Genomic DNA, 57671 nt, shown 5'->3' with positions numbered 1-57671 from the left:
CGCGACCGTGAGCGACCTGTCCAGCGTCGTCCGGAGTCTGCCGACGACGCTCGCCGTGCCCGTGGCCGCGTGGGCCGGGCTGTTCGTCGCGGAGATGATGCTGCGCACCCGGCGCTTCCACCAGCCGTCCCTGCTGCACGCCGGCGGAGCATACCCGGACTGGCGCTGGACCAACCTCGGGATGCTCGCCGCCGCCACGGTGATCGGCCTCGGCCTGATCTCGTCCGACCTGCCGTGGCTGCGCTGGGAGGGCTACCTGTTCCGGCTGCTCGGCGTGGCACCGGGCAGCGACCTCGGCACGACGGACATCGGCGTCGTGGTCGCGCTCGGCATCGGCCTGCTGACCCCGATCGTCGCGGGTGTGCCTGCGCTCCGCCAGCAGGAAGACTCCATCGACACCGCGGCGCTGTCCCTCGGCAAGTAGGCTCTATCCCGTGCCCCATACGCTTGCTTCCGTCCGCGAGACCGTCGAGCGGCTCTGGCCGCTCTCCGGAGCAGAGGCATGGGATGCGCCCGGTCTCGTCGCCGGAGATCCGGCAGCGCCCATCGAGCGTATCCTGCTCGCCGTCGACGCGGTCTCCGCGACCGTCGGGGAGGCCGTCGACGGGGGAGCGGACCTGCTGCTCACCCACCACCCTCTGCTGCTGCGCGGCGTGACGAGCGTGGCGGAGGACAGATACAAGGGCGCGATCCTCGCACGACTGATCAAGGCGGACTGCGCCCTGATCGCGGCGCACACCAACGCCGACGTCGTCGCCGACGGCACCTCCGCTGTGCTCGCTTCGCTGCTCGGGCTCACCGCCACGACGCCGATCGCGCCTTCGGCCGGGGGAGCGGGCGACACCGGCATCGGCAGGATCGGGACGCTCGCGGAGCCGACGACGCTCGGCGCGCTCGCCCGGCGCCTCGCCGAGATCCTGCCCGCCACAGCGGGCGGCATCCGGGCGGCGGGCGACTACCAGCAGCCGGTCAGCACCGTCGCCGTCTGCGGAGGAGCAGGAGACTCGCTGCTCGGCACGGACGCGGTGCGCGCCGCCGACGTCTACATCACCGCAGATCTCCGCCACCACCCGGCGTCCGAGGCGCGCGAGCAGGCGGCCGTCGGAGGGGGGCCTGCCCTCCTCGACGTCTCCCACTGGGCGAGCGAGTGGCTGTGGCTCGACACGGCGGCCGAGCAGCTCAGGCGGGAACTGCCCGGCGGCGTCGTCGAGGTCAGCGACCTGAGAACAGACCCGTGGGACTTCGCGATCCTCCAGTGATCGCGCCCCGCACACACCAGCCATCCACAGAGAGCGGACAACCGTGAAAGCCAGCCCCACCGACCAGAACGAGCTCCTTCGCCTCCAGACGGCGGACACCCGCCTGAACCAGCTCAACCACGTCGCCAAGAACCTCCCGCAGCTCGCCGAGCTCGCTGCGCTGCAGCCCGACGTGGATGCGCTCCGCACCCGCTGGATCGCCCGCACGGGCGAACTCGAGGACTCCCGCGCAGAACTGAAGCGCGTCGAATCCGATGTCGCCGTTGTCGAGGCGCGCATGGAACGCGACAGCGGACGCCTGCAGCAGACCTCCTCCACCAAGGACGTGCAGGCGCTCGAAGCCGAACTGACCGCGCTCGGCAAGCGCCGCGACGACCTCGAGGAGATCGAGCTCACGGTGATGGAGCGCGTCGAGGAGCAGGAGGCGGCGCTCGCCGCCGTCGAGGCGGAGCGCGCGGAGCTCGACAGCAGGGTCCAGGCGCTGGAGGCGGCGAAGGCCGACGAGCTGGCGAAGGTGGATGCGCAGCGCACGGCCCTCGCGAAGGACAGGGAAGCGATCGTGTCCGGCATCCCCGCCGACCTGGTCGAGCTCTACGAGAAGCAGCGCGCCCGCTACGGCATCGGAGCGGCCCTGCTCGTGCGCGGCGTCTCGATGGGCAGCAACGTGAAGCTCACCGAATCCGACCTGTCCGTCATCCGCCGCGCGGCGGACGACGACGTCGTGCTCTGCCCGGACAGCGGCGCCATCCTGATCAGGAACGAGGAGTCCGGGCTCTAGCCGCTGCGATAGTCTGGAGGCGAATGGGCCGGCAAGACGGTCGCGTCGGTCTGCTTCGGCAGGCCGCCGAGGAACGTCCGGGCTCCACAGAGCAGGGCGGTGGGTAACACCCACCCGGGGCAACCCGCGAGACAGTGCCACAGAGAACAGACCGCCACGGGATGCGACCTTCGGGTCGTTTCCGCGGTAAGGGTGAAACGGTGGGGTAAGAGCCCACCAGCGACCGGGGTGACCCGGCCGGCTCGGTAAACCTCGCCCGGAGCAAGGTCAGACAGGAAACGTTGAGGCTGCTCGCCGAGTTTCCGGGTAGACCGCTAGAGGGCGGCGGTAACGTCGTCCCGAGATAGATGGCCGTCCACGGTGCTTTCGCACCAGGACAGAACCCGGCGTAACAGCCGGCCCATTCCTCCACCGGGATGCCCAACCGGAATACTCGAGGGGACGGATCGAGGCAGGGTGACAGCGAAGCAGCCGAACACCAGACGGATCGCCGAGACGGCGAGTGCCCTCACGGCGCTCGTGATCGTGCTCGTCGCGATCGGCTACTGGTTCTGCGTCTGGTTCTTCTTCACCATGCCGTCGTTCGTGACGCCTCCCGTCGACTCGTTCGAGTTCGCCGCCCGCGCCGACATGTTCCAGAGCGCCGTCGGCAACCTCGTCTACTGGGTGGCCGCGTTCGCGGTGACGCTGGGACTCGCGCTGCTCACCACCGTCGCCGGGGTGCGCGCGGTGCAGATGCTGTGGCAGTGCACACCGGATGCACTGATCGTGGACCGGGTGGACGACACAGACCCGGCGACCACCGTGGCGAAGCTCGATCTGAACCGGCCGGGTCAGTCCGGGTCCGGCACGAACCGGTAGCCCATCCCCGGCTCGGTCAGCAGATACCGCGGGTGCGCAGGCTCGGGTTCCAGCTTCTTGCGCAGCTGCGCCAGGTAGAGCCGCAGGTAGCCGGTGTCGCTCGTGTACTGCGGCCCCCAGACCTGCGTCAGCAACGCCTGCCGGGTCACGAGCCTCCTCGGGTTGCGCACGAGCACGTCGAGGATCGCCCACTCCGTCGGGGTCAGCCGCACGGGCTCCTCCGCGCCGCCGGTGCGCCTGGTCACCTGCCGGGCGGCCAGGTCGACGGCGATGTCCCCGAAGGTGACGACCGGTTCGTCCGTCGACGGCGTCTGCCGCCTCGTCAGCGCCCGGATGCGCGCGAGCAGCTCGTCGGCGGCGAACGGCTTGGTGACATAGTCGTCCGCGCCGGCGTCCAGCGCATCCACTTTGTCGGCGGAGTCCGTGCGGCCGGAGACCACGAGGATGGGTACGGACGTCCAGCCGCGCAGCCCCTGGATCACTTCGATGCCGTTGAGCTCCGGCATCCCGAGGTCGAGCATCACCAGGTCAGGGTGGTGCTCGACGGCCTGGCTGAGCGCCTCCGCCCCGTTCGTGGCCACGCTGACCTCGTAGCCGCGGGCGGTCAGCAGGATGCGCAGCGCCCGGAGGATCTGCTGGTCGTCGTCGGCGATCAGGATTCTCACGCTGGCTCTCCTCCGTGCTGCACGGTGGACGCGACGGGAAGCGCCACCACCATCGTCAAACCGCCGCCCGGGGTGTCCTCCACCTCGAGCGTTCCGTCCATCCCCTCCACGAAGCCCTTGGAGAGTGCGAGTCCCAGCCCGATGCCGGTGTCGTTGTCGGTGTCCCCGAGCCGCTGGAACGGGACGAAGACGGCGTCGCGGCGCTCGCCGGGGATGCCGGGCCCGTGGTCGATCACGCGCACCTGCACGCGGCCGCCGAACTCGCTGGCCGCGATCACCGGGCGCGCGTCGGCCGGGCTGAACCGGATGGCGTTGCCGAGCAGGTTGACGAGCACGCGCTGCAGCAGCACGCCGTCGGCGGCGACCGGCGGCAGGGTGTCCGGCAGGTCCAGCTCCACGTCGGCCGGACCGACGCCCAGCTCGTCGAGCGCGGCGGGCACGACGTCGTCGATGTCGGTCGGCGCGAGCGAGACCGCCAGCACACCCGCCTGCACCCGGCTCACGTCGAGCAGGTTGGTGACGAGCTGGGCCAGGTTGCCGAGGCTGTCCTCCGCGGTCTCGAGCAGCGCATCCCTGTCGGCTCCTGCGAGGGTGATGTCGGTCTGCCGGAGGGTGGTGACGGCGGCCGTCGCCGCGGCGAGGGGGCGACGGAGATCGTGACCGACGGCGGCGAGCAGGGCGCTGCGCACCCGGTCCGCCTGGGCGAGCGGGCCGAGTTCGCTGGCCGTCGCCTGCAGGTCGCGGTGCTCCAGGGCGGCGTCGAGCTGGGCGACGATCGCGGCGAGCAGCCGCCGGTCGCCCGCTTCGAGTGTCCGCCCGGAGAGTTCGAGGGTTCCGCGGGTGCCGACCGGGATGCTCTGGGTGTGCTCGTCGTCGGACGGCTCCCCATCGGTGGAGACGACGTCCTCGCCGTCGAGCAGGCGCACCCCGGAGAGCCCGAACGCCTCCCTGGTGCGGGTGACCAGCGCCTGCAGCGCGTTCTCCCCGCGGATGACCCCGCCGGCCACGGTCGCGAGCAGTTCGGCCTCCGCCGCCGCGCGCTTCGCCGCCCTGCTCCTGCGGGCGGCCTGGTCGACCACCAGGCTGACGAGCGCGGCGATCACCAGGTAGAGCACCAGCGCAAGCAGGTGCAGCGGCTCGCTGATGGTGATCGTGTAGAGCGGTGCCACGAAGAAGAAGTCGAGGGTGATCCCGGACAGCAGGGCGGCGAACAGCGCGGGCCAGATGCCGCCGACGAGCGCGACGATCACCACCAGCAGCTGATACGCGAGCACGTCGCTCGTCATCGATTCCGACGAACGCATGCTGGTGAGCAGCCAGGTCAGTAGCGGACCGCCGACGAGGGCGAGCGCGAACCCGTAGACCTGCCGCCGAGCGGTGAGGCCGCCCCGGACGCGCGGCAGCGAGAACCGGCCGCCGGCCCGCGCGTGCGACACGATGTGCACGTCGATGTCGCCGGATTCCCTGATCACGGTCGACCCGATCCCCGGACCGGTCAGCAGCGCGGCGAGGCGGCTGCGACGACTGACGCCGATGACAAGCTGCGTCGCATTCTCCCCGCGCGCGAACTCGACCAGCGCGCGCGGGATGTCGCTGCCGACCACCTGGTGGTAGCTGCCGCCCAGCTGCTCGACCAGCGCCCGCTGCGCCGCGAGCGCTCCGGGAGTGGCCTCGCGGAGGCCGTCCTGGCTGGTCACGTGCACGGCGAGCAGCTCTCCGCCCGCCGACCGTGCGGCGATCCTGGCGCCGCGGCGCAGCAGGGTGTCGCCCTCCGGACCACCGGTGAGCGCGACCACCACGCGCTCCCTGGCCTCCCAGGTTCCTGCGATGCCGTGCTCGGCCCGGTACTGCTGCAGCGCGCTGTCGACCTCGTCGGCCAGCCAGAGCAGCGCCAGCTCCCGGAGTGCGGTGAGGTTGCCGAGCCGGAAGTAGTTGGAGAGCGCGGCGTCGATGCGGGCGGCCGGATAGACCTCGCCGTCGGCGAGCCGGTCGCGCAGCGCCTGCGGCGCCAGGTCGACCACCTCGATCTGGTCGGCGCGGCGGAGCACGGCATCCGGGATCGTCTCCCGCTGCTGGGCGCCGGTGATCTGCTCCACCACGTCGTTCAGCGACTCGATGTGCTGGATGTTCACGGTCGACATCACGTCGATGCCCGCGGCGAGCAGCGCATCCACGTCCTGCCAGCGCTTCTCGTGCTCCGAGCCCGGGGCGTTGGTGTGGGCGAGCTCGTCGACCAGCGCGAGCTGCGGGGCGCGGGCGATGACCGCATCCAGGTCGAGCTCGGTCAGCTCGACGCCGCGGTGCTCGACGGTGCGGCGCGGCACGACCTCCAGGCCGTCCAGCATGCCGGCCGTCGCCGCGCGGCCGTGCGTCTCGACGACGGCGACCACCACATCCTTGCCGAGCGCCAGCAGCCGCTTGCCTTCTTCGAGCATCGCGTACGTCTTGCCGACGCCCGGCGCGGCGCCGAGCATCACCCGCAGGTGGCCACGTGGCATTTCTTCTACTCGTCCATCTTCGCCAGTGCGATGTTCAGCTGGAGCACGTTCACGGTGGGCTCGCCCAGATAGCCGAGGTCCCGTCCCTGAATCTTAGACTCGACGAGCGCGCGGACCGCTGCAACGGAGAGCCCGCGGGCGTGCGCCACCCGCTGCACCTGGTCGAGCGCGTACGCGGGCGAGATGTGCGGGTCGAGCCCGGATCCGGATGCGGTCACCGCGTCGATCGGCACGTCGGCGACGGCGATCCCGTCGTCCTTCGCGACGGCGGCGGTGCGCTCCTTCACCGCTTTCAGCAGCTCGGGGTTGTTCGGGCCGAGGTTGCTGCCCGAGGACGCCGCCCCGTCGTAGCCGTCGCCCGCGGCGGACGGCCGAGACTGGAACCACTCCGCGAGCGCGTTGCCCTTCTTGTCCGTGAAGCCCTGCCCGATCAGCGCGGAGCCGACCGTCGTGCCGTTCTCCGAGATCAGCGAGCCGTTCGCCTGCGCGGGGAAGGCGACCTGGCCGATGCCGGTCAGCACCAGCGGGTAGACGATCCCGAGTGCGACGGTCAGCACGATCATCGCCCGGATGGCGACCCAGTAGTGGCGCCACGCGCCACGCATTCCGTTCATGGTTGTCGTTCTCTCTTCCTGGATCCGGCCTTAGAAACCGGGGATCAGCGCGACCAGCAGGTCGATCAGTTTGATGCCGATGAACGGGGCGACGATGCCGCCGAGACCGTAGATCAGCAGGTTGCGGCCGAGCAGCGCCGACGCTTTCGACGGCCGGTACGTCACGCCGCGCAGGGCGAGCGGGATGAGCAGCACGATCACGATGGCGTTGAAGATCACGGCCGAGAGGATCGCGGACGCGGGGGAGTGCAGCCCCATGATGTTGAGCGCAGCGAGCCCGGGGAACGCGCCGACGAACATCGCCGGGATGATCGCGAAGTACTTGGCCACGTCGTTCGCGATGGAGAACGTGGTCAGGGCGCCGCGGGTGATGAGGAGCTGCTTGCCGATCCGGACGATGTCGATCAGCTTGGTCGGGTCGGAGTCGAGGTCGACCATGTTGCCCGCCTCCTTCGCCGCCGACGTTCCGGTGTTCATCGCGACGCCGACGTCGGCCTGCGCGAGGGCGGGCGCGTCGTTCGTGCCGTCGCCGGTCATTGCAACGAGGTTGCCGCCCTCCTGCTCCCGCCGGATCAGCGCCAGCTTGTCCTCCGGCTTCGCCTCGGCGAGGAAGTCGTCGACCCCGGCCTCCGCGGCGATGGCCTTCGCCGTCAGCGGGTTGTCCCCGGTGACCATCACGGTCCGGATACCCATCCTGCGCAGGTCGGCGAAGCGCTCGGCCAGGCCGTCCTTCACGACGTCCTTCAGGTAGATCACGCCGAGCAGGGTCGCGACGCCGCTCGCATCCCTGGTCGCCACCGCCAGTGGCGTTCCACCGACGGACGAGATGCGCTCCACGGCGGCGTCGAGGTCGCGGAGGGCGCCGGGCGCAGCGGAGGAGGACTCCCGCACCCAGGAGACGACGGCGCTCGCCGCGCCCTTCCGCACGCTGGTGCCGTCCGGGAGGTCGAGGCCGCTCATCCTGGTCTGGGCGGTGAACGGGACGATGTCGCCGCGCAGGTCGCCCTGGTGGCTGTAGCCGAGCTGTCCGGCGAGCGCCACCACGGAGACGCCCTCGGGGGTCGGGTCGCTCAGCGACGAGAGCGCAGCAGCGCGGATCAGTTCCATGCTGTCCGCTCCGCCGACCGGCGTGAACTCGGCCGCGCGGCGGTTGCCGTACGTGATGGTGCCGGTCTTGTCGAGCAGCAGCGTCGTCACGTCGCCCGCCGCTTCGACGGCACGGCCGGACATCGCCAGCACGTTCCGCTGCACCAGCCTGTCCATGCCGGCGATCCCGATGGCCGAGATGAGCGCGCCGATGGTGGTCGGGATGAGGCAGACCAGCAGGGCGATCAGCACGGGAACGGTCGGGGCGGCATCCGAGTATCCGGCGGCCGGCGCCAGCGTGAGCACGACCACCACGAAGATGATCGACAGGCTCGCCAGCAGGATGTTCAGAGCGATCTCGTTCGGTGTCTTCTGCCGGGAGGCGCCCTCGACCAGGCGGATCATCCTGTCGACGAACGTCTCGCCCGGCTTGCTCGTGATCCGCACCAGGATGCGGTCGGAGAGCACACGCGTTCCTCCGGTGACCGCGCTCCGGTCCCCGCCGGACTCGCGGACGACAGGGGCGGACTCGCCGGTGATGGCCGACTCGTCCACCGACGCGATGCCGCGGACGATGTCGCCGTCGCCAGGGATCAGCTCCCCGGCCGTGACCACCACGAGGTCGCCCAGCCGGAGCTCGCTCGACGCGACCTGCTCGACCGTGGCGCTGAGCGCATCCGGGTCTGCGGTCTCGTCGTAGCCGGTGACCCGGTTGGCGACGGTGGTCGACCTGGTGGCGCGCAGGCTCGCGGCCTGCGCCTTGCCCCGCCCCTCCGCGACCGCCTCAGCGAGGTTGGCGAAGATCACGGTGAGCCAGAGCCAGACGGCGATGCCCCAGGTGAACGCGAGGTTCTGCTGTCCTGCGCTGTGGCCGCCCGCGCTGTCCGCACCGCCGAGGAACGGCTGCGCGATGGCGAGCACGGTGGTCAGCGCAGCGCCGACCTCCACGATGAACATGACGGGGTTGCGCCACATCGAGCGCGGGTCGAGTTTGCGGATCGCTCCGGGGAGCGCCGCGACGAGCTGCGCGAACGAGAACGCGCGGGCCGTCTGCCGCTGTGAGGTGATGGTGGTCATGGTCTACTGCAGCCCTTCCGCCAGGGGACCCAGCGCGAGTACGGGGAAATAGGTGAGGGCGGACACGAGCAGCACGGTCCCGACCAGCAGGCCGACGAACTGCGGCCGGTGGGTGGGGAGGGTGCCGGCTGTCGCCGGGATCTTCGCCTGCCCGGCGAGGGAGCCCGCCAGAGCCAGGACGAACACGATCGGGAGGAAGCGCCCGAGGAACATCGCCGTGCCGAGCGCCGCGTTCAGCCACGGCGTGTTCGCGGTGAGTCCCGCGAACGCCGAGCCGTTGTTGTTCGCGGCGGAGGTGAACGCGTAGAGCACCTCGCTGAAGCCGTGCAGGCCGGGGTTGAAGATCGAGGTCTTCTCCACGTCGGCCCTGATCGCGGGGATGGCGAAGCTGAGGCCGGTGCCGACGAGCACCAGTGTCGGGGTGGTCAGGATGTACAGGCTCGCCAGCTTGATCTCCCGCGGCCCGAGCTTCTTGCCCAGGTATTCGGGGGTGCGGCCGACCATCAGCCCGGCGATGAACACCGCGATCACGGCGATCACGAGCATCCCGTACAGTCCGGCGCCGACGCCGCCGGGGGCGACCTCGCCGAGCATCATGTTGATCATCGCCATCATGCCGCCGAGCGGACTGTAACTGTCCAGCATCGAGTTCACCGCACCGGTCGAGGTGAGTGTGCTCGTCGTGGTGAACAGCGTCGAGCCCAGGGTGCCGAACGCCTGCTCCTTGCCCTCCAGCGACCCGCTCGACAGCTCGAAGGCCGTCATCGCGGCGAGCGAACCGAGGAACAGCACGCCCATCGTCGCGAGGATCGCGTAGCCCTGACGGCGGTCGCCGACCATCGTGCCGAACGCGCGGGGGAGCGAGAACGGGATGAGCAGCATCAGCACGATCTCGACCAGGTTCGTCCACGCGGTCGGGTTCTCGAACGGATGCGCCGAGTTCGCGTTGAAGAAGCCGCCGCCGTTCGTGCCGAGCAGCTTGATCGCCTCCTGCGACGCCACCGGTCCGCCCGGGATGCTCTGGGTCGCTCCCGTCAGCGTCGTCACGTCGTGGAATCCGGCGACGTTCTGGATGGTGCCCCCGGCGATCAGCACGACGGCCGCGATCACCGAGAGGGGCAGCAGCACGCGAACGGTCGCGCGCAGCAGGTCGACCCAGAAGTTGCCGATGGTGCCGCTCGACCGGCGCGCGAACCCGCGCACCAGGGCGACCGCCACGGCGATGCCGACGGCGGCGGACACGAAGTTCTGCACCGCGAGCCCGGCGAGCTGCACGGTGTATCCCATCGTCGCCTCTGGCGAGTACGACTGCCAGTTGGTGTTGGTGACGAACGAGATCGCGGTGTTGAACGCGAGCCCCTCCGGCACGGCGGGCAGGCCGAGCGCGTACGGCAGGAACTCCTGCAGCCGCTGCAGCCCGTACACGATCAGGATGCCGACCACCGAGAACGCGAGCACGCCGCGCAGGTAGGCAGGCCAGGACTGCTCCGACGCCGGGTCGACCCCGATCATCCGGTACACGCCGCGTTCGACGCGGAGGTCCTTCTGCGAGGTGAACACCCGGGCCAGGTAGTCGCCGAGGGGGCGGTACGCGATGGCGAGGATGAGCGCGAGCGTCGCCAGCTGGGCGACGAACAGCCACACCACCACTAGAAGCGCTCCGGCTTCACCAGGGCGACGACCAGGTACGCGATCGCGGCGACCGCGAGCAGGGCACTGATCACATCGAAGACGATCACAGCTTCTCGACCCCCCGGCCGACGAGCCCGACGACAAGCGCGAGCACGACGATTCCGAGGAGGTAGACGACGTCCAGCACGACTCTCTCCATCCATCAGGATGTCGCGCCATCCGACGCGACCGAGGAGAGTCCACACCCTGGCGGGGCGCGGGATGCGCGTCCTAACGCATCCCTAACGCCGGCCGGGTGAACGTATACGGCGTCCTAACGAGCGGCGAGCGCGGCGGCCCCGAGGATGCCGGCGTTGTTGCGGTGCACCGCGGGGACGATCTCGGTCTTCAGGTCGAGCAGAGGCAGGAACTCCTGGTAGTTCTTGGAGACGCCGCCGCCGACGATGAACAGGTCCGGCGTGAACAGGAACTCCAGCGTCGAGTAGTAGGTCTGCAGGCGCTTCGCCCACTTCTCCCAGCTGAGGTCCTCGCGCTCCTTCGCCGAGTACGCCGCCTTCGACTCCGCGTCGTGACCGTCGATCTCCAGGTGGCCGAGCTCGGCGTTCGGGATGAGCACGCCGTCGTAGATGAGGGCGGAGCCGATGCCGGTGCCGAGCGTCGTCATGATGACGAGCCCCTTCTTGCCCTTCGCCGCGCCGAACTGGGACTCGGCGTATCCGGCGGCGTCCGCGTCGTTGACGAAGTGGATGTCGCGCGCGAGCGCCTTCTCGAACAGGTCCTCCGCGCGGAGGTCGATCCACTTCTTCGACACGTTCGCCGCGGAGAGGGTGACCCCGTGGCTGACGATGGCCGGGAAGCAGACGCCGACGGCCGCATCCGGGTCCTCCGCTGCGAGGCGGTCGACGATCTCCTTGGTGGTCTCGACGATGTCGTCCGGCTTGCCGCCCTCCGGCGTCGGCAGCTTGACCCTGTCGCTGATGAGTTCCCCGGTGTCGAGGTCGACGAGACCTCCCTTGATCCCGGTTCCCCCGATGTCGATTCCGATTGCCTGGTTCTTCGAACTCATGGCACGAATCTACCCGTACCGGGATGCGCGGCGCGCGCTCAGGGGAGGGTGAGCACCTCTGCGCCGCGTTCGGTGACCACGAGCGTGTGCTCGAACTGGGCGGTCATGCTCTTGTCGCGGGTGACGACGGTCCAGTCGTCCTCCCACATGTCCCACTCGTGCGTTCCGAGGGTGAGCATCGGCTCGATGGTGAAGACCATGCCCACCTCCATCACGTCGTCGTGCAGCGGGGCGGAGTCGTAGTGCGGGATGATCAGCCCGGAGTGGAACGCCGCCCCGACGCCGTGACCGGTGAAGTCGCGCACGACGCCGTAGCCGAAGCGCTTGGCGTACGACTCGATGGCCCGGCCGATCACGTTGACCTGCCTGCCGGGGGCGACCGCCTTGATCCCGCGGTTCAGGGCCTCCCTGGTGCGCTCGACCAGGAGGGCGACCTCCTCGGTGGCCGTGCCGGCGATGAAGGTCTGGTTGCTGTCGCCGTGGAAGCCGTTCTTGTACGCCGTGATGTCGATGTTGACGATGTCGCCGTCCTCGATCACGGTGTCGTCCGGGATCCCGTGGCAGATGACTTCGTTGACCGAGCTGCAGATCGACTTCGGGAAGCCGCGGTATCCGAGGGTCGACGGGTATGCGCCGTTGGCGATCAGGAAGTCGTGCCCGATCACATCCAGCTCCTCGGTGGTGACGCCCGGGCGCACGTTCTCGCCGACCAGGGCGATGGCCTGCGCGGCGATCCTGCCGGACTCGCGGATCAGCTCGATCTCGCGAGGCGTGTAGACGTCGGAGCCGGTGTACGGGGCCGGGGCCTTCTTGCCGACGTACTCGGGCCTGGCGATGCCGGACGGCACGCGGCGCTCGGGGGTGACGCGTCCGGGAATGAGGTGACCGGCGGAATCCTTGGGCATAGGATCAAGCTTATGACCGGCGAGAATGACCACGGCATCAGCCAGGATGCTGAACACAAGTTCTGGTACAACATGAAGACCGGCCAGGTCGAGCAGGGCTTCCTGTCTCCTGCTCCCGACCGGGTCGGCCCGTTCGACACGCACGCCGAGGCGGAGCACGCCCTCGAGAAGCTGCGCGAGAACAGCGCCAAGTGGGCAGAGGAAGACGCGGCGGAAGGCCGCTGAGCCTCTAGAAGCTGTGCTCCTCGGCGGGGAACGTGCCGTTCTGCACGTCCGCCTTGTACGCCGTCGCCGCCTGCGTCAGCACGCCCTGCAGATCCGCGTACTGCTTCACGAACTTCGGAATGCGACCGGTGGTGAAACCGGCCCAGTCGGTCCACACCAGCAGCTGCCCGTCCACGTCCGGGCCTGCGCCGACACCGATGGTCGGGATGCGCAGCTCGGCGGTGACGCGCGCGGCCACGGCAGCGGGCACCATCTCCATGACGACGGCGAACGCGCCCGCCTCTTCCACGGCGTGCGCGTCGGCGAGCAGCTGCTCTGCCCCGTCGCCCCTGCCCTGGATGATGTGACCGCCGAGCCCATGCTCGCTCTGCGGCGTGAAGCCGATGTGCGCCATCACCGGGATGCCCGCATCCACGATCCGGCGGATCTGCTCTGCACTGCGCACGCCGCCTTCGAGCTTCACCGCGTGCGCCCCGGTCTCCTTCATGAACCGCACGGCCGTGTGCAGCGCTTCGAGCGGACCGGTCTCGTAGGAGCCGAACGGCATGTCGGCCACCACGAACGCGCGCTTGACGGCTCCGGCCACCGCGCGGGTGAGCGGGATGAGCTCGTCCACGGTCACCGGGAGCGTCGTCTCGTAGCCGAGCACGTTGTTCCCCGCCGAGTCTCCGACCAGGAGGAAGTCGATGCCTGCCGCGTCGAAGATCTGCGCCGTCAGCTGGTCGTAGCTGGTCAGGCCGGTGAACTTCGTCCCCTCCTCCTTCGCGATCTGGAAGTGGCGCGTCCGCACCCTCTTCAGCGACTGCATCGACGACGTCGTCGGGTGGGTGGACGGCATGGGGGACATGTCAGACATGGCCTCAGTCTAATGACGCGCCAGGACCACCGATTGGGGTGCGTTCCTCGCCTGAATCCGGGTGCGGAAACCACTAGTCTGGGAAGGCTGACGAAAGGGGCAGGATGGACAAGCAGCGCGACTTCGTTCTTCGCACGATCGAGGAGCGTGGCGTCAAGTTCGTGAGGCTGTGGTTCACCGATGTCGTCGGCACACTCAAGTCCGTCGCCATCGCCCCCGCCGAGGTGGAGGGTGCCTTCACCGAGGGCCTCGGCTTCGACGGCTCCGCCATCGAGGGACTGACCCGCGCATACGAGTCCGACCTGCTGGCGCTGCCGGACCCCACCACGTTCCAGATCCTCCCGTGGCGCGGCGAGATCGACCCGACCGCCAGGATGTTCTGCGACATCACGACGCCGGACGGCCAGCCGTCGGTGTCCGACCCGCGCAACGTCCTGAAGCGCACGCTCGAGAAGGCGGCGGACCGCGGGTTCACGTTCTACACGCATCCGGAGATCGAGTTCTACCTGCTCAAGTCGTCGGCGTTCGACGAGAACGGGCCGGAGCCCGTCGACTCCGCCGGCTACTTCGACAACGTGCCGGGCGGCACGGCGCACGACTTCCGCCGCCGCTCGGTCAGAATGCTCGAAGACCTCGGCATCTCGGTCGAGTTCAGCCACCACGAGGCCGGCCCAGGCCAGAACGAGATCGACCTGCGCTACGCGGACGCCCTCACCACGGCGGACAACATCATGACGTTCCGCACGGTCGTCAAAGAGGTCGCCATCGAGCAGGGCGTCTACGCCACCTTCATGCCCAAGCCGCTCTCCGGCCACCCCGGCTCCGGGATGCACACCCACATGTCACTGTTCGAGGGCGACACCAACGCGTTCTTCGAGGCGGGCGCCGAGTACCAGCTGTCCACGGTCGGCCGCCACTTCATCGCCGGTCTGCTCCGCCACGCGCCGGAGATCACCGCGGTGACCAACCAGTTCGTCAACTCGTACAAGCGTCTCTGGGGCGGCGACGAGGCGCCGAGCTTCGTCTGCTGGGGTCACAACAACCGGTCTGCGCTGGTCCGCGTCCCGCTCTACAAGCCCAACAAGGGCCAGAGCTCGCGCGTCGAGTACCGTGCCATCGACTCCGCGGCCAACCCGTACCTCTCGTTCTCGCTCATGCTGGCCGCCGGCCTCAAGGGCATCGAGGAGCAGTACGAACTGCCGCCGGAGGCCGAGAACAACGTCTGGGCGCTCAGCGACGCGGAGCGCCGCGCGCTCGGCTACAACCAGCTCCCCGCCAGCCTCGACCACGCCATCTCGCTGATGGAGGACTCCGAGCTGGTGGCCGAGACGCTGGGCGAGCAGGTGTTCAACTACGTGCTGCTGAACAAGCGGCAGGAGTGGTCGGCGTACCGCGCGCAGGTCACCCCGTACGAGCTGCGCACCAACCTCGAGATCCTTTAGGCGCCGTGCCGCGCGACCAGCTCTCACTGACCACGCTCGCGCGGTCGGGGTTCGTCGGTCTGAGCTCGGTGCGGGCGCAGCTCGACGAGCTGACGGCACTCACCGGCGTGCCGGTCGAGGATGCGCTTCCCGCGTTCGCGGTCGCGGCCGACCCTGACACGGCGCTCGGCTGCACGCTCGCCCTGGTGCGCCGCGCACCTGACCGCGTCGCCCCGTACCTGCGCAGGCAGGACGCTGCCCAGCGCATCCTGCGGGTGATCGGCGCGTCGGAGGGGATCGCCGAGTTCTTCCTGCGCCAGCCGGACCAACTGGATGCGCTGACCGAGCGGGTCGAGCGCCTCCCGTCCGCCGCCGAGCTGCGCGACGACCTCCTGGATGCGGTCGGCGCGGTCGACGGGTTCGCCTCGGTGACGGAGGAGGCGGCCTGGACGGCGCTGCGCATCCGGTATCGCCGCAGGCTGGTGCAGCTGGCGAGCTTCGACCTGGAGCAGGACGACCCGGTCGACGGGTTCGATGCCGTTGCGGCCGCGATCTCCGACCTCGCCGCCGCCGCCCTCGAAGCATCCCTCGCCATCGCCCGGCGGCAGGTCAGCGGCACGGGCCCTGGACGGTTCCCCGAGGCGGAGGTGCGGGCCACGCGGCTCGCCGTCATCGGAATGGGCAAGGCCGGCGCCCGCGAGCTCAACTACGTCAGCGACGTGGACGTGATCTACGTGGCGGAGGGCGACGAGGAGGCCGGGGTCAGCTCCGGCCGCGCCGTCGACATCGCCACCCGCCTCGCGATGCTGACCATGCGCGGCATCCACGATCCGGCGATCGAACCCGGCCTCTGGGAGGTCGACCCGAACCTCCGGCCCGAGGGCAAGGACGGCGCGCTCGTGCGCACCCTCGAGTCGCACATCGCCTACTACGACAGGTGGGCCAAGGGCTGGGAGTTCCAGGCGCTGCTCAAGGCGCGCCCGCTCGCCGGCGACCTGGGCCTGGGGGAGCGGTACGTCGCCGCCATCGCCCCGAAGGTGTGGAGCAGCGCGTCCCGGGAGAACTTCGTCGAGTCCGTGCAGCGGATGCGCGAACGCGTCACCGACAACATCCCGGACGACGAGGTGCACTACCAGCTGAAGCTCGGCCCAGGCGGCCTGCGCGACGTGGAGTTCACGGTGCAGCTGCTGCAGCTCGTGCACGGCAGGACCGACGACCAGGTGCGCCAGCGCGACACCCTCTCCGCCCTGGCCGCCCTCGCAGCGCAGGGCTACATCGGCCGCGAGGAGTCCGCAGACTTCTCCCGCGACTACCGCACCCTGCGCCTGATGGAGCACCGGCTGCAGCTGCGGCACCTCTCACGCACGCACCTGATGCCACGCGACGAGGGAGACCAGCGCGTCCTCGCCCGCGCGACCGGGCTCGCCCCGGGCGCCGAGCAGCTGTTCGAGCGCTGGAACGCGATCAAGCACCGGGTGCGCGGGCTGCACGAGCGGCTGTTCTACCGGCCGCTGCTGAGTGCGGTCGCCTCCACGTCGAGCGAGGACACCAAGCTCACCGGCGCCGCAGGGCTCACCAGCGAGCAGGCGGAGGCGCGCCTCGCCGCGATCGGTTTCCGCGACCCGCGCGGCGCGCTCGCCCACATCGGCGCGCTCACCGGCGGGGTGTCCAGGCGCGCCACCATCCAGCGTCACCTGCTGCCGGTGATGCTGCAGTGGTTCGCCGACGGCGCCGACCCCGACTACGGCCTCCTCACCTTCCGCCGCCTCAGCGAAGACCTCGGCTCCACCCACTGGTATCTCCGGATGCTCCGCGACTCCACGGGGGCCGCCGAGCGTCTGACGCGGGTGCTGTCCGGCTCCCGGTTCGCCGGGGAACTGCTCGGGCGCATCCCGGAGTCGGTGGCCTGGCTGGAGTCGGAGGACGACCTGCGCCCCCGCTCGGCCGCGCTGCTGCGCGAGGAGACGCGGGCGATCCTCGGCAGGCACTCGTCGGCGGAGTCCGCGGCGTCTGCACTGCGCGCCGCCCGCCGCCGCGAGGTGCTGCGGCTGGCGTTCTCGGGCATCCTGGGTTTCAGCACCATCGAGGAGCTTGCGCAGGGCCTCACGGCCGTCACCGAGAACGTGATCGCCGGGGTGCTGGAGGCGATCCGCGACAACCGCGACGACCGCGACCTGTTCGAGTTCGCCGTGATCGGGATGGGCCGCTTCGGCGGCCGCGAGCTCGGCTTCGGCTCGGACGCCGACGTGATGTACGTGTTCCGTCCGCTCGGCGACGACCAGGAGGCCGCTCACCGCGCCGCCCTGCAGGTCGTCTCGGAGCTCGGCAGACTCACCGAGGACAACGTCCTCCCACTCGACCTGGACATGGGCCTGCGCCCCGAGGGCAAGAACGGCACCCCGGTGCGCTCGCTCGAGTCGTACCGCGCCTACTACCAGCGCTGGTCGCTCACCTGGGAGGCCCAGGCGCTGCTGCGCGCCCGCGGGGTGGCGGGGGATGCGGCACTGCTCGACGACTTCGAGACCGTCGCCGACGAGGTGCGCTATCCGGCGTCGATCGCCGAGCAGGCGGTCCGCGAGGTCAAGCGGATCAAGGCGCGCGTCGAGAGCGAGCGCCTCCCGCAGGGCGCGGACCCGGCTCGCCACCTCAAGCTCGGCCGCGGCTCCCTCAGCGACGTCGAATGGTTCGTGCAGCTCATCCAGCTGCAGCACGCGGCCGCCGTCCCCGACCTGCAGACCACGTCGACCCTGGATGCCGTCCGCGTCGCCGCAGAGACCGGCTACGTCACGGCCGACGACGCCGCCAAACTCCGCGACGCCTGGGTCTTCGCCTCCCGCGCCCGCTCCGCGATGACCCTCTGGACCAACAAGACGGCCGACGTCCTCCCCTCCGACCGCGTCGCCCTCGACGGCGTCGCCCGCCTGATGGAATACCCACCCGGCTCCGCCAGCCGCCTCGAAGAGGACTACCTCGCCGTCACCCGCCGAGCCCGAGCCGTCTTCGAGCGCTCCTTCTACGGCCAGCCCGACCGCCCGGCCCCCACCGCCTGACCGCCCCCGTCTCCGTTCAAGCGGAGATATCGCGGCCCCGGGCCGCATTCTCCGCACGAGCGGAGTTCCCGACGGCGTGTCGTCCGGGATCTCCTGCCGAACAACCGGCATCGTGACGGTGTGCAGACCTGGTGGACGCCCCGTCGAACCGTCGTCTTCATCGCCGCGTTCCTCGTCGCAGCCCTGGTCGTCTCCGGCGGTATCGTCCTCCTGAAGGTCCACGAGGCGACAGCGGACTGGTGGCCGAGCGCCATCCCCACCCGGGTGCAGTACGCCGGTCGCAACTACACCTGCTTCGGCGCCGGCCCCGGCTTCACCACCGGACTGCCCGCGCGCGGCCACACCATCGGTGGCGGCATCATCTATGCGCCGAGCGTCGAGCCGGACACGTTCATCGTCGTCAGCGACGGAAAACGCATCGTCGAGTGCCCGCTCAGCGGCGGCCTGTGACGTCGGACGGCCGAAGCGCCCAGTTCACTCCCGCGCCCGAAAACGCCGGAAGGCCGCACCCCCGAAGGGATGCGGCCTTCCGCACGTCAGAGCGTCAGACGCCGAAGTACAGCTCGTACTCGAACGGGTGGGGACGCTGCGCGAGGGGCTTGATCTCCTTCTCGCGCTTGTAGTCGATCCAGGTCTCGATGAGCTCCGGGGTGAACACGCCGCCTGCGAGGAGGAAGTCGTGGTCGGCCTCGAGCGCATCCAGGACCTCGGCGAGGGTGCCGGGGACCTGCGGGATGTTCTTGGCTTCCTCGGGCGGGAGTTCGTAGAGGTCCTTGTCGACGGGCTCGTGCGGCTCGATGCGGTTCTTGATGCCGTCGAGGCCCGCCATGAGCTGCGCGGCGAACGCGAGGTACGGGTTGCCGGACGCGTCGGGGGCGCGGAACTCGATGCGCTTCGCCTTCGGGTTCGTGCCCGTGATCGGGATGCGGATCGACGCCGAGCGGTTGCCGGCCGAGTAGACCAGGTTGACCGGGGCTTCGAAGCCGGGGACCAGGCGGTGGAACGAGTTCACCGTCGGGTTCGTGAACGCGAGGACGGCCGGGGCGTGCTTGAGCAGGCCGCCGATGTACCAGCGTGCGATGTCGGAGAGGCCGCCGTAGCCCGCCTCGTCGTAGAACAGCGGCTTGCCGTCGTTCCACAGCGACTGGTGGGTGTGCATCCCGGAGCCGTTGTCGCCGAACAGCGGCTTCGGCATGAAGGTCGCGACCTTGCCCCACAGCTCAGCCGTGTTCTTCACGATGTACTTGAACTTCAGGATGTCGTCTGCCGCGTGCACCATCGTGTCGAAGCGGTAGTTGATCTCGGCCTGGCCGCCGGTGCCCACCTCGTGGTGTGCGCGCTCCAGGATGAGGCCGGCGTCGATCAGCTTCAGCGAGATGTCGTCGCGCAGGTCGGCCTGCTTGTCGACCGGGCTGACCGGGAAGTATCCGCCCTTGTACGGCGTCTTGTTGGCGAGGTTTCCGCCCTCCTCGACACGACCGGTGTTCCAGGCTCCCTCTTCGGAGTCCACCGAGTAGAAGCTCGAGTGCTGGTTCACCTCGTAACGGACGTCGTCGAAGATGTAGAACTCGGCCTCGGGGGCGAAGAACGCGGTGTCCGCGATGCCGGTCGATGCGAGGTACTTCTCGGCCTTCTTGGCGACCTGGCGCGGGTCCTTCGAGTAGATCTCGCCGTTGCGCGGGTTGTAGATGTCGAAGACCATGATGAGCGTGCGCTCGGCACGGAAAGGGTCGACGTACGCGGTGGAGACGTCGGGGATGAGCTGCATGTCCGATTCGTGGATGGACGCGAAGCCTCGGATGGACGAGCCGTCGAAGAGCTGACCGACGGAGAAGAACTCTTCGTCGACGGTCGAAGCGGGGATGTTGAAGTGCTGCTGCACACCGGGCAGATCGGTGAAGCGGATATCAAGGAACTTGACGTCGGTGTCCTTGATGAACTTGAGCACCTCGGAAGAATCACGGAACATGCGGAGGACTCCCAAAATGGATTGAGGTGGTGGACTGCACCTGCAGCCCAAGACAACACCGTACGGGGAAGGAGTTTCCCCGGAGTGACGCAATTGTTTCCGGCGTGTTACGCATACCCGTGGCCGGTAAACTCGTCTGGTGCCACAGAACCCGCCATCCTCCGCCTCCGGCAACATCGCGCCGAGCCGCTATCCCGGTGAACGACTGGGATTGCCGGAGACGGGCAGAGGCTCGGTCGGGCGTGCAGGCCGCCGCATCGGCGCCATCGTCATCGACTGGGCGATCGCCTACCTGATTTCTTTCGCGTTCTTCCGCACGGACGGGATCGTGAACGGCTGGGCCACCACCGGCATCTTCGTGCTCATGCAGATCCTGTTCATCCCGACCATCGGCGGCGGCATCGGCCACCGGGTGTTCGGGATGCGCGTTGTCGCGATCCGCGGCGGCTGGGTGGGCCTCTGGCGTCCCGTCGTCCGCACGCTGCTGCTCGCGATCGTGATCCCCGCGCTCGTCTGGGATTCCGACCAGCGCGGCTTCCACGACAAGATCGCCGGCACGGTCCTCATCCGGGCCTGACGGCGCCGCCACTGCCGTCCCTCCCCGCCGCACCCAAAGCATCGAGCCGGGACTTCTGCACGCGACACGCCGGTCGGGCTGGTGCAGAAGTCCCAGCTCGATGGATGCGCGGGGCGGGGTAAGCGGGCGAGCGGGCTCTAGCGAGCGCGCTGGGCGCGAACCTTCATCGGGTCGATGCCCTTGGGGATCGGCATCGAGTTCTCCAGCGACTGGAGACGGTTGCTGATCGCCATGACCTCGGCCTTGGTCAGGGTGGGCTTGATCTTGGCGAGCACGCGCGGGATCTTGTGCAGCGGGGTGGCGTCCGCATCCGGTCCGACGCTGATCGTCGTCACGGGCACGTTCGGCAGCACGCGGGTGACCTTGCGGCGCTCCTCGTCGATCATCCGCTGGGTGCGGGTCTTCGGGCCTTCGCTGATGAGCACGACACCACCGCGGCCGGTGGCACGGTAGATCGCATCCTGGGTCTTGCCGTTGACGGCGACCGGCATCTCCGAGCCGCGCCAGCTGCGCTTCAGGGAGCTGCGCAGCACGGCGCCGACGGCGCCGGGCTGGCCCTCGATCTGCGAGTACGCAGCACGCTCGGCGCGACGCCCCAGGATGATCAGGCCGATCAGCACACCCGCGAGCACGCCGGCGAGGATCCACATCGCCATCGTGAAGCCGTTGCCGTCGGACAGGAAGATCGCCAGAAGCACGCCGACGATGATCGGGGCCACGATGCCGCCCACGATGTACAACACCGCCCGCTTGTCGTAGCGGCGGGTCATCTGGAAGACCTGCCACATCTGCTTGAGCCGACCGGGCTCCTTGGTGGACTTGTCCTTGCGTGCCATAGTCACAAGGATACCGGCTCGGCCGCCCGCGCAGTGACGTTGTTCGCGGTCAGGATACGGCCTGGGCGAACCCGAGCGACGCGTCGGCCAGATGGCGGAGTTCGTCCGGCACCTCGCGGCCTTTCGCGTGCATCGACTGCGCCCAGAGTCGCCCGGCGCGGTACGACGAACGGACCAGGGGACCGGCGAGCACACCGAGGAACCCGATCGCCTCCGCCTCCTCTTTCAGCTCGACGAACTCATCCGGATGCACCCACCTCGCCACCGGCAGATGCCGCGGGCTCGGCCGCAGGTACTGGGTGATCGTGATGATGTCGGTCCCCGCGTCGTGCAGGTCGCGCAGAGCCTGGCTGACCTCTGCGCGCTCCTCGCCCATCCCGAGGATGAGGTTGGACTTGGTGATGAGCCCGGCCGCACGTCCCTGCGTGATGACGTCGAGCGAGCGCTCGTAACGGAAGGCCGGCCGGATGCGCTTGAAGATGCGCGGGACGGTCTCGACGTTGTGCGCGAAGACCTCGGGCTCGGCGGAGAAGACCTCGCCGAGGTAGTCGGGGTTGCCGGAGAAGTCCGGGACCAGGATCTCGACGCCCGTGCCCGGGCTCTGCCGGTGGATCTCGCGGATCGTCTCGGCGTACAGCCACGAGCCTTCGTCGGCCAGGTCGTCGCGGGCGACGCCGGTGACGGTGGCGTAGCGCAGGTCCATCTTCGCGACGGACTCTGCGACGCGGCGTGGCTCGTCGGTGTCGTAGTCGGCGGGCTTGCCGGTGTCGATCTGGCAGAAGTCGCACCGCCTGGTGCACTGGGCCCCTCCGATGAGGAACGTCGCCTCCCTGTCCTCCCAGCACTCGAAGATGTTCGGGCAGCCGGCTTCCTGGCACACCGTGTGCAGGTTCTCGCCCTTCACGAGGTTCTGCAGCTGGCGGTACTCGGGGCCCATCTTCGCTTTGGTCTTGATCCACTCGGGCTTGCGCTCGATGGGGGTCTCTGCATTGCGGATTTCGAGGCGCAGCATCTTGCGTCCCTCTGGCGCTGCGCTCACGCGACGGTCTCCAGTCCTGTGTCGAATTCTCTGTCGAAGCGTGCCTGGATGAGGGGGACGACGTCCTCCGGGGTGACCGTGCGGCCGAGGACGCGGCTGATCGAGGTGACCCCCGCATCCCGGATGCCGCAGGCCACGATCGCGTCGTAGGCCTCGAACCCGTTGGAGCAGTTGAGCGCGAACCCGTGCATGGTGACGCCCTCGGCGACGCGGATGCCGATGGCGGCGATCTTCTCGTCGCGCTGGATCCCGCGGATCCATACGCCGGAGCGTCCCTGCACACGTTCACCGTGCACGCCGACGTCTGCAAGAACGTCGATCAGGATGCTCTCCAGCCGCCGCACGTATCCCACGACGTCGATGGGCTCGGGAAGGCGGAGAATCGGGTATCCCACGAGCTGCCCCGGCCCGTGCCAGGTGATCTTCCCGCCGCGGTCGACATCGATGACGGGTGTCCCGTCGGTCGGCCTTTCGTCGGGCTCTGTGCGTTTCCCTGCGGTGTACACCGAGGGATGCTCGAGGAGGATGACAGTATCGGGCGCCCGGCCTGCAACGACATCGGCGTGCACGGCACGCTGCTGTTGAAGGGCCTCGAAATACGGCACGGAGTTGGCGCTTAGCCCCGTGACGACATAGTCGACCACGCAGCAAGTCTATGTGCTTGCGCGCTCTCCACAGGGCGGCTGTTTGGCGAGTTGTCCACGGGTTGGGGTGCGCCGCGTCGCGAGGGTTCCGGATGCTCTGGAATTGGTCCATGCCGACTGCACCGACCACGTCCCGCCCGCCCCTGCTGAGCCGCACGCCCGACCTCGCCCGCCTCGCCGTCGCCCGGGCGAGGGAGAGGGGCTGGCAGGTGCTCGGCACGCTGTCGGCCGAGCCGGACGAATTTCGGCAGCTGATCCGGGCGCCGGAGCAGGCGCATCCCGTGGTGGCCTGCCTCCGCACCGGCGTGGATGCTGCGGACGCGACAGCGCGCGAGGCCACTGCCAGACGCGATTCCCACTCGGAGCACGTCGTGGGGGTTGTGGGCGGCGAGGTCGCGCGCGGTCTGCCGGAGGGTTGGCTCATCGTGGAACACGCTCCAGGAGGAACCCTTGCCGCCTTACTTGCCCGGCGCCACCTGATCCGCGCAGACGAGGCGGCCACCATCCTGATCGGGGTCGCGTCCGGTCTCGGCGCCGTGCACGAGTCCGGATGGTCGGCGAGCGACCTGGCCCTCGACGGGGTGGTCTTCCGCCGCGATGGCTGCCCGGCGATCGACGCCCTCCGCCGCGCCTGCCCGCTAACGGAGGCGACCGCCGTGGCGGACCGGATCGCGTATCGCGCGGTGGCGCAGCAGCTCTGCGCGGCGGTCCCTGCGCCGGGCGGCTGGCGGCTGCTGGATGCGGTGGATGCGGCACTCGCGCCACCGCGCCCCGGTGCCGACCGCGCGCCTACAGCCGTGTGGGAGCGGGTGCTGGCGGGCGTGCTGGCGACGATCGAGCCGGGTGTGGTGCGGTTGACGGAGTCGGGAACACCGCACGCGCCGCGTCCACCGTCCGTGGCACCGAGTGCCCTCCCACCCGGTGAGGCGGACGAGCCACCGGGTGCGCCGCGACGATCGCAGGGCGAACTGATCGACGCGGGCCTCAGCCTGGTCAATGGTCACGCTGAGCCCACAGGCCGCCGCGAGCCTGTGTCTGGCCAGGTCGCAGCGGCGTCGGACCGTCTGCACGACACCATTCCGCGTCAGTCGTTCGATTCGAACGGGCGGATGTCTGCGACGCGAACCTCGCTTCCGCGAACCTCGATGGTGCACTCCGTGTCGAGCTCAGCGCTGAACCCGGTCTCGGCGTTCGAACCGGCCGCGGAGCTCAGCGACCTTCTCCTGGACGGCAGACCCATCGCGCACGTCGCAGAGCGTGTTCGCAGCTGGTTCGCGGTGCGGAAGAAACTCGTCGCGATTGTGCTGATCCCGGCCGTCGTCGTCGGCGCCGCGCTCCTCCTGCTGTCAGGCGGTCCGGCTCAGAACACGTCGTCCGAATCCTCTGCCGGCGCCGGTGCATCGTCCGCGACTGGTGCATCGTCCGCGACTGGTGCACCGTCCGCAGCCGAAACCTCCGGCTCGCCCAGCACGCCCGGGTCGAACGGCCGGTCTTCGCCTAGCGGGGCAACACCCTCAGCTCGCGCACCAGCGTCAGAAGGTTCGCTGGACGCGTCCCACCTCCCCACGCCACCAGCGAAGCCCGACGGCGCGACGACAGCCGGGGGAGCGAACTCCACCGCTGCGCAGACGGAATCCACCGTGCCCGGCGAGCCGGTGGCCGCTGCCACACATCTGCTGCAGGCCCGCCACACGTGCTTCACAGCACGCGTGCGACAGGTCTCGTGTGTGGACGAGCTCGTCCAGGACGGCTCGCCGGTGGCCGCGACCGACCGGGCGGCGATCGAGGACGGGACGGCCGCCGACGGGTACGACTACGCCGGAGCCGCCGTCGAGCTCGTGCAGCGCTGGGGGGAGGCGGCGCTCGTGTCCGTGGCACCGGATCGCGCACGCACCCCGAAAAGCGAACCGGCCTCGCTCCTGATGGTCAGGAGCGAGGCCGGGTGGCGTCTGCGGGAGGTGTTCCCGTGACAGTGACTAGATGCCGAGGTTCGCCTCGAAGTTGCCGCCCTCGAGACGGTTCTTGACCGCGACGAGGAAGCGGGACGCGTCGGCGCCGTCGACGATCCGGTGGTCGTACGAGAGGGCCAGGTACACGGTCGAGCGGATCGCGATCGAGTCGGTTCCGTCAGCCGAGATGACGACGGGACGCTTCGTGACGATGCCGGTGCCGAGGATGGCCACCTGCGGGAGGAACACGACGGGGGTGTCGAACAGCGCGCCACGCGAACCGGTGTTGGTCAGCGTGAACGTGCCGCCGGCGAGCTCGTCGGGCTTCAGACGATTCTCGCGGGTGCGCTCTGCGAGGTCCGCGATCTCCTTGGCCAGGCCCGCGAGGTCGAGCTCGGACGCGTTGCGCACCACAGGGGTGAGCAGACCGCGCTCGGTGTCGACGGCGATCGACATGTTCTCGTGGTCCGGGTAGACGATCGAGTCGCCGTCGATGGTGGCGTTGATGACGGGGTACGTCTTCAGCGCCTCGGCGGCGGCCAGAGCGAAGAACGGGAGGAAGGACAGCTTGACGCCGGTCTTCGACTGGAAGTCGGCCTTGACCTTGTCGCGGAAGGCCGCGACCTTGGTCACGTCGACCTCGACCACCGAGGTGAGCTGAGCGGACGACTGCATCGACACGACGGCGCGCTCGGCGACGACCTTGCGCAGACGCGACATCGGCTGCGTCGTGCCGCGCAGCGGGGACACCTCGGGAGCCGGGGCGGCCTCAGCGGAGGACGATGCAGCGGAGGCGGCGGGTGCGGCAGCCGCGGAGAGGATGTCCTCCTTGCGGATGCGCCCACCGACGCCGGTGCCGGTGACGGTCGACAGGTCGATGCCCTGCTCGTTCGCGAGCTTGCGAACGATCGGGGTCACGTAGCCGGCGTTGCCGGCGTGCGCGCCACCGGATGCTGCGGGAGCAGCGGCCGGGGCCGGAGCAGCCGCCGGAGCAGGTGCGGCGGCGGGAGCAGCAGCGGCAGGAGCCGGAGCGGCCTGGGCAGGAGCAGCCTGTGCGGGCGCCGGTGCGGCCTGCGCAGGTGCGGCTTCCGCGGCGGGAGCCGGGGCAGCCTGGGCCGGAGCAGCCTCGGCAGCGGGGGCCGGAGCAGCCTCGGCAGCGGGGGCCGGAGCGGCCTCCGCGGCAGGAGCCGGCGCAGCCTCAGCAGCGGGCGCCGGTGCGGCGGCCGGAGCGGCCTCAGCCGGAGCCGCCTCAGCAGCAGGTGCCGGTGCGGCCTCAGCAGCAGGAGCCGGCGCAGCCTCAGCAGCCTCCGCCGGAGCGGCCTCGGCCTCAGCGGCGGGCGCGGCCGGGGCCTCGCCTCCGCCGGAGCCGTCGCCGATCGTCACGAGCGCGGTGCCCACCTCGACGGTCTCGTCCTCCTGCACCAGGATCGCCTCGATGACGCCCGCGACGGGGGAGGGGATCTCGGTGTCGACCTTGTCGGTCGAGACTTCGAGCAGGGGCTCGTCCACCTCGACACGGTCGCCAACGTTCTTCAGCCAGCGGGTGACCGTGCCTTCCGTGACACTCTCGCCGAGTGCCGGGAGGCTGACGGATTCGCTCATGAGCTTGTCTCCTTCAAACCAATTCGTTCAGTAGTTTATTGCAGTCGCGCCGACCGGCGGCGGACTAAAGGGTGTGCAGCGGCTTGCCAGCGAGGTACATGAAGGCCTCGCCGAGCGACTCGTTCTGCGTGGGGTGCGCGTGGACGAGCGGGGCGATGTCTTCGGGGTATGCCTCCCAGTTGACCGCGAGCTGTGCCTCGCCGATCAGCTCACCGACGCGGGCGCCGATCATGTGGACGCCGACGACGGGGCCGTCGACGACGCGGACGACCTTGACGGAGCCGCTGGTGCCGATGATCTCGCTCTTGCCGTTGCCCGCGAGGCTGTAGTCGTAGCTCGACACCTTGTCAGCGCCGTACTGCTCGACGGCCTTGGCCTCCGTGAGACCGACCGATGCGACCTCGGGGTCGCAGTAGGTGACCTTCGGGATGTTGACATCCGGGACGATGATCGGGTTGAGGCCCGCGATCTCCTCCGCGACGAAGATGCCCTGCTGGAAGCCGCGGTGGGCGAGCTGCAGGCCGGGGACGATGTCGCCGACGGCGTAGACGCCGGGAACGCTCGTCTGGAGGCGCTCGTCGGTGATGACGAAGCCGCGGTCGAGCGTGATGCCCGCCTCCTCGTAGCCGAGGTTGGCGGTCGACGGGCCGCGGCCGACGGCGACGAGCAGCAGCTCGGCGTCGACCGTGTCGCCGTTCTCGAGCGTCACGACGACGCCGTCGTCGTTCTGGGTCACGCCGGAGAACCGGACGCCCAGGCGGTAGTCGATGCCGCGGCGGCGGAACGCGCGCTCCAGCGACTTGCTGATGGTCTCGTCCTCGTTGGGGACGAGGTGCGGGAGGGCCTCGATGATGGTGACGTCCGCGCCGAAGGACTTCCAGACGCTCGCGAACTCGACGCCGATGACGCCGCCGCCGAGCACGGCGACCTTCTTGGGCACGAAGTCCAGCTCGAGGGCCTGCTCGCTCGTGATGACGCGGCCGCCGATCTCGAGACCGGGAAGCGAGCGCGAGTACGAGCCCGTGGCGAGGATGACGTTCTTGCCGACGATGGTGTCGTCACCGACCTGCACCGTGGTGGGGGAGGTCAGGCGACCTTCACCCTCGATGACCGTGATCTTGCGCGCCTTGACCAGGCCCTGCAGTCCCTTGTACTTCTTGGCGACGATGCCCTGGCGGTATTCCGTCACGCCGTTGATGTCGATGCCCTGGAACTCCGTGACGATGCCGTACTTCGACGACTCGCGGGAGTAGTCCGCCACCTCGGCCGCGTGAAGCAGGGCCTTGGTGGGAATGCATCCTCGGTGCAGGCAGGTGCCTCCGACCTTGTCTTTCTCGATCATCCCAACGGTGAAACCGAGCTCGGCCGCACGCAGCGCTGCTGCGTAGCCTCCACTCCCACCGCCGAGCACCACAATGTCAAAGTTCTGCTCAGACACCCAGCTACTCCCTCGCGCATCAGGATTCGTGACACGACCCTGCCCCGAGGGGTCACTCGTGGGCAGGCGTTTGTTTGCGGCAAGAATTTTTCTTGCCCATACGACCCTACTACTTCCGGGAAAAGTCCTCGGCCAACCGGATGAGGGCGCGCACGGTGACGGCGGTCGGTCCCTTCCCGGTGAAACCGTAGGGAGAGGCGGGCCCCTTGGCGGGTCCCGCGATGTCCAGGTGGGCCCACGGGATGCGCGGCGAATCCTCAGCATCGCCGGTGCGGCCGACGAACTCCTGGAGGAAGACGGCGGCGAGCAGCATCCCTCCCGCGGTGTTTCCGGGGTTGGCGTTGGCGATGTCCGCGACCTCGGAGTTGATGGTCGCGCGCAGCTCGCCGGGAAGCGGCATCGGCCAGAGCAGTTCGCCGGACGACTTCGCGGCGTCGACGACCTCTCCGACCAGCTCGTCGTCGCCCATGACGGCGGCGTAGCGGGTGCCGAGGGCGACCATCGCCGCCCCGGTCAGGGTCGCGACGTCCACGATCGCGTCCGGGCGCTCCTCGCTCGCGGCGACTAGGCCGTCGGCCATCACCAGCCGGCCCTCCGCGTCCGTGTTGAGCACCTCGACGGTCCTGCCGCCCCGGATGCGCAGCACGTCGTTGGGCCGGATCGCCGACCCGGACGGCATGTTCTCCGCGATGCAGAGCCACGCGGTCACTTTCACCGGCAGTTCCAGCCTGGCCGCGGCGAGGACGACGGCGAGCACGGTGGCCGCTCCGGTCATGTCGTACTTCATGCCGACCATCCCGGTCGGCGGCTTGAGCGACAGCCCGCCGGTGTCGAACGTGATGCCCTTGCCGACCAGCGCGAGGTGCTTGGCCGCTCCGGCAGGGGAGTACGTGACCTTGACGAGCCGCGGCGGGCGGGTCGAGCCCTGGCCGACGCCGAGGATGCCGCCGAAGCCGTCCGCTTCGAGCTGCTTCTCGTCCCAGACACGCACATCCACCGGCAGCCCGGCGGCCGCGCGCTCCGCGGCGTCGGCGAGGGTCGCGGGGTAGAGGTCGAGGGGCGGCGTGTTGACGAGGTCCTTGACGAGCGCGACGGCCTCGGCTGCCGCCGTGGCGCGGGCGACGAGTGCATCAGCACCGGATGCGTCCCCCGGCGTCCCGACGACTTCGATGGCCGCCACGGGCGCTTTCACGGACGCCTTCGACGCCTCGCGGTATGTGGTGAACGCATACGAGCCGAGCGCAGCGCCCTCCAGCACGGCGGCGAGCTGCTCGTCGCCATCGGCAGGCAGCGCGACGGTGACGGACGCGGTGCCCGCGAGCTGGCGGATGCCGCTGCCCGCCGCGTAGCGCAGAGCGTCGGCATCCACGGTCTCCGGCAATCCGATCACGGCGATGGACGGTCCGCCTCCTCCGCCGGGGAGCCGGACCAGCTCGTCCCGTCCCCCTCCGAAGCCGACGGCCTGCAGCTGCGCGGCGACATCGCCCGCGGCCGTCAGGGCGGCGTCGACGGCGGAGTTCGCCACCACGTCGACGGAGCCACCGGATGCGCGTGCGCCGATCAGGAGCACGTCACCGGACGGGGACACGGCGGAGGCGGACGAAAGCGAGAGAGAAGGGACGGTCATGCCTCGAATCTAGCCGCTGCCGCGCGCCGGCAGCCGTGTTCGCTGTGGGCGTGTGCCTTCCGGGCCGGTTCGCAGGGTCCGCCGGGAACGGGCGGCTTAGAGTTGAAATATGCGCGATCCGGGTGACCTGTACGAGCTCAACGCGGCCCTCTCGGAGGTGCCGGCTGGCCTCAACCTGGTCGCGGGCCTGACCGGATTCGCCGACGCGGGTTCCGGCGTCAGCCAGCTGGGCACCTATCTGCTCGGAACGCTCGACAACGAGGTGGTCGCCACCTTCGACGCCGACATCCTGCTCGACTACCGTGCCCGCCGGCCGATCATCTACTTCGACCAGGACCACCTCACCGATTACCAGCCGGCCACGCTCAAGCTCTACCTCGCGTACGACGAGCTGCGCCAGCCGTTCCTCCTTCTGTCCGGCTTCGAGCCCGACTTCCAGTGGGAGCGGTTCACGCAGGCCATCCTCGACCTCATCGACAGACTCAAGGTGAAGTCGGTCACCTGGGTGCACTCCATCCCGATGCCCGTGCCGCACACGCGCCCGATCGGCGTGACCGTCAGCGGCAACCGCTCCGACCTGATCGACTCGATGTCGATCTGGAAGCCGCACACGCAGGTCCCGGCCAACGCGCTGCACCTGCTCGAGTTCCGGCTGCAGCAGCTGTCGTACCCGATCGCCGGGTTCATCCTGCTCATCCCGCACTACCTGGCAGACACCGAGTACCCCGCCGCGGCCATCGCCGCGCTCGACAGCATCAGCGCGGCCACCGGGCTGATCTTCCCCACCGACCGGCTGCGCCAGGAGGACAGGGAGTTCATCGCGAACATCGACGAGCAGGTCGACTCGAACGCCGAGCTCGGCCGGCTGGTCGGAACGCTCGAGGAACGCCACGACAGCTATATGGAGGACAACCAGCTGCGGTCGCCGCTGACCGACCGCGATGGCGAGCTGCCGAGCGCGGACGAGATCGCCGCCGAGCTGGAGAACTTCCTCGCGTTCCGCCGCCATGGCGACGAGGAGAACGGGCCCACCGCGTCCTGACGCGCATCCCGGCCGGCGTGGTCGGTAATACGCTGGAGGAGTGAATTCGCGGCGCTCCTGGCTCATCTTCGGGATCGGCGTCTTCGCCTACCTGATCGCGGTCATGCAGCGCACGAGCATCGGCGTCGCCGGAGTAGCAGCGACCGAGCGCTTCCACAGCACGGCGTCCGTGCTCTCGACCCTCGCCGTCGTGCAGCTGATCGTGTACGCGGCCATGCAGATCCCGGTCGGCGTGCTGATCGACAGGGTCGGCTCGCGCTGGCTGATGGCGGTGGGCACAGCGCTGATGATCGTCGGTCAGGTAACCGTGGCGTTCGCGCCGACCATCGGGGTCGCCATCCTGGGGCGCATCCTGGTCGGGGCGGGGGATGCGACGGTGTTCACCTCGCTGATGCGCCTGATCAACTCGTGGTTCCGCGGGCGCCTGGTGCCTCAGCTGTCCCAGTGGATCGGCAACATCGGCCAGCTGGGCCAGGTGCTGTCCGCCATCCCGTTCGCGATCATCCTGCACCAGGCGGGATGGACGACCGCGTTCCTCAGCGCCGCATCGCTCTCGGTGATCGCGCTCGTCGGCATCGTCGCCGCGATCTCGGACAGGCCGGTCGGCTCGTCGGAGGGCCCGCGTCCCGCCACCTGGGGCGAGTCCATCCGGCAGCTGCGGGTGAGCCTGGCGCGGCCGGGCACGCAGCTCGGCTTCTGGTCGCACTTCGTCACCCAGTCCTCCGGCACCGTGTTCAGCCTGATGTGGGGGCTGCCGTTCATGGTGTTCGCGCTCGGGATCGACCCGGCGGAGGCGTCCGGGCTACTGATCGTCGCCGTGGTCGCCGGTCTCATCTCCGGTCCCATCCTGGGCGTGCTCACCGCGCGCCACCCGCTGCGGCGCAGCAACCTGGTGCTGGGGATCGTCGCCATGATGGGCGTTGTCTGGGCCGTGGTGCTGCTCTGGCCGGGAACGCCGCCGCTCTGGCTGCTGATCGTGCTGCTGATCGCGATCGGGATCGGCGGACCCGGCTCCCTGATCGGGTTCGACTTCGCCCGCACCTCCAACCCGCTGCGCAGCCTCGGCTCGGCGAACGGCATCGTCAACGTCGGCGGCTTCCTCGCCAGCTTCGTGATGATGTTCCTGATCGGGCTGGCGCTCGACGGGCAGAACGGCGCCCGCGTCGCTGCGGGGGGAGCATCCGACCTGTATGCCCTGGATGCGTTCCGCTGGGCGTTCGCGATCCAGTACGTGATCGTGGGCATCGGCGTCGGATTCCTGGTGCGTGCGAGACGCCGCACCCGCCGCCTGTTGTCCGAGGACGAGGGAATAGAAGTGGCCCCCTTGTGGGTTCTACTCTCTGACGCGTGGAAGAGACGCGGACGAGGGGCGGCCGGCTGAAAGCGGCTGGGCGGCGGCGGAGCACCGATGGTCGGGGGCGGCCATGAATCGTGCAATAATAGTTGATCGGACCCGTTCATATCCAGGGGCTCGGAGCATGGAAAACTGCACCGCGCACAGACCCAGGACTTGACATGGGTCTTAGTAATGTCCGCACGCAACCTGAGCCAGGCCAAGGCGCTTCGGATTCTCGGCCCCTCCGCTTGGTATGAAAGGTGTTCACATGGCAACCCGTGCAGCAACGAAAGCTCCAGAAGCCGAGGTGACCGAGGCCGAGGTCACTGAGACGGCAGCGAAGAAGACCGCAGCGAAGGCCGCTCCGGCAGCGAAGAAAACGGCAGCGAAGGCTCCCGCGAAGAAGGCCCCTGCGAAGACGACCGCCAAGAAGGGCGCGAGCAAGGCCAAGGGCGACGACGAGCTCGGCGACGACGACGCCGTCGAGATCGACGAAGAGGAGACCGCGGAGGTCGAGGTCGAGGCAGCAGCCGACGACAGCGACGACGCGGAAGAGAAGTCGGACGACGACGACGCCAAGCCCGCTGCGGCCGACGAGCCCCTGCCGACGGGAGCACTCGTGCTCCGCGCCGTCGACGAGGACGACGACATCCCGGTGTACTCCACCACGATCACCGGCGCCACGGCAGACCCCGTCAAGGACTACCTGAAGCAGATCGGCAAGGTCGCCCTGCTGAACGCGGCGGAGGAGGTCGAGCTCGCGATGCGGATCGAGGCCGGCCTGTTCGCCGAGGACAAGCTCGCCAACACGCCGAACATGCCGCGTGAGCTCGAGCGCGAGCTCAAGTGGGTCGCGCGCGACGGCCAGCGGGCCAAGAGCCACCTGCTCGGAGCGAACCTCCGACTGGTCGTCTCGCTCGCCAAGCGGTACACCGGTCGCGGGATGCAGTTCCTCGACCTCATCCAGGAAGGTAACCTGGGCCTCATCCGTGCCGTCGAGAAGTTCGACTACACCAAGGGCTTCAAGTTCTCCACGTACGCCACCTGGTGGATCCGTCAGGCGATCACCCGCGCGATGGCCGACCAGGCCCGCACCATCCGCATCCCGGTGCACATGGTCGAGGTCATCAACAAGCTGGCCCGTGTGCAGCGGCAGATGCTGCAGGACCTGGGCCGCGAGCCCACGCCGGAAGAGCTGAGCCGTGAACTCGACATGACCCCCGAGAAGGTCATCGAGGTGCAGAAGTACGGCCGTGAGCCGATCTCGCTGCACACCCCGCTCGGCGAGGACGGCGACAGCGAGTTCGGCGACCTGATCGAGGACACGGAGGCGGTCGTCCCGGCCGACGCTGTGGGCTTCACGATGCTGCAGAAGCAGCTCGAGAGCCTCCTCGACTCGCTCTCGGAGCGCGAGGCCGGAGTGATCCGGATGCGCTTCGGGCTCGGCGACGGAATGCCGAAGACGCTCGACCAGATCGGTGACACGTTCGGGGTGACGCGTGAGCGCATCCGTCAGATCGAGTCGAAGACGATGGCGAAGCTCCGCCACCCGTCCCGGTCGCAGTCGCTCCGCGACTACCTCGAGTAGGCCGGGGGAGTGCGCTACAGGCTAGCGGTCGTCGCCGGTCGTCTCGCCCGCTGGCTGCTGCGCCTGCGCGGCGGCGGCTCGGCTGTGCCGGGACGCGTCGCGCTCGCGATCGCGCCGAAGTTCCTGGAACGCGCCGTCGCCGAGCTTCCGCTCGGCGTCGTGTTCGTCTCCGGATCGAACGGCAAGTCGACCACGACGAACATGCTCACGGGCATCCTGCGCGAGCACGGGTTGACCGTGTTCACCAACCCGTCGGGAGGCAACCTCCCGCAGGGGATCGCGTCCGCGCTGCTCGCCACCGTCCCGCTGGACGGACGCGTGCGCGCCGACGTCGGCGTGATCGAGGTGGACGAGGCGTACGGCGTCGACCTGGCGACCATCCTGAAGCCACGGGGCTCGCTGCTGCTGAACGTGCAGATCGACCAGCTCAACCGGTTCTTCGAGCCGACCAGGGTGGTCGGGATGCTCCGCTCGATCGGCGCATCCTCTTCGGAGTTCGTCGTGGTGAACGCCGACGACGACAGCCTCGCGCGGGTCGGCGCAGAACTGCTCGCCGAGGGCCGTGACGTGTCGACGTTCGCGGTGGCACCGTCGATCATCGACGCGTCGCCGAACGGGCTCGCCAACGTCAAGGACGTGTCCGGCGTGCCGGCGGGAGCGCTTCCCGTGCCGTCCGTGTTCGTCAGCGAACTGGACGCGCGCAGTGCGCGCCTCGCGTTCGGCGGCGAGAGCGTGCAGGTTGCCCTCCCCGCCCGCGGACTGCACTACGCCGTGGATGCGGCCGGTGCGACCGCGATGGCCCGCCGCCTGCTCGGCGACCGGTTCCGCCCGGAGGCCGTGGTAGCCGCGATGTCGTCGCTGCGCACGGTCTACGGCCGCGGCGAGACCCTGCGGGTCGGCGACGAGGACATCGAGATCATCATGATGAAGAACCCGCCGAGCCTGCAGCTGAACCTCGACTACCTCAGCGCGCCGCCCGAGCAGGTCTTCGTGGCCGTCGACGAGGGAACGCCGGACCCGTCCTGGGTCTACGACATCGACCTCTCCTCCATCGAGCACGTGGATGTGGTCTCCGGCACGAAGGCGTGGCAGTTCGCCACCCGGTTCGCGTACGCGGGCATCCCGGTCGACCAGGTCGTCCCGGAGCTGAAGCCGGCGCTGACCGCGTTCCTCGCGCTGCCAAAGCCCGCGACCGGCACCAAGACCATGATCGTCAACTACGAGCAGATGATGCTGATCCGCAAGCAGCTCGGCTTCCTCGACCTGGAGGGCGGCGAACGATGAGCGTGTTGCGCATCCTGCACCTGTACCCGGCCGAGCTGGGCATCAACGGCGACGCCGGGAATGTGACGGCCCTGGTCGAGCGCGCCCGCTGGCGTGGCATCGACGCCGAGGTCGTCCGTCATCCGGTCGGCGGCGTGCTGCCGGAGTCTGTGGACATCGTGCACATCGGCAGCGGACCGCTCTCGTCGCAGCGGGCGGTGCTCGCCGACGTGCAGCGCATCGCCCCCGCGCTGCGGGACTGGCGGGACGCCGGCATCCCGATCCTGGCGATCGCGGGAGGCTGGCAGCTGCTCGGCACCGAACTGGTCACGGCCGACGGCGAGCGTCTGGCCGGGGCCGGCGTCTTCCCGACGCGCGCCCAGCTGGGCGCGGCCAGGCACGTCGGCGAGATCGTCGTGCGCACCGCGCAGGGAACGGTGGCCGGCTTCGAGAACCACTCGGCGACGACCACGCTGGAGGGTGCTGAGCCATTCGGCCAGGTTGTCAGCGGCACCGGAAACGACGGCGGCCAGACCGAGGGCGTCGCGCTGGCCGCGGCCATCGGAACGCACCTGCACGGCCCCGTGCTGCCGATGAACCCCGCACTGGCCGACCGGATGCTCGCGACCGCCCTGCGCACCGAACTCGCGCCTGTGCAGCAGACCGAGAGCGTCGACCGCTACGCGGCCAACGCGCGCCGCGCCATCGCCGACCGCCTCGGCGTGAAGCTCTAGCCCGAGTCCGGCCCCGGGCCCCGGCGGCTGGCTGCCTGGCCGCCCGCCTGCCCTACCGGCCGCCCTCACCACCTACCACGCCGCTCACCCCCCCCATCACGCCCGAACTCCGTTCGAACGGAGTTCCACCCGGCCCGCGAGCGTTTCTCCGCACTAACGGAGTCGCAGACGGCGTGTCGCCCGGATTCTCCGGTGTTGCGTAAAGGAGGAAGTCTGAGCCGACACGCCGCGGGTGCATCCTGTGCAGCGGAGGTAGGGGGCGATCCGGCTGGAATCTCCGCTTGAACGGAGCGGGCCAGCGCAGGGAAAGATGTGCGGCGGTGGGGGTGCGTGGCGCGGTCAGCCGACGTAGACGCGGGGGACGCGCTGCGCGACGCCCGTGAGCATCTCGTCGGCGATCGTCTCCGCCCAGTCCGCCCACTTCTCGGCGATGACCTCGCCGTTGACGCCAGGACCGAACAGGATCGCCGTGTCGCCGACCTCCACGCGGTTCGCGCCGACGTCGACGAGCATCGAGTCCGCGTCGACCGCGAGCACCGGGCAGGGCAGTCCGCCGATGGAGACGTGCGCCTTCGCGATGCCGAGGGTCGGCACGCCGTCCGCATAGCCGATGCCGAGGCGCGCGTGCGTGGTGCCGCCGACGTGGATGCGGGTGACCGGCGCTTCGAGGCGCATCGCCGGGATGAGGCCCAGGTCGGCGCCCGTGCTGTCGTCGAAGGGGGAGACGCCGTATGCGGCGATCCCGAACCGGACGAGGTCGAACCGCGCCTCGGGCATCCGGATGCCCGCCGAGCTCGCGGCGAGGTGCAGGATCTCGAACGTGGCCCCGTGCTCCTCGGCGACGACGACCGCCTCCCGGAACTGGGCGAGCGCCGCCTCGTCGTCGGCGATGGAGGCGTCTGCGAGGTGCGACCACGCCGCCCGGATGCGCACGATGCCCTGTTTCTGCAGCGCGACGGCCGCATCCACCAGTCCCGGCCAGTCTTCGCGGGTGGCGCCGTTGCGGCTGAGGCCGGTGTCGACCTTGAGGTGCACGACGGCGGGACGGTCGGCACCGGAGGCGGCGATCGCGTCGAGCTGCCAGCGTGCGGAGATGCCCAGCTCGATGTCGGCCTCGATGCCGGCGCGCCAGTCGGTGTCCGCACCGTGCAGCCAGGCGAGCAGGGGGACGGTGATGCCCGCCTGCCGCAGCACCAGGCCCACCGGGATCTCGAGGACGGCCAGCGACGCTGCGCCGGCGTCGATGCCGGCCTCCGCGACAGGGAGCAGGCCGTGGCCGTACGCGTCCGCCTTGACCGCGAGCATCAGCTCGGACGGTGCGATGAGGGAGGCGAGATGCGAGACATTGTGGCGGAGCGCCGCGAGGTCGATGACCGCGCGCGGCAGGGGCTCCGCGATGGCGTCGACGATGGTCATTCGTAGACCCTCTCGATGCGGCGGCCGAGCCGCGAGGTGATGACGGCGGCGGCGATGCCGATGAGGTCCGCCAGTTCGCCCACGGACGGTTCGCCCTGGGCCGGGTCCCCGAACAGCACCGCGTCGTCTCCGGGCTCGGCGGTGAAGTCGTGGAGGTCGACGACGAACTGGTCCATCGCGATGCGGCCTGTCACACGGCCCACGAAGTTTCCGATGCGGACGGGCGCCTTGTTCGAGACGACGCGCGGGATGCCGTCGGCGAAGCCGAGCGCGACCAGCGCCAGCGTCGTGTCCTGCCGCGTGCGGTAGGTGTAGCCGTAGGAGACGCCGCTGTCGGCGTGCACGCGCTTGACGGCGATGACCTCGCCGGAGAGCCGCATGGCCGGACGCCCCCCGCCTGCCAGCCCGAAGAGCTCGGGCCCGGCGACGTGTGGGTCGACAGCGGCATCCGGATCGGCGACGCGTGCGCCGGAGACTCCGGCGTCCGCCAGATCGGCCTGGTCTTCAAACCGGGAGACGAGAAAACCGCCGACCCCCGCATCCGACAGCGCACGTGCCACGGGGATGAGCCCGTGTCCGTACGCGTCGGCGCGGAGGTCGGCGGTGAGGTCGGTGAGCGGCCCGGTCGCCGCAGCGTTCGCCAGGATGGCGTTCAGGTCGATGACGGCGCGCCTACGCACGCCCCTCGGCCGTCCACTCATGTCTGGGTGACTCGCTGCAGTGCCGCGAACGCGTTACGCGCGCTGCTCTTCGAAGAGACGTGCCGTCTCATCGTGCCAGCTGTGCGCGATCTGCGAGAGCTTCTCCTGGTGCTTCTTGCCGTGGTGGGCACAGAACAGGAGCTCGCCGTTGTTCACGACAACGCGGATGTATGCCTGGGCTCCGCAGCTGTCGCAACGGTCGGCCGCCGTCAGTTGCGGCCCCGATGCGAGCTCGTCAACCGCACCGTTCTCCGTGGTGATCGTCGACATGTGATGCTCCTTTCAGATCGCAACCGTGAACTCGGTACTTATATAGAACCACGTTCCGGACGGAACACTGCCCGATTCGCCCGCTATTTCGCTGAACGCGTAGCACACACTCAGGCGGGTGTCGGTGACGGGACGCACAGCCGGCACTCCGTAGGCTGGAGAGTGTGTGACGTCGGCATCCATCCGGCGCATCGGAATCGCAAGGAGCGCTCGTGGCGAGCTCGGACTATTCGGCCAGACATCTCTCCGTCCTGGAGGGGCTGGAGGCGGTGCGGAAGCGCCCCGGCATGTACATCGGATCGACGGACTCCCGCGGTCTCATGCACTGCCTGTGGGAGATCATCGACAACTCCGTCGACGAGGCGCTCGCCGGGCACGGGTCGACCATCGAGGTCGTCCTGCACGCCGACGAGAGCGTCGAGGTGCGAGACAAGGCCCGCGGCATCCCCGTCGACATCGAGCCGAAGACCGGTCTGTCCGGCGTCGAGGTGGTCTTCACGAAGCTGCACGCCGGCGGCAAGTTCGGCAGCGGATCGTACGCGGCCTCCGGTGGCCTGCACGGCGTCGGCGCGTCCGTCGTCAACGCACTCTCCGAGCGGCTCGACGTCGAGGTCGACCGCGACGGCAAGACCTGGGCCATGTCGTTCCACCGGGGAGAGCCCGGCATCTTCGACGACGGGAAGAACGAGCCGAGCCCGGATGCGCCGTTCACGCCGTTCGTGAAGAACAGCGAACTGCGCGTGGTCGGCAAGGCGGCCAAGGGCGCGACCGGCACGCGCATCCGGTACTGGGCGGACAGGCAGATCTTCACGAAGGGTGCGGACTTCCAGGCCGACGACCTGGTGGGGCGCGCGCGGCAGACCGCGTTCCTGGTGCCCGGCCTCAGCATCAGCATCGACGACAAGCGCAGCGACGATGGAGAGAAGACCACCTTCGAGTACCAGGGCGGCATCTCCGAGTTCGTCGACTTCCTCGCGCCGGACAGCCCCATCACCGAGACCTGGCGGCTCACCGGCAGCGGCACGTTCACCGAGACCGTCCCCGTGCTCTCCGACAGCGGCGCGATGCTCCCCACCGAGCTCACCCGCGAGTGCGAGGTCGACATCGCCCTGCGCTGGGGAACCGGATACGAGACGGTGATGCGCAGCTTCGTGAACATCATCGCCACGCCGAAGGGCGGAAGCCACCAGACCGGCTTCGACCAGGGGATGCTCAAGTTCCTCCGTGCGCAGGTGGAGCAGAACGCGCGCAGGCTGAAGGTCGGCAACGACAAGCTGGACAAGGACGACGTGATGGCCGGCCTCACCGCCGTCCTCACCGTGCGCCTGCCCGAACCGCAGTTCGAGGGCCAGACCAAGGAGATCCTCGGGACGCCCGCCGTGCGCGCGATCGTGGCCCAGGTGGTGCAGAAGGCGATGGCCGAGCGGTTCTCGTCGACCAAGCGCGACGACAAGGCGCAGTCGGCTCTGCTGCTCGACAAGGTCGTCGCCGAGATGAAGTCCAGGATCTCCGCGCGCGCCCACAAGGAGACGCAGCGCCGCAAGAACGCGCTGGAGACCTCGTCCCTGCCGGCGAAGCTGGTGGACTGCCGGTCGAGCGACGTGGCCAACAGCGAGCTGTTCATCGTCGAGGGCGACTCGGCGCTCGGCACCGCGCGGCGTGCGCGCGACAGCGAGTACCAGGCGCTGCTGCCGATCCGCGGCAAGATCCTCAACGTGCAGAAGGCGTCGGTCTCCGACATGCTCTCCAACGCGGAGTGCGCGGCGATCATCCAGGTGATCGGGGCCGGTTCCGGCCGCAGCTTCGACCTGGCGACGGCGCGGTACGGCAAGGTCATCATCATGTCCGACGCGGATGTGGACGGTGCGCACATCCGGACGCTGCTGCTGACGCTGTTCTTCCGCTACATGCGGCCGATGATCGAGGAGGGTCGCGTGTTCGCGGCCGTGCCCCCGCTGCACCGCGTGATCGTCGTGAACCCGGGCTCCAAGCCGAACGAGACGATCTACACGTACTCGGAGGCAGAACTGCAGGCGGTGCTCGCCGACCTGAAGAAGCGCAACAAGCGCTACCAGGAGCCGATCCAGCGCTACAAGGGACTCGGCGAAATGGATGCGGACCAGCTGGCGACCACCACGATGGACCGCCACCACCGCACCCTGCGGCGCGTGCGCGTCCCGGACGCCGAGCAGGCCTCCCGTGTCTTCGAGCTGCTGATGGGCAACGACGTCGCCCCGCGCAAGGAGTTCATCATCGCCGGGGCCGACGACCTCTCCCGCTCCCGCATCGACGCCTAGCGAAGCCATCGAGCCCGTACCCAAACAATCGAGTCCGAAGTTGTTCACGCCAGCGACGGCGTGTCGCGTGAATAACTTCGGACTCGATTGTTTTGGGGCGGGGGAGCGCGGTTAGGCGAGGCGGCGGCCGACGGAGGCGACGACCATGTCGAGCGGGGTGCCGGAGGCGTCGCGGCGGACGAGCGTGTCCGGGAGGGCGCGTGCAGCGCCGTCGGCGGCGACCGCGAGGGCGGGCGCGCGGCCGACCCAGGCGAGCTGCAGTTCCGTCTCTCCCTTGAGGAAGCGCTGGGAGCGCACGCCGCCGGTTGCGCGGCCCTTGGCCGGGAACTCGGCGAACTCGCTCATCTTGCCGCTGCCGGGGTCCGCGCCGAGGAGGGTGTCCCCTCCGGCCGCGATGGTGACGACGACGGTCTCGTCCTTCTCGTCGGCCGGCACGCTGCCGAAGTAGACGACCCGCGCATCCGCGCCGAGGTTGATTCCGGCCATTCCGCCCGCCGAACGACCCTGCGAGCGCACGGCGGTGGCGGGGAAGCGCAGCAGCTGGGTGTCGCTGGCCACGAACACGAGCTCGTCGGTGTCGTCGCCCTGCACGGCTCCGACGACCTCGTCGCCCGCCTTCAGCGCGATGATCTCGAACTCCGGCTTGTTGGCCCAGTCGCCGGGGGAGACCCGCTTGACGACGCCCTGCTTGGTGCCGAGCGCGATGGCCCGCGGCGCGTCGAGCGACACGATCGCGAGCACCTTCTCCTTGCGGTCGGCCATCGCCAGGTAGTCGCCGACCTTCACGCCGGCGCCGAGCTGGATCGAGTTGACAGGTGCGGCGGGCAGGTCGACGGGGGAGAACCGGATGAGGCGCCCGCGGTTGGTGACGGCACCGATCTCGGTGCGCGTCGTGGTGTCCAGCTGCGACAGGATCGCGTCGTGCTTGCTGCGCCTCGCCGGGGCAGCGATACGGTCGAGGCCGCCGTCGTCGCCCGGCTGCTGGTCGACCCGCAGGATGCGGCCGGTGGTGGACAGCAGCACCCGGCAGGGCACATCCGCCACTTCGAGCACCACCTGCTGCTTGCCGCGTGCAGACGCCGTCGCGATGGACGGACGCGCCTCGGTGAGCAGGGTGCGGCGCGGGGTGCCGAACTTTGCGGCGACCTGCTCCAGCTCGTCGGAGACGAGCGCGTTGATGCGGTCCCGGCTGGCGAGCAGTTCTTCGAGCTCGGCGATCTCCGCTTCGAGCTGGGCCTTCTCGGTCTCCAGTTCGATGCGGGAGAACTTGGTGAGGCGGCGCAGGCGCAGCTCGAGGATGTAGTCGGCCTGCAGGGTGCTCAGGTCGAACACATCCATCAGCCGGGTGCGTGCCTGCTCGGTGTCGTCGCTGGCGCGGATGACCTGGATGACCTCGTCGATGTCGAGGATCGCGATCAGCAGGCCCTCCACCAGGTGCAGGCGTTCCTTGCGCCGGGCGAGCCGGAACTGGGAGCGCCGGGTGACCACCTGGATGCGGTGCCCGAGATACACGGACAGCAGCTCGTGCAGGCCGAGGGTCTGCGGGCCGCCCTCCACGAGCGCGACGTTGTTGATCGAGAAGCCGTCTTCGAGCGGGGTGTGCCGGTACAGCTGCTCCAGCACCGCCTCCGGGCTGAACCCGGTCTTGATGCCGATCACCAGCCGCAGACCGTGTTGCCGGTCGCTCAGGTCGGTGACGTCGGAGATGCCGGAGAGCTTCTTCGCGTTGACGCCGTCCTTGATCTTCTCGATGACCTTCTCGGGGCCGACGAGGTAGGGCAGCTCGGTGACGACCAGGCCGCTCTTGCGCGCGGTGATCGACTCCACGGTGACCTTGGCGCGGGTTTTGAAGCTGCCGCGGCCGGTCGCATACGCGTCCCGGACGCCGGACAGGCCGACGATCGTGCCTCCGGTGGGGAGGTCGGGGCCCGGCACGTATTCCATCAGGTCGTCGAGCGTGGCATCCGGATGCGCGAGCAGGTGACGCGCGGCGCCGACCACCTCGATGAGGTTGTGCGGAGCCATGTTGGTCGCCATGCCGACCGCGATGCCGCTCGCGCCGTTGACCAGGAGGTTCGGGAACGCGGCGGGGAGCACATCCGGCTGCATCAGCTGGTTGTCGTAGTTGGGGACGAAGTCGACGACGTCCTCGTCGAGGTCCTCCGTGAGGGCGAGCGCCGCCGCCGCGAGGCGCGCCTCGGTGTAGCGCGGGGCGGCCGGTCCGTCGTCGAGCGAGCCGAAGTTGCCGTGGCCGTCGATCAGCGGAACGCGCAGGGTGAAGTCCTGCGCCATGCGCACGAGGGCGTCGTAGATGGCGCTGTCGCCGTGCGGGTGCAGCTTTCCCATCACCTCGCCGGTGACGCGGGCGGACTTGACGTGACCGCGGTCCGGACGCAGACCCATCTCGGTCATCTGGTACAGGATGCGCCGCTGCACGGGCTTCAGGCCGTCGCGCGCATCCGGGAGCGCACGCGAGTAGATGACGGAGTACGCGTACTCGAGGAAGGAGCCCTGCATCTCGGTCGTGACGTCGACGTCTTCGATGCGTTCGGTGGTGCCCGCTGCGGCCTGGTCGTCTGCTGGTGTCATTCGTGCAATCTCGGGAGGGGAGAGAGGGGCGGCGAGGTGGTCACGGGTGTGACAAACTGGGCCGGATGCCCCCCATGCTACCGGCCGCGTTCACCACACGAGCGAGCCTTGCCGCTGTTCTGCCAAGTTCCCTGGCGGCGCTGGGCGGCGGGCAGAACGCCCTCGGCCTCCCGTCACTCGACCACGTGGTGGTCGTGGTGGTCGACGGCCTCGGCGCATCGTCGCTGCGCGCCCGCTCCGGCCACGCCCGCACGCTCGCCCCGCTGCTCGGCAAGACGACGACCATCGACGCGGGCTTCCCGACCACGACGGCCTCCGCGCTGGCCACCCTCGCCACCGGCACGATGCCCGGCGAGCACGGCCTGGTGGGCTACCGCGTGCTCGACGCCGCAAACGACAGGATCGTCAACCAGCTCTCCGGCTGGGACGACCGCCTCGACCCCGCCACCTGGCAGCGGTCGCGCACGGTCTTCGAGCAGGCCCGGGATGCGGGGGTCGCCACCCGCGCGATCGGGCTGCCGAAATACAGTGAGTCCGGCTTCACCGCCGCCGTGCTGCGCGGGGCGGAATTCGTCGGCGGCCGCACGATGGCCGACCGGTTCAGCGCGGCGGAGCAGATCCTGCAGACGCCCGGCCCCGGCCTCACCTACCTCTACGTCGCCGAACTCGACCAGCTCGCCCACGCGAAGGGCTGGGAGTCGCCGGAGTGGACGTCCGCCCTGGAGACCCTGGATGCGCTGGTCGCCTCCCTGGCCCGCCGCCTCGGCCCCCGGCAGGCCGTGCTGCTGACAGCCGACCATGGTGTGGTCGACGTTCCCGTCAGCGGCCACATCCTCTTCGATACCGCGCCCGAGCTGGTCGACGGTGTGCGCCTGATCGCGGGGGAGCCGCGCTTCCTGCACCTGCACCTCGACCGTGCGCACGACGCGGAGACCGTCGCAGAGCGGTGGCGCTCCGCGGAGGGCGACAGGGCGTGGATCGCCACCAGGCAGGAGGCGATCGACGCCGGCTGGTTCGGGCCGACCGTGCATCCGGAGGTCGCACAGCGGATCGGCGACGTGCTCGTCGGTGCACGCAAGCGGGTGGCGTACTACGACGCGCGCGACCGCCTCGACACCGGACGCGGCATGATCGGCCAGCACGGCTCGCTCACGGACGACGAGACGCGGGTTCCTCTTCTCCGCTTCGGGGCTGCGGGCTGATTGTGGCGCGTATGTGAAGTTTATGATGCTAACCTGCTAAAGCCGTATGTGTACGGGGGAGAATGTTCCGCTTTGCATATCGTGTACAAGCAGGTTAGGAAATTATGAAATTCTCGAAGCGACTCATCGCGGCTGTTGCATCAGCTGCCGTTCTCGTGCCGGCTGCGCTCATCGCTGCACCGGCGAGTGCGGCTCAACAAGGGGGCTGCCCCGACGGAACCTGGTGTGTTTTCGATGGGAGGGACTTCAATGTCGACGCGTTCATTGGTTGGCCTGGTAACTCAGGGAGCACCCTGAGCATCGGCAACGGTTCGGTTCAGGTCACCAAGTCGATGGGCAACCGCACGTCGTCCTGGATCAATGCCTCGAATACCAAGTGGCTTGACCTGCGAAACACGCTGACCTGGGTGTCGCACGAGCGTGTCGATGTAACTGCTCCGAATGAGTGGCACCGTATCGGCGTCGCACAGGACAACAAGGCCGACTTCGTGTTGGTCGGCTAAGACAACCGCGCTACGCATGCCGCTGGGACTGGGGCGCTCATGGACTCCAGTTCCAGCGGCGCTTGAAACATGAGGAACGATGAAGACGAATCGACTTCTTGGTGTGCTCGCGCTTGTGGGCTTGTCGTGGGGGCTGCTGACGGCCTGCTCCGCGGCTCCTTCCGATGGCGCGGGCGCCGATCTGGGCGGGAGCATTCCGCAATATGACCTGCCCGCTACCCCCGATGCCAACATCAGAACCCAATTCGAAGGAGCAGCCCTTCCGGACGATATTGCACAGCAGGCGAAGAACAAGCTCATCGACACGTGCATGGCGTCCGCCGGCGTCACGTATCGACAAGGGATGTTCGGGGCGGTGCTGCCATCGATCGATGAGATGGTCGGCATCGCCGATCTCAGCCTGGATGATGCGAAGAGGGAGGGCTACGGAGCAACCGCAAAGGACGATGCGGAAGAGCCGGTCGAGGACGCATCCCGACGCGCATACTTCGGTGACGGGGCGCGAGTCGATGTCCCCGACGTGTTCGGAGAAGGAATGTCCAGCTATTCCGCGACCGGATGCGAGGCGGAGGCTCTCGCATCGATCTACGGAACGGTCGAGGCTGGGAACCGGATCACCGGTTTCTCGATGCTCCGCGCGGTCATGCTCGTCGCTGAGCATGCGAAGAAGTCGACCGAATACAAGAAGGTCGTTCAAGCATGGGCGGGATGCATGGCCGAGGTGACTTCCCACCAACCGGCAGATCCGAACACTGCGAGAGCAATGGCTGAATCGATGGCCGCCAGTGAGGCTCATGAACTCGCTGTCGATGACGCGAAGTGCCGGACTCGCACAGACTTCACGTCGCGCCACAATGCGATCGTCGATCGCCATCTCACTGGATTCAAATCCGCAATCGAGCCCGTCCTCGTGGAGTATCGGGCACTCAAGGACCGCGCCCAGGTGACGTCCAGGGAGATTCTCAACGGATGAATCGTCGACGAGTGCTCGCCGTCGTCGCTACGGGGGTGATCGTATTTACCGCTGCAGGATTCGTGTTGGGTCAATCACTGAAGAGCCCTGGACAAAAGGCAGCGGAAGCGCACCCGCCCCCGCCAACGGTCACGAGCGTCCCGATTGCGACGAAACGGCTCCGATCTGCCGTTCAGGTGATGTGCTCGGCGACCCATGAGCGCGTCGTCGAACTTCGTTTCGACGACGGGGCGGAGAGCGGAAAAGCGATTGTCACACGTGTGGGAGCGGCCTCGGAAGGGCAGTTTGCGATCGGTTCTCTGCTCATGGAGATCAATGGTCGTCCTGTGTTCGTCTTTCCCGGGGAACTTGAGTTCTATCGTGACCTCCGCGTCGGCATGAGCGGGCCCGACGTGTTCCAGCTCCAGGAGGGTCTGAGAACACTCGGCCACCTATCGGCGCAGGCGGACGGAGAATTCGGACAGGCAACACTTGCGGCAGTCATCGCGTTCTACGATGAACGCGGTTACGACACGCCTGTCGACGAACGCGGCCAGCCGATTTCTTCGGCCCCGATCGAGGGATCAGAGACCAGCGGACAAGAGTCCCCTGGAACGCAGCGTTCGGTTGGCCACACGCGCTACTTCCAGAGTGACGAAGTGATCGTCACGTCGACGGATCGAGTCAGTGCGATCGGGGAACTCCCCACGAGAGGTTCCGACATCAGTAACTCGCGGGTCGCGTTCGGAGCGGGCACCCAAGTGCTGCAGTGCGCAGCGCCGAGCGGCCGTCTTCCCACTTCGCTTGTTCCCGGACAATCGGTGATCCTCTCCGACTTCCCGGATCTCGCAGGGTTCACCGTTGCCGATATCGTCCATGAGCCTTCGCCCGCGTCGCAGACGGGATCGGCGGTGCCGGACGTCGGCGTTGCCGAGAGCGGCGAGTCAGCGCGAATCATCGTGCCCGCCGATGTGCAGCTCACGAAGTCACGTTATGTGGCCCAGGTCGTAATCGAACTCGGCCCGGCGGACGCGCTCACAGTCCCCGCGTCTGCGGTTTGGACCACCGGCGCGGAGTCGTTCGTGACAGTTTCGCAGCGCGGAAAGAAGCCGTCGACAAGAGACGTACCTGTAAAGGTCGTTTTCTCTTCTGAAGGCGAATGCAACATAGCGGGCGCACTCGAGGTGGGTCAGGAAGTCATCGTTGATGGTCGATCCTGATGTCACGCCGATGGTGCGGATTCGCGCGCTGACCAAAGATTACATTTCAAATGGCGAGCAGCGACGCATCCTCAACGATGTCGACCTGGACCTTCACCGCGGCAGAGTCATTGCACTGGTCGGTCGCTCGGGATCGGGAAAGTCATCACTTCTGAATACTCTCGGCACCTTGCTTAGCGTCGAACACGGCAGCGTCGAGATCGACGGTCTGAACATCGCTGACCTGTCCCAGAAGGAACGGGCGAGTTTTCGGGTGCGACACATCGGATTCGTCTTTCAGGCCTTCCACCTCATCCCATACAAAACCGCCGTCGAAAACGTCCGATTGCCGTTGACGATACTGGGGGTCGATCGGGCCGAAGCGCTGCGCACGGCCATCGCAGCGCTCGAGTCCGTTGGACTCGGCCAGCGCATGAACTCGCTGCCGTCCATGCTTTCGGGTGGTGAGCAGCAGAGGGTATCGATCGCCCGCGCGCTCGTCGCGAATCCTCGACTGCTGCTCTGCGACGAACCAACGGGGAATCTCGATACGCAACGTGCCGACGAAGTGTTCGGGCTGCTTCGTTCGGTGACGACCAGTGAACGATGCACTGTTATCGTCACACACGATCGTGACCTTGCTGCGCGGTGTGACACCGTGCTCGCAATCGTTGACGGGGCTGTCACCGATGTCACTCGCGAGATCCGGAGGGACCGTGAAGTCACGACCCATGCCCCCGGCCCGTTGACCGCTGGCCTCAGCTTCGGGACCGCGCCGCACTCGCAGTCGGGCCGAAATCGTGAACACAAGCGAAGAGGAATCGCATGGCGGCTGGCGTTCGGTGAAGCCGGAAACTCGCTCGCGTCTCGGGGAGCTCGCAACGTGCTCACCGCGCTCGGGATGGTGTTGGGCATCGCTGTGCTCGTTACGACCTCCGGACTCTCCGCCACAGCGGCGGCGCAGATTTCAGACACGTTCAACGGTTTCCTTGCGCACCGAATCACCCTCACTCATGAGACGCTGCTCCGTGACGTGACGACCCGGGAGCTTCTCGCCGTCAGCGAGGGCGACCACGTGCGGCGCGTCTCCTCACTCAACGGTGTCAGCAGCGTGGGTGTCGTCGCCACCATCCCGTTGGCAGGGGACCAGGAGATCTCCGGATTCCGGCGCGACGCAGTTCCTGAGCGCAGAGCAGCGAAATCCAGTCCATCGTTTCGCCTCATGGTCGCGTCGCCGTCCGCGTTGCCTGTGCTCGGGGCGAAGATCATCGCAGGTGCACGATACGACGATGGGCACCAGGCGCGCGGGGATGCGCTCGCGATGGTCGGAAAAGGAGTGATGCGCGATTTCGGTCTCACCTACCGACCCGGCCTGAAGATCTTTATCGGACAGAACGCCTTCACGGTCAGCGGTGTGCTCGATGATCGGAGAGCGGAGGGGGCTCTCGTCAACTCAGTCGTGCTCCCGCTCAACGTGGCCCTCGACGGCGACGTGCCGCTTGTCGATGACGCGAAGGTTCTCGTCGAGGTTCAGCCAGGGGCTGCGGAGCAGGTGGGCGAGGAGAGCAAGCGAATCTTCGACCCCGTTCGACCTGAGCGTGTTTCGGTCGGCTTCCCTCTCGAACCGACGACGCTCAAGGACACCATCGATGCCCAGACAACACTCGTCATGTACATCATGTCTGCGATCATCCTGGTGATCGGCGGAGTGGGAATTATGAACACCTACCTCGTCTCGGTGATGGGGCGACGTCGAGAGATCGGACTCAGGTTGGCCCTCGGGACTACCCCGCGAGGGATTCTCGGGCAGCTGGCGCTAGAGGCTTTGCTGCTCGGCTTCGTCGGCGCTGTCGTCGGCGTTGTTATGGGAGTAGACCTCGTCATAGGGCTGTCAGCGCTCAACGGCTGGGCGCCGGTGATAGACCCGCTCATCCCTGCGGTGGGAGCGGCTTCGGGAGTGGTGCTCGCTCTACTCGCCGGGCTCTATCCGGCGGGGCGGGCTGCGAGACTCGATCCCACGACAACCCTGAGCGGAAGCTGACGTGCGATCCATCGCTTGCTCAGTGAGAACGGATGCTGGTTCTGTTCCGCGTTGGAATACCAGCGGGGTCTGCAGCAGCGTTCGAGATTTCGGTCACGGGTCGAAGCTTCCGCCGACCGATCAGCAGACCGCGCCCCAATCGGTACCAGTGCGCGATGCCGCGGCCGGGGCCCCAGTCTTTGAGCATCATCGCTCGCTTCTCGATGACGTGCCAGGACAGCCAGGCGCATCCCGCTGTGATGGCCGTCGCGCCGAGCAGGAACGGGAGATAGCCGAGCCTGTACAGACCGAAGTACGCGAGCGTCTGCTGCACCAGGAAGCCGTAGATGTAGACGCCGTAGGAGTAGTCGTTGGTGCGGCCGACTCTGCGGAGGGGAGCGGGGAGCACCGCGCCCAGCCAGAGCACGAAGTAGACGCCGGCCGGGACGCCGAAGACGGCGTATCCGCCGGTGAACAGGGTCGCGAAGTAGACGATCCCGCTGATCACGCCGAGGCGGTGGTCGAGGGGGACGGAACGCGAATACACCGCGATCAGGGCGCCGACCATGAAGGGGTAGCTGAGGCGCAGCATGAGCTCGCTGGTCAGCAGGGGGAAGACGGACTCGACGGCGTGCGGCTGGAGGATCTGCAGGATCTGGGCCACGAACAGCGCGACGACGATGACGGCGACGACGAGCCTCGCCTTGCGCAGCACGGCCGTGACCAGCAGAACGGCGATGACGAGGTAGCAGGTCCACTCGTAGGTCAGCGACCAGAGCGAGCCGTTGAAGACGCTGGCGCCGGTGAGCAGTCCGTACGGCGTGGTCGTGGCGAAGATGTCCCGGATGCCGTACGACCCGATCGCCAGCGTCCAGTTCGACGCCAGGTAGTGCCACGGGCTGCCGGGCGCGAGCGCGAAGTAGGACAGGAAGGTGTGCCCGTCCAGCATCCAGATCACCGGGCCGACGGCGAACGCGGCGACCAGCAGCACAACGAGGAAGCCGGGGAAGATGCGCAGCGCCCTGCGCCAGAGGAACTGCAGCAGGTCGGTCGACAGGCCGCTCTTGGCGATGAGATAGCCGCTGATGGCGAAGAAGCCGCCGACCGCGAGCGCGCCCAGATTCGCCTGCTCCCCGGTGTAGCGGGAGAAGCCCTCGTCGAAGCCGCCGAGCGGGAAGCTGTGGTCGACCAGGACGACGAACGCCAGCACCAGGCGGATGAAGCCCAGGGCGTTGTCGTGGCCGCGGAGGCCGACTCCGATGGAGCGCAGGGAGGCGTCGGCGGATGGCATCCGATTATCCTAGACGACCGCCACGAAGCGGATGCTCCGGGCGGTCACGGCGACTAGGCGAGGTCGTCGTCGGTGCGGGCACCGAACACGATCTCGTCCCAGCTCGGCATGGATGCGCGGCCCTTCTTGCTCGCACGGGCCGAGGCGGATGACGCGGACGATCCGGACGGGTCTGACGCGGACGACGACTGCGACGACGGCGTGGACGGCGCAGACTGCTCCGGCGCCGACGGTGCCTGCTCGACGGGCGTGTCGAAGATCGCGATCGGCTCGTCGACCACCCGGAACGGAGCGTCGCCCGCCTCCGGGACGTCGCGGAGCACATCCACCGGCTCGTCGTACACGGCGGCCTCGCGCTCACCGCGGCGGCGGCGCAGGGCTTCCAGCAGGTCGGCGGTCTGGTGCAGATCGCGCGGCGTCTCGTCGTCCGCGCGCTTGATGGCGGAGACGGCGATCGAGTTGTTCGCGCCGTTCGGGGCACGGTTGTAGGTCAGCGGTTCGAGCGGCTGCGTGATCTCCGGGCCGAGCAGGTCGGGGGCCTCCGGGAACGTGAATGCTCCGCTGTCGAAGCGCGACTCGTCCGGCTCTCCCTCGTGCGGCATCACGGCGCGCAGCCTCGGGATGAGGGTGCCGCCCTTCAGCTCGCCCGCCTGGGAGAGCGTTGTCGCCTCCGAGTTGAGCGGCGAGAGCGAGTGCTTGCGGGCGTCGTAGCCCCAGCGGGCGTCGTGGTCGATCTGGTCGGCCGTGAACTCCAGCTTGACGATCCAGCCGGCCTCGCTGTCCTTCCAGCTCGCCCAGCGCTCGCCGGCGACGCCGAGGGAGGCGAGCCTGTCGCGGATGACGGAGCCGAACGTGTTGCCCTCGCCGAGCGGATCGACGTCCGCCGTGGTGACGACCGGAACGCTCAGCGCGCTCGCGACGATGTGCTCGCGCTCGGCGACGATCGGTCCCTCGAAGCGCTGCACGTAGTCGAGTGGCGCACCGGTGACGCTCGCGACGTCCTCGGCGGACATGCCGGAGCGGATGTGGGCCTGGACCTCGCGCGGCGACAGTTTGGGCGCCGTGGCCGACGTCTCCTGCCTGACCTGGCGGATCTTCGACTGCAGCACATCGTCGACGGCGATGCGGAACCGCTCACCGTCGTCACCGACGGCGAGCAGAGCGCCGTTCTCGACCCCGATGACCTTTAAATCCTGCATGGTGGATGCCTTCCCAGCTGCGTACGTACCGGCCCAGGATGCCACGGGAAGTGCCTGATTCCGGGGAATAACCGTGGCGTGCCGGAAGTTGAAAACCGAGCAATAGCCGAGAGGCACCCGAGTGGTTTGCTATTCGCACCCCGATGATGCAAACTATGGCCGCCGATTGCGAAGAATCGGCCGTTAAGTACGAGAAGTGGATGGGCATGGCAACGGATTACGACGCACCGCGAAAGACCGAAGACGACTCCGAGTCGATCGAGGCCCTCAAGGAGCGAGTCCCGGACAAGATGTCCGGAGTTGTCGACGTCGAGGACGCGGACAACCCTGGTGGTTACGAGCTTCCCGGAGCCGACCTGTCGGACCTCGACCTGGACGTCGTGGTGCTCCCGCCGCAGGCGGACGAGTTCACCTGCGTGAACTGCTTCCTGGTGAAGCACCGTTCGCAGATCGATCACGAGACGAAGCTCGGACCGATCTGCGTGGAGTGCGCCGCCTAGCAGCGATCGCTCACGACGCGAGTCGAGCCTCACCGAGAACCCGGACCAGCTGGTCCGGGTTTCTTGTTGAGATCAGCCAGTACGGCGCCGGGTCGCTGGCGTCGAGCACCGGGATCTTGACCACGGGTTTCACCCAGCCGCGGATGAGCATCCAGGCGCGCGCATCCAGCAGTCGGCCGCGCTGCAGCGACGCGTCCTCCCCGGTGTACGCCGTCGGCTCCCCGACGAACTCGAGTGGGATGCTGGCACGCCCGGCGATCAGCTCGGTGCTGGTGACCCTGACGGGCGCGGCGGAGGCCATGATCATCCCGACGATCGCCAGGTAGAACACGATCGCCAGGACGATGCCCACGATCATGTTGATCGGCGCGAACACGAGGATGGTCGCGGGAATCACGAGGGCGGTCGAGATGTAGAGCCACGGGGCGGGCCAGAGGCGCTCACGGTACAGGTCCATGCTCCTATTCGATCAGACTTCTGCACTACCCTCGACACGTGACCGATACCGTTGACGTTCCGATCATCGCGAACACCCTCCCTGTCTACGCCCACCCCGGCGACGCCGGCGCCGATCTGTGCGCGGCGGAGGCCGTCACGCTCGCGCCGGGACAGCGGCACACGGTGCCGACGGGCGTCTCCATCGCCCTCCCGGACGGGTTCGCAGCGTTCGTGGTCCCGCGCAGCGGCCTCGCGGCGAAGCACGGCATCACCATCGTGAACGCGCCGGGCACCGTGGACGCCGGATACCGCGGCGAAATCCGGGTGACCGTACTGAACACCGACAGTTCGATGCCGTACGATATCGCCGTCGGCGACAGGATCGCCCAGCTGATCGTCATGCCGGTCACCAGGGCCGTCTTCCAGCCCGTCGACCGGCTGCCGGAGAGCCACCGCGGAACAGCGGGTTTCGGGTCGTCCGGCTACAGAACCACCCAGTCAGGAGAACACGCTTGAGCGACACCAACGACACCACCGGCGACAGCTGGGAGAAGTCGGCGCCGGAGGATCGCGCGACGGAGGGCCCGCTCGACGAGAGCGAAGCCAACCCCGTGCGTCCGTACGTCGACCTCGGCGGGGTCAAGATCCTCCCGCGCGAAGGCCTGCACCTCCGCCTCGAGGTCGAGGAGGAGACCCAGCGCGTCGTCGCCGTCGGACTGGACTACGCCAACTCCACACTGCAGGTGCAGCCGTTCGCCGCGCCGCGGTCGAGCGGTCTGTGGCACGAGATCCGCGAGCAGATCACCGAGCAGGTGAACCGCCAGGGCGGCCGCACCTCCGAGCGCGACGGCGTGTTCGGGCCGGAGCTGGTCGCCGAGATCCCCGTCGCCGCCCCAGCGGGCGGTCCGGGCGAGACGCGCGTCGCACGCTTCGTCGGCGTCGACGGACCGCGCTGGTTCCTCCGCGGTGTGATCGCGGGAGACGCGGCCATCAAGCCGGACGCCGCAGCTCTCGTCGAAGACCTCTTCCGCAGCATCGTCGTCGTCCGCGGCAACTCCCCGATGCCGCCGAGGGACCTCATCCCGCTCCGGATGCCGACCGCGCCGGAGTCCGGCCCGGACAGCTACACCTCCCTCTAGGCAGGACACCGTGACTGACCGCTCCGGCAGGGAGCACGACGACGAGCGCCCGTCCGGGCACCCGTCCGAGCAGGAGAATCCAGCTGCCGCGTCCATCGGCGAGTCCATCGCCCGGGCAGCGCAGAAGTCCGGGCTCGGGCAGCTGGCAGACAGCGACACACCCACCGGCGTCGCGCTGCTCGGCGCGCTCGGCGGCATCCGCGGCCTGGCCGAGACGATCATCCCGGGCCTCGTCTTCCTGATCCTGTTCACGTTCACCAAGGACGTGCCGCTGTCGATCGGATGCTCGGTGGCCGTCGCGGTGATCTTCACGGCGATCCGCATCATCGGCAAGACGCCCGTGACCCAGGCCATCGCCGGTCTCCTCGGCGTCGGCATCTCCGCCATCCTCGCCCTCATCACCGGGCGGGGAGAGGACAACTTCATCCTCGGGATCTGGACGAACGCCGCATACGGAGCAGCACTGCTGATCTCGATGCTGGTCCGCTTGCCACTGATCGGCCTGGCGGCCGGCTACCTGATGGGCGACGGGCTCGCCTGGCGCAGCGTCCGCAGCAAATTCCGGGTGATGCAGGCGCTCACGTTCTTCTGGTTCCTGCTGTTCGCCGCCCGGCTGCTCGTGCAGGTCCCGCTCTACCTCGCGCACACCGACGCGGCCACGAGCGCCCTCGCGCTCACCAAGCTGCTGATGGGGGTCCCGCTCTACGCGCCGCTCCTCCTGATCACCTGGTTCGTCGTGCGCGGACAGTTCCCGACTCCGCAGAAGAAGCCAGCAGAGGGGTAGGCCATGCTGGATGCGCGAACCAGGGAGGGGCTGACCAGCGCACAGGTCGCCGAACGTCACAGGGACGGTCGCGGCAACATCCAGCGCCAGCCGAGTTCGCGCTCCATCGGCGACATCCTGCGGGAGAACATCTTCACGCTGTTCAACGGCATCCTCACCGTCTGCTTCCTGGCGGTGATCGTGCTCGGCGACCTGCGCGACGGGTTCTTCTACGGCGTCGTCGTGGTGAACGCGCTGATCGGCATCGTGCAGGAGGTGCGGGCGAAGGTCGTCCTCGACCGCGCAGCACTGCTCGCGGCGCCGGAGAGCAGGGTGCGCAGGGACGGCGCTGTCGTCACCGTGCCGGTGGAGGGCGTCGTGCTCGACGACCTGCTCGTGCTGCGGCCGGGCGACCAGCTCCCCGCCGACGCCCGCGTGGTCGAGAGCACCGGCCTGTCGCTCGACGAGTCGATGCTGACGGGGGAGTCCGACCCGGTCTTCAAAGACGAGGACGCGTTGCTGCTGTCCGGATCGCTTGTCGCCTCCGGCACCGGATACGCGGTCGTCACCGCGGTGGGGGCCGACTCGTACGCGAGCAAGCTGACCAGCGAGATCCGCCGCCACTCGCTCGTGCACTCCGAACTGCGCGACGCGACCAACCGCATCCTGGTGTACCTGTCCTGGATCCTCGGCCCGGTCATCCTGATCACCCTCGTCGGCCGCGTCTTCGCATACGGAGGGTGGAGCGAGCTGTTCGTGGACGCCCGCTGGCGCCGGGCGCTGCTGGACGCGGTCGCCGCCGTGGTCGGGATGATCCCGGAAGGCCTCGTGCTGCTCACCAGCCTCGCCTTCGGGGTCGCCGCCATCCAGCTCGCCGCCCGCAAGGTGCTCGTGCAGGAGCTCGCGGCGGTGGAGGTCCTCGCCAGGGTGGATGTGCTGTGCCTCGACAAGACGGGAACGCTCACAACCGGGGAACTCGTCTTCGACAGGACGGAACCCGCCGGACAGGACGTGCCGGAGGAGCTGGCCAGGATCGCGCTCGCCGCGTTCGGCGCCGACGATGCGGGCAACGCCACATCCGGCATCCTGTCGAGCGCGTTCCGCTCCGATCGCTTCCGGGTGCTGAAGCGGGTGCCGTTCTCGTCGGCCACCAAGTACAGCGGCCTGGTGATGACCGTCGACGGCGAGGAGTCGTCCTGGGTGCTCGGAGCCCCGGAGCGCGTGCTCGCCGCGCACCAGGACGAGCTCGCGAAGGCGAACGCCATCGCGGCCACCGGCCAGCGCACGCTCGCCCTGGCGCGCAGCGCAGAGCCGCTGCCACCCGGCTCGCACGTGTCGCTGGACGGCAGGGTCGTGCATCCCGCACTGCTCGTCGTGCTGAGCGAGACGGTACGGCCGGAAGCACGGCAGACCCTCTCATACTTCAGTGAGCAGGCGGTGCGCGTCGTCATCATGTCCGGCGACAACCCGGTCACCGTCGCCGCGATCGCTCGCACCCTCCACCTCGACGGAGAGGCAGTGGATGCGTCCACCCTCGCCGACGACGCGGCGCTCGCCGAGGCGCTCAGCACCGCCAGCATCTTCGGCAGGGTGAGCCCGGAGCAGAAGCGCACGGCCGTCGGCCTGCTGCGCGAGCAGGGCAGGACCGTGGCCATGACGGGCGACGGCGTCAACGACGCGATGGCGATCAAGGACGCGAACCTCGGGATCGCGATGGGCAGCGCGACGGCGGCGACCAAGGCGGTGAGCAGGCTGGTGCTGCTCGACAACAGGTTCGACCGGCTGCCGGACGTGCTCGCGTTCGGCCGCAGGGTGATCGCGAACGTCGAGCGGGTGTCCAACATCTTTTTGGCGAAGACGGTCTACGGCATCGTGCTCGCGCTGGTGAGCGCCGCCCTGCTGCTGCCGTTCCCGTTCCTCCCTCGCCAGCTGACGCTCGTCTCGACTCTCGCCATCGGCATCCCGTCGTTCTTCCTGGCGCTGGCGCCGAACGCGCGCATCTACACGCCGGGGGTGCTGCACCGCGTGCTCAGGTACTCCATCCCGACCGGGCTGATCGCCGGGGCGACGGCGATCGTGGCGTACCTGCCGCTGTACAGGAGCATCCCGCTGCGGGAGGCGAGGAGCGTGACCACCATCGCGCTGTTCTGCGTGTCGCTCTGGATCCTCTGCGTGCTGACCAGGCCGCTCAGCGGGCCGAGGCTCGCGCTGCTCGGCTCCGTGGCGGCCGCGATGGTGCTTGTCTGCGTGATCCCGTTCACGGCCGAGTTCTTCCAGATGCACGTGCCGCTGTCGCCCGAGCTGGTCTGGGGGATCGCGGTCGGGGCGGTGGGAGCGGCGGGAATCGAGCTGTTCTACCGGTTCGCCAAGCGGCGTGGCCTGGTCTTCGACCGCGTCTGACGCGTGGTAGATTTATCTTGACGTCAAGATATCTTTTTCAGCGGACGACTTAGGATTGCCTTGCTGGAAACACACTTCGACGGACAACCAAGATGGACATTCGAAGGCATGCGTCACCAGGCCTGCCGATGAAGGAGAGGGCAACGTGTCTGCGGTAAACAGCTTCGGTGCAAAAGACACCCTGACGGTCGGGTCGACCGACTACCAGGTATTCCGGATCGACAAGGTCGACGGATACAAGAGACTTCCGTTCAGCCTCAAGGTTCTCCTGGAGAACCTGCTGCGCACGGAGGACGGCGCGAACATCACCGCCGACCACATCCAGGCCCTCGCGGGCTGGGACCCGGCAGCGGAGCCGGACACCGAGATCCAGTTCACGCCGGCGCGCGTGATCATGCAGGACTTCACCGGCGTCCCCTGCATCGTCGACCTCGCCACCATGCGTGAGGCCGTCTCCGCGCTCGGCGGTGACCCCAAGAAGATCAACCCGCTCGCTCCGGCCGAGATGGTCATCGACCACTCGGTGATCGCCGACCTGTTCGGCACGGAGAACGCGCTGGAGCGCAACACCGACATCGAGTACGAGCGCAACGGGGAGCGCTACCAGTTCCTCCGCTGGGGCCAGACCGCGTTCGACGACTTCAAGGTCGTCCCGCCGGGAACCGGCATCGTGCACCAGGTCAACATCGAGTACCTGGCGCGCGTCACCATGACCCGCGAGGTCGGCGGCGAGCTCCTGGCGTACCCGGACACCTGCGTCGGCACGGACTCGCACACCACGATGGTCAACGGCCTCGGCGTGCTCGGCTGGGGCGTCGGCGGCATCGAGGCCGAGGCGGCCATGCTCGGCCAGCCCGTCTCCATGCTCATCCCCAAGGTCGTCGGCTTCAAGCTGACCGGCGCCATCCCGACCGGTGTGACCGCGACGGACGTGGTGCTCACCATCACGCAGATGCTGCGCAAGCACGGCGTCGTCGGCAAGTTCGTCGAGTTCTACGGAGCGGGCGTCGCCGAGGTCCCGCTGGCGAACCGCGCGACCATCGGAAACATGAGCCCGGAGTTCGGCTCGACCGCCGCCATGTTCCCGATCGACGACGTGACCCTCGACTACCTGCGCCTCACCGGCCGCAGCGAGGAGCAGATCAAGCTGGTCGA

Annotated in this window: 50 protein-coding genes and 1 other RNA gene (2 of these 51 cut by a window edge); 28 read left to right on the top strand and 23 right to left on the bottom strand. The window is 68.7% G+C overall.

Going from position 1 to position 57671, the window contains the following annotated elements; translation table 11 throughout:
- The 5 genes from HF024_RS11390 to HF024_RS11370 form a co-directional block, all read left to right on the top strand.
- On the top strand, nt 1-424 hold the 3' portion of the coding sequence (locus tag HF024_RS11390) for a cytosine permease (RefSeq protein ID WP_168689624.1). It extends 1706 nt beyond the left edge of the window; only the last 424 of its 2130 coding nucleotides appear in the window; the start codon falls outside the window, past its left edge; its stop codon occupies nt 422-424.
- Between the two features lie 10 nt (nt 425-434).
- Nucleotides 435-1259: a Nif3-like dinuclear metal center hexameric protein gene (locus tag HF024_RS11385; RefSeq protein WP_168689623.1), complete on the top strand. Its 825-nt coding sequence runs from the start codon at nt 435-437 to the stop codon at nt 1257-1259.
- A gap of 43 nt (nt 1260-1302) precedes the next feature.
- Nucleotides 1303-2037, top strand: coding sequence for a hypothetical protein (locus HF024_RS11380; protein ID WP_085367889.1), 735 nt, complete (start codon nt 1303-1305; stop codon nt 2035-2037).
- A gap of 24 nt (nt 2038-2061) precedes the next feature.
- An RNA gene (gene rnpB / locus HF024_RS11375) (RNase P RNA component class A) lies at nt 2062-2444 on the top strand.
- Between the two features lie 49 nt (nt 2445-2493).
- Nucleotides 2494-2898 (top strand): hypothetical protein, encoded by a 405-nt coding sequence (locus tag HF024_RS11370; RefSeq protein ID WP_085367887.1) that lies wholly within the window; start codon nt 2494-2496, stop codon nt 2896-2898.
- Here HF024_RS11370 and HF024_RS11365 read toward each other — a convergent pair.
- From HF024_RS11365 to map, 8 genes are all read right to left on the bottom strand, one after another.
- On the bottom strand, nt 2871-3563 hold the full coding sequence (locus HF024_RS11365) for a response regulator (protein ID WP_085367885.1): 693 nt from the start codon (nt 3561-3563) through the stop codon (nt 2871-2873). The two genes, HF024_RS11370 and HF024_RS11365, sit on opposite strands and share 28 nt — an antisense overlap.
- Nucleotides 3560-6061, bottom strand: a complete 2502-nt coding sequence (locus tag HF024_RS11360; RefSeq protein WP_168689622.1) for a DUF4118 domain-containing protein — start codon at nt 6059-6061, stop codon at nt 3560-3562. The genes HF024_RS11365 and HF024_RS11360 overlap by 4 nt, the downstream gene beginning before the upstream one ends.
- Before the next feature lie 5 nt (nt 6062-6066).
- On the bottom strand, nt 6067-6675 hold the full coding sequence (gene kdpC / locus HF024_RS11355; RefSeq protein WP_168689621.1) for a potassium-transporting ATPase subunit KdpC: 609 nt from the start codon (nt 6673-6675) through the stop codon (nt 6067-6069).
- A gap of 30 nt (nt 6676-6705) precedes the next feature.
- On the bottom strand, nt 6706-8838 hold the full coding sequence (kdpB, locus tag HF024_RS11350) for a potassium-transporting ATPase subunit KdpB (RefSeq protein ID WP_168689620.1): 2133 nt from the start codon (nt 8836-8838) through the stop codon (nt 6706-6708).
- 3 nt (nt 8839-8841) lie between these two features.
- A complete protein-coding gene (gene kdpA / locus HF024_RS11345; protein WP_247597085.1) occupies nt 8842-10488 on the bottom strand; it encodes a potassium-transporting ATPase subunit KdpA in 1647 nt (548 codons plus the stop codon).
- On the bottom strand, nt 10488-10577 hold the full coding sequence (gene kdpF, locus HF024_RS19845; RefSeq protein WP_247597084.1) for a K(+)-transporting ATPase subunit F: 90 nt from the start codon (nt 10575-10577) through the stop codon (nt 10488-10490). Before kdpF ends, kdpA begins: the two co-directional genes overlap by 1 nt.
- Before the next feature lie 206 nt (nt 10578-10783).
- Nucleotides 10784-11536, bottom strand: a complete 753-nt coding sequence (ppgK, locus tag HF024_RS11340) for a polyphosphate--glucose phosphotransferase (RefSeq protein ID WP_168689618.1) — start codon at nt 11534-11536, stop codon at nt 10784-10786.
- Nucleotides 11537-11574: 38 nt separating this feature from the next.
- Nucleotides 11575-12441 (bottom strand): type I methionyl aminopeptidase, encoded by an 867-nt coding sequence (gene map, locus HF024_RS11335; protein WP_168689617.1) that lies wholly within the window; start codon nt 12439-12441, stop codon nt 11575-11577.
- A gap of 12 nt (nt 12442-12453) precedes the next feature.
- On the opposite strand from map, the gene HF024_RS11330 reads away from it, so the two are divergent.
- The gene (locus tag HF024_RS11330; RefSeq protein WP_085367872.1) at nt 12454-12666 is read left to right on the top strand and encodes a hypothetical protein; all 213 of its coding nucleotides are present in this window, start codon (nt 12454-12456) and stop codon (nt 12664-12666) included.
- Between the two features lie 4 nt (nt 12667-12670).
- On the opposite strand, the gene panB is transcribed toward HF024_RS11330, so the two are convergent.
- Nucleotides 12671-13522 (bottom strand): 3-methyl-2-oxobutanoate hydroxymethyltransferase, encoded by an 852-nt coding sequence (panB, locus tag HF024_RS11325; protein ID WP_085367869.1) that lies wholly within the window; start codon nt 13520-13522, stop codon nt 12671-12673.
- Between the two features lie 104 nt (nt 13523-13626).
- Between panB and glnA (HF024_RS11320) the strand changes: the two genes are divergently transcribed.
- From glnA (HF024_RS11320) to HF024_RS11310, 3 genes are all read left to right on the top strand, one after another.
- Nucleotides 13627-14964 (top strand): type I glutamate--ammonia ligase, encoded by a 1338-nt coding sequence (gene glnA, locus HF024_RS11320; RefSeq protein ID WP_085367867.1) that lies wholly within the window; start codon nt 13627-13629, stop codon nt 14962-14964.
- 5 nt (nt 14965-14969) lie between these two features.
- A complete protein-coding gene (locus HF024_RS11315) occupies nt 14970-17993 on the top strand; it encodes a bifunctional [glutamine synthetase] adenylyltransferase/[glutamine synthetase]-adenylyl-L-tyrosine phosphorylase (RefSeq protein WP_168689616.1) in 3024 nt (1007 codons plus the stop codon).
- A 120-nt stretch (nt 17994-18113) separates the two neighbouring features.
- Nucleotides 18114-18443: a hypothetical protein gene (locus tag HF024_RS11310; RefSeq protein WP_247597083.1), complete on the top strand. Its 330-nt coding sequence runs from the start codon at nt 18114-18116 to the stop codon at nt 18441-18443.
- 94 nt (nt 18444-18537) lie between these two features.
- On the opposite strand, the gene glnA (HF024_RS11305) is transcribed toward HF024_RS11310, so the two are convergent.
- On the bottom strand, nt 18538-19962 hold the full coding sequence (gene glnA / locus HF024_RS11305) for a type I glutamate--ammonia ligase (protein WP_085367863.1): 1425 nt from the start codon (nt 19960-19962) through the stop codon (nt 18538-18540).
- 139 nt (nt 19963-20101) lie between these two features.
- Here glnA (HF024_RS11305) and HF024_RS11300 point away from each other — a divergent pair, with 139 nt between their 5' ends.
- Nucleotides 20102-20539 carry an RDD family protein gene (locus HF024_RS11300; protein WP_085367861.1) on the top strand — a complete coding sequence of 146 codons (438 nt, stop codon included), beginning with the start codon at nt 20102-20104 and terminating at the stop codon, nt 20537-20539.
- Nucleotides 20540-20676: 137 nt separating this feature from the next.
- On the opposite strand, the gene HF024_RS11295 is transcribed toward HF024_RS11300, so the two are convergent.
- From HF024_RS11295 to lipB, 3 genes are read right to left on the bottom strand one after another with little or no spacing between them, the layout of a single operon-like run.
- Nucleotides 20677-21375: a DUF4191 domain-containing protein gene (locus HF024_RS11295; protein WP_085367860.1), complete on the bottom strand. Its 699-nt coding sequence runs from the start codon at nt 21373-21375 to the stop codon at nt 20677-20679.
- Between the two features lie 49 nt (nt 21376-21424).
- Nucleotides 21425-22414, bottom strand: coding sequence for a lipoyl synthase (lipA, locus tag HF024_RS11290; protein WP_168689615.1), 990 nt, complete (start codon nt 22412-22414; stop codon nt 21425-21427).
- The gene (gene lipB, locus HF024_RS11285; protein WP_168689614.1) at nt 22411-23058 is read right to left on the bottom strand and encodes a lipoyl(octanoyl) transferase LipB; all 648 of its coding nucleotides are present in this window, start codon (nt 23056-23058) and stop codon (nt 22411-22413) included. Before lipB ends, lipA begins: the two co-directional genes overlap by 4 nt.
- A gap of 110 nt (nt 23059-23168) precedes the next feature.
- Here lipB and HF024_RS11280 point away from each other — a divergent pair, with 110 nt between their 5' ends.
- Nucleotides 23169-25028, top strand: coding sequence for a hypothetical protein (locus tag HF024_RS11280; RefSeq protein WP_168689613.1), 1860 nt, complete (start codon nt 23169-23171; stop codon nt 25026-25028).
- Between the two features lie 6 nt (nt 25029-25034).
- Here the strand turns inward: HF024_RS11280 and sucB are convergent, their stop codons facing one another.
- The 3 genes from sucB to HF024_RS11265 all read right to left on the bottom strand — a co-directional run bounded on the left by sucB (nt 25035) and on the right by HF024_RS11265 (nt 29674).
- The gene (gene sucB, locus HF024_RS11275) at nt 25035-26609 is read right to left on the bottom strand and encodes a 2-oxoglutarate dehydrogenase, E2 component, dihydrolipoamide succinyltransferase (RefSeq protein WP_168689612.1); all 1575 of its coding nucleotides are present in this window, start codon (nt 26607-26609) and stop codon (nt 25035-25037) included.
- Nucleotides 26610-26673: 64 nt separating this feature from the next.
- Nucleotides 26674-28047, bottom strand: coding sequence for a dihydrolipoyl dehydrogenase (gene lpdA / locus HF024_RS11270; RefSeq protein WP_168689611.1), 1374 nt, complete (start codon nt 28045-28047; stop codon nt 26674-26676).
- 109 nt (nt 28048-28156) lie between these two features.
- On the bottom strand, nt 28157-29674 hold the full coding sequence (locus HF024_RS11265) for a leucyl aminopeptidase (protein ID WP_168689610.1): 1518 nt from the start codon (nt 29672-29674) through the stop codon (nt 28157-28159).
- A 109-nt stretch (nt 29675-29783) separates the two neighbouring features.
- On the opposite strand from HF024_RS11265, the gene HF024_RS11260 reads away from it, so the two are divergent.
- From HF024_RS11260 to HF024_RS11240, 5 genes are all read left to right on the top strand, one after another.
- Nucleotides 29784-30716, top strand: a complete 933-nt coding sequence (locus HF024_RS11260) for a PAC2 family protein (protein WP_085367847.1) — start codon at nt 29784-29786, stop codon at nt 30714-30716.
- Between the two features lie 40 nt (nt 30717-30756).
- On the top strand, nt 30757-32097 hold the full coding sequence (locus HF024_RS11255) for an MFS transporter (RefSeq protein ID WP_168689609.1): 1341 nt from the start codon (nt 30757-30759) through the stop codon (nt 32095-32097).
- Nucleotides 32098-32320: 223 nt separating this feature from the next.
- Nucleotides 32321-33640 carry an RNA polymerase sigma factor gene (locus tag HF024_RS11250; RefSeq protein ID WP_210723943.1) on the top strand — a complete coding sequence of 440 codons (1320 nt, stop codon included), beginning with the start codon at nt 32321-32323 and terminating at the stop codon, nt 33638-33640.
- Between the two features lie 9 nt (nt 33641-33649).
- On the top strand, nt 33650-34924 hold the full coding sequence (locus tag HF024_RS11245) for a MurT ligase domain-containing protein (RefSeq protein ID WP_085367840.1): 1275 nt from the start codon (nt 33650-33652) through the stop codon (nt 34922-34924).
- Complete coding sequence (locus HF024_RS11240; RefSeq protein ID WP_168689607.1) at nt 34921-35637, top strand: cobyric acid synthase; 717 nt, start codon at nt 34921-34923, stop codon at nt 35635-35637. The genes HF024_RS11245 and HF024_RS11240 overlap by 4 nt, the downstream gene beginning before the upstream one ends.
- Before the next feature lie 339 nt (nt 35638-35976).
- Here HF024_RS11240 and alr read toward each other — a convergent pair whose 3' ends face one another.
- From alr to HF024_RS11225, 3 genes are read right to left on the bottom strand one after another with little or no spacing between them, the layout of a single operon-like run.
- Complete coding sequence (gene alr / locus HF024_RS11235; protein WP_085367837.1) at nt 35977-37053, bottom strand: alanine racemase; 1077 nt, start codon at nt 37051-37053, stop codon at nt 35977-35979.
- Nucleotides 37050-37733 carry an alanine racemase C-terminal domain-containing protein gene (locus HF024_RS20035; protein WP_348770449.1) on the bottom strand — a complete coding sequence of 228 codons (684 nt, stop codon included), beginning with the start codon at nt 37731-37733 and terminating at the stop codon, nt 37050-37052. The genes alr and HF024_RS20035 overlap by 4 nt, the downstream gene beginning before the upstream one ends.
- Before the next feature lie 54 nt (nt 37734-37787).
- A complete protein-coding gene (locus HF024_RS11225; RefSeq protein WP_055896232.1) occupies nt 37788-38024 on the bottom strand; it encodes a hypothetical protein in 237 nt (78 codons plus the stop codon).
- 212 nt (nt 38025-38236) lie between these two features.
- On the opposite strand from HF024_RS11225, the gene HF024_RS11220 reads away from it, so the two are divergent.
- A complete protein-coding gene (locus HF024_RS11220) occupies nt 38237-40321 on the top strand; it encodes a DNA topoisomerase IV subunit B (RefSeq protein ID WP_085367832.1) in 2085 nt (694 codons plus the stop codon).
- 111 nt (nt 40322-40432) lie between these two features.
- On the opposite strand, the gene HF024_RS11215 is transcribed toward HF024_RS11220, so the two are convergent.
- Nucleotides 40433-42910 carry a DNA topoisomerase IV subunit A gene (locus HF024_RS11215; RefSeq protein WP_168689605.1) on the bottom strand — a complete coding sequence of 826 codons (2478 nt, stop codon included), beginning with the start codon at nt 42908-42910 and terminating at the stop codon, nt 40433-40435.
- A 65-nt stretch (nt 42911-42975) separates the two neighbouring features.
- On the opposite strand from HF024_RS11215, the gene HF024_RS11210 reads away from it, so the two are divergent.
- The 5 genes from HF024_RS11210 (at nt 42976) to HF024_RS11190 (ending at nt 48807) form a co-directional block, all read left to right on the top strand.
- Nucleotides 42976-44112: a nucleotide pyrophosphatase/phosphodiesterase family protein gene (locus tag HF024_RS11210; protein ID WP_247597082.1), complete on the top strand. Its 1137-nt coding sequence runs from the start codon at nt 42976-42978 to the stop codon at nt 44110-44112.
- Nucleotides 44113-44216: 104 nt separating this feature from the next.
- Nucleotides 44217-44615, top strand: a complete 399-nt coding sequence (locus tag HF024_RS11205) for a peptidase inhibitor family I36 protein (protein ID WP_168689604.1) — start codon at nt 44217-44219, stop codon at nt 44613-44615.
- A gap of 79 nt (nt 44616-44694) precedes the next feature.
- Nucleotides 44695-45588: a hypothetical protein gene (locus HF024_RS11200; RefSeq protein WP_168689603.1), complete on the top strand. Its 894-nt coding sequence runs from the start codon at nt 44695-44697 to the stop codon at nt 45586-45588.
- Nucleotides 45589-45599: 11 nt separating this feature from the next.
- Complete coding sequence (locus tag HF024_RS11195) at nt 45600-46787, top strand: peptidoglycan-binding domain-containing protein (protein ID WP_168689602.1); 1188 nt, start codon at nt 45600-45602, stop codon at nt 46785-46787.
- Nucleotides 46774-48807, top strand: coding sequence for an ABC transporter ATP-binding protein/permease (locus tag HF024_RS11190; protein ID WP_168689601.1), 2034 nt, complete (start codon nt 46774-46776; stop codon nt 48805-48807). The genes HF024_RS11195 and HF024_RS11190 overlap by 14 nt, the downstream gene beginning before the upstream one ends.
- A 19-nt stretch (nt 48808-48826) precedes the next feature.
- Here the strand turns inward: HF024_RS11190 and HF024_RS11185 are convergent, their stop codons facing one another.
- On the bottom strand, nt 48827-50077 hold the full coding sequence (locus tag HF024_RS11185) for an acyltransferase (RefSeq protein WP_168689600.1): 1251 nt from the start codon (nt 50075-50077) through the stop codon (nt 48827-48829).
- A 53-nt stretch (nt 50078-50130) separates the two neighbouring features.
- Nucleotides 50131-51276, bottom strand: a complete 1146-nt coding sequence (sepH, locus tag HF024_RS11180; protein WP_168689599.1) for a septation protein SepH — start codon at nt 51274-51276, stop codon at nt 50131-50133.
- A 206-nt stretch (nt 51277-51482) separates the two neighbouring features.
- Here sepH and HF024_RS11175 point away from each other — a divergent pair, with 206 nt between their 5' ends.
- Nucleotides 51483-51776: a DUF4193 domain-containing protein gene (locus HF024_RS11175; RefSeq protein ID WP_026307201.1), complete on the top strand. Its 294-nt coding sequence runs from the start codon at nt 51483-51485 to the stop codon at nt 51774-51776.
- Nucleotides 51777-51786: 10 nt separating this feature from the next.
- Here HF024_RS11175 and HF024_RS11170 read toward each other — a convergent pair whose 3' ends face one another.
- Nucleotides 51787-52233 (bottom strand): DUF3093 domain-containing protein, encoded by a 447-nt coding sequence (locus tag HF024_RS11170; protein ID WP_168689598.1) that lies wholly within the window; start codon nt 52231-52233, stop codon nt 51787-51789.
- Nucleotides 52234-52271: 38 nt separating this feature from the next.
- On the opposite strand from HF024_RS11170, the gene dut reads away from it, so the two are divergent.
- The 5 genes from dut to acnA form a co-directional block, all read left to right on the top strand.
- A complete protein-coding gene (gene dut, locus HF024_RS11165; protein ID WP_168689597.1) occupies nt 52272-52730 on the top strand; it encodes a dUTP diphosphatase in 459 nt (152 codons plus the stop codon).
- Nucleotides 52727-53353, top strand: coding sequence for a DUF3710 domain-containing protein (locus HF024_RS11160; RefSeq protein ID WP_085367818.1), 627 nt, complete (start codon nt 52727-52729; stop codon nt 53351-53353). The genes dut and HF024_RS11160 overlap by 4 nt, the downstream gene beginning before the upstream one ends.
- Nucleotides 53354-53363: 10 nt before the next feature.
- Complete coding sequence (locus tag HF024_RS11155; RefSeq protein ID WP_168689596.1) at nt 53364-54137, top strand: DUF3159 domain-containing protein; 774 nt, start codon at nt 53364-53366, stop codon at nt 54135-54137.
- Nucleotides 54138-54140: 3 nt separating this feature from the next.
- The gene (locus tag HF024_RS11150) at nt 54141-56516 is read left to right on the top strand and encodes an HAD-IC family P-type ATPase (RefSeq protein WP_168689595.1); all 2376 of its coding nucleotides are present in this window, start codon (nt 54141-54143) and stop codon (nt 56514-56516) included.
- Nucleotides 56517-56661: 145 nt separating this feature from the next.
- Nucleotides 56662-57671: the start of an aconitate hydratase AcnA gene (gene acnA, locus HF024_RS11145; protein WP_168689594.1), read on the top strand. The gene runs 1804 nt beyond the window's last position; 1010 of the gene's 2814 nt are visible here — the first part of the coding sequence; it begins with the start codon at nt 56662-56664; the stop codon falls past the right edge of the window.

Source organism: Leifsonia sp. PS1209 (assembly GCF_012317045.1).
In the GTDB taxonomy this organism is placed as follows: domain Bacteria; phylum Actinomycetota; class Actinomycetes; order Actinomycetales; family Microbacteriaceae; genus Leifsonia.
This window is presented reverse-complemented; position numbering and strand designations above follow the sequence as displayed.

Coding starts and splice junctions, on each gene's coding strand:
- HF024_RS11360 (WP_168689622.1), bottom strand. CDS start 6,061: ATGCCACGTGGCCACCTGCGGGTGATGCTCGGCGCCGCGCCGGGCGTC.
- kdpC (WP_168689621.1), bottom strand. CDS start 6,675: ATGAACGGAATGCGTGGCGCGTGGCGCCACTACTGGGTCGCCATCCGG.
- kdpB (WP_168689620.1), bottom strand. CDS start 8,838: ATGACCACCATCACCTCACAGCGGCAGACGGCCCGCGCGTTCTCGTTC.
- ppgK (WP_168689618.1), bottom strand. CDS start 11,536: ATGAGTTCGAAGAACCAGGCAATCGGAATCGACATCGGGGGAACCGGG.
- map (WP_168689617.1), bottom strand. CDS start 12,441: ATGCCCAAGGATTCCGCCGGTCACCTCATTCCCGGACGCGTCACCCCC.
- HF024_RS11330 (WP_085367872.1), top strand. CDS start 12,454: ATGACCGGCGAGAATGACCACGGCATCAGCCAGGATGCTGAACACAAG.
- panB (WP_085367869.1), bottom strand. CDS start 13,522: ATGTCTGACATGTCCCCCATGCCGTCCACCCACCCGACGACGTCGTCG.
- glnA (WP_085367867.1), top strand. CDS start 13,627: ATGGACAAGCAGCGCGACTTCGTTCTTCGCACGATCGAGGAGCGTGGC.
- glnA (WP_085367863.1), bottom strand. CDS start 19,962: ATGTTCCGTGATTCTTCCGAGGTGCTCAAGTTCATCAAGGACACCGAC.
- HF024_RS11295 (WP_085367860.1), bottom strand. CDS start 21,375: ATGGCACGCAAGGACAAGTCCACCAAGGAGCCCGGTCGGCTCAAGCAG.
- HF024_RS11280 (WP_168689613.1), top strand. CDS start 23,169: ATGCCGACTGCACCGACCACGTCCCGCCCGCCCCTGCTGAGCCGCACG.
- sucB (WP_168689612.1), bottom strand. CDS start 26,609: ATGAGCGAATCCGTCAGCCTCCCGGCACTCGGCGAGAGTGTCACGGAA.
- HF024_RS11265 (WP_168689610.1), bottom strand. CDS start 29,674: ATGACCGTCCCTTCTCTCTCGCTTTCGTCCGCCTCCGCCGTGTCCCCG.
- HF024_RS11260 (WP_085367847.1), top strand. CDS start 29,784: ATGCGCGATCCGGGTGACCTGTACGAGCTCAACGCGGCCCTCTCGGAG.
- HF024_RS11250 (WP_210723943.1), top strand. CDS start 32,321: ATGGCAACCCGTGCAGCAACGAAAGCTCCAGAAGCCGAGGTGACCGAG.
- HF024_RS11240 (WP_168689607.1), top strand. CDS start 34,921: ATGAGCGTGTTGCGCATCCTGCACCTGTACCCGGCCGAGCTGGGCATC.
- alr (WP_085367837.1), bottom strand. CDS start 37,053: ATGACCATCGTCGACGCCATCGCGGAGCCCCTGCCGCGCGCGGTCATC.
- HF024_RS11225 (WP_055896232.1), bottom strand. CDS start 38,024: ATGTCGACGATCACCACGGAGAACGGTGCGGTTGACGAGCTCGCATCG.
- HF024_RS11215 (WP_168689605.1), bottom strand. CDS start 42,910: ATGACACCAGCAGACGACCAGGCCGCAGCGGGCACCACCGAACGCATC.
- HF024_RS11210 (WP_247597082.1), top strand. CDS start 42,976: ATGCCCCCCATGCTACCGGCCGCGTTCACCACACGAGCGAGCCTTGCC.
- HF024_RS11205 (WP_168689604.1), top strand. CDS start 44,217: ATGAAATTCTCGAAGCGACTCATCGCGGCTGTTGCATCAGCTGCCGTT.
- HF024_RS11200 (WP_168689603.1), top strand. CDS start 44,695: ATGAAGACGAATCGACTTCTTGGTGTGCTCGCGCTTGTGGGCTTGTCG.
- HF024_RS11190 (WP_168689601.1), top strand. CDS start 46,774: ATGGTCGATCCTGATGTCACGCCGATGGTGCGGATTCGCGCGCTGACC.
- HF024_RS11185 (WP_168689600.1), bottom strand. CDS start 50,077: ATGCCATCCGCCGACGCCTCCCTGCGCTCCATCGGAGTCGGCCTCCGC.
- sepH (WP_168689599.1), bottom strand. CDS start 51,276: ATGCAGGATTTAAAGGTCATCGGGGTCGAGAACGGCGCTCTGCTCGCC.
- HF024_RS11175 (WP_026307201.1), top strand. CDS start 51,483: ATGGCAACGGATTACGACGCACCGCGAAAGACCGAAGACGACTCCGAG.
- HF024_RS11170 (WP_168689598.1), bottom strand. CDS start 52,233: ATGGACCTGTACCGTGAGCGCCTCTGGCCCGCCCCGTGGCTCTACATC.
- HF024_RS11150 (WP_168689595.1), top strand. CDS start 54,141: ATGCTGGATGCGCGAACCAGGGAGGGGCTGACCAGCGCACAGGTCGCC.